This window comes from Bacillus gaemokensis, assembly GCF_001590835.1.
In the GTDB taxonomy this organism is placed as follows: Bacteria; Bacillota; Bacilli; order Bacillales; family Bacillaceae_G; genus Bacillus_A; species Bacillus_A gaemokensis.
On the sequence record NZ_LTAQ01000067.1, the window covers coordinates 173,014 to 221,097 of the forward strand.

General features: G+C 35.5%; 52 protein-coding genes and 1 pseudogene. 10 read left to right on the forward strand and 43 right to left on the reverse strand.

Annotated elements, in window-relative coordinates; translation table 11 throughout:
* The first annotated feature begins 626 nt into the window (after window positions 1-626).
* Window positions 627-953: a hypothetical protein gene (locus AZF08_RS25805; RefSeq protein WP_033674887.1), complete on the forward strand. Its 327-nt coding sequence runs from the start codon at window positions 627-629 to the stop codon at window positions 951-953.
* A gap of 165 nt (window positions 954-1,118) precedes the next feature.
* Here the strand turns inward: AZF08_RS25805 and AZF08_RS25810 are convergent, their stop codons facing one another.
* The 4 genes from AZF08_RS25810 to AZF08_RS30960 all read right to left on the reverse strand — a co-directional run bounded on the left by AZF08_RS25810 (window position 1,119) and on the right by AZF08_RS30960 (window position 2,159).
* Window positions 1,119-1,448 (reverse strand): dUTP diphosphatase, encoded by a 330-nt coding sequence (locus tag AZF08_RS25810; protein ID WP_235190041.1) that lies wholly within the window; start codon window positions 1,446-1,448, stop codon window positions 1,119-1,121.
* 43 nt (window positions 1,449-1,491) lie between these two features.
* The gene (locus AZF08_RS31915; protein WP_265182905.1) at window positions 1,492-1,626 is read right to left on the reverse strand and encodes a hypothetical protein; all 135 of its coding nucleotides are present in this window, start codon (window positions 1,624-1,626) and stop codon (window positions 1,492-1,494) included.
* Entirely contained in the window at window positions 1,617-1,880 is a 264-nt protein-coding gene (locus tag AZF08_RS25815) for a hypothetical protein (RefSeq protein WP_033674888.1), read from the reverse strand. Before AZF08_RS25815 ends, AZF08_RS31915 begins: the two co-directional genes overlap by 10 nt.
* A 117-nt stretch (window positions 1,881-1,997) precedes the next feature.
* Complete coding sequence (locus AZF08_RS30960; protein WP_167332919.1) at window positions 1,998-2,159, reverse strand: hypothetical protein; 162 nt, start codon at window positions 2,157-2,159, stop codon at window positions 1,998-2,000.
* Here AZF08_RS30960 and AZF08_RS25820 point away from each other — a divergent pair.
* The 3 genes from AZF08_RS25820 (at window position 2,121) to AZF08_RS25830 (ending at window position 4,124) form a co-directional block, all read left to right on the forward strand.
* The gene (locus tag AZF08_RS25820; RefSeq protein ID WP_082246074.1) at window positions 2,121-2,591 is read left to right on the forward strand and encodes a site-specific integrase; all 471 of its coding nucleotides are present in this window, start codon (window positions 2,121-2,123) and stop codon (window positions 2,589-2,591) included. The two genes, AZF08_RS30960 and AZF08_RS25820, sit on opposite strands and share 39 nt — an antisense overlap.
* Before the next feature lie 79 nt (window positions 2,592-2,670).
* Window positions 2,671-2,985: a thioredoxin family protein gene (locus AZF08_RS25825; RefSeq protein ID WP_033674890.1), complete on the forward strand. Its 315-nt coding sequence runs from the start codon at window positions 2,671-2,673 to the stop codon at window positions 2,983-2,985.
* A 257-nt stretch (window positions 2,986-3,242) separates the two neighbouring features.
* The gene (locus AZF08_RS25830; protein WP_033674891.1) at window positions 3,243-4,124 is read left to right on the forward strand and encodes a cation diffusion facilitator family transporter; all 882 of its coding nucleotides are present in this window, start codon (window positions 3,243-3,245) and stop codon (window positions 4,122-4,124) included.
* Here the strand turns inward: AZF08_RS25830 and AZF08_RS25835 are convergent.
* The 5 genes from AZF08_RS25835 to AZF08_RS25855 all read right to left on the reverse strand — a co-directional run bounded on the left by AZF08_RS25835 (window position 4,111) and on the right by AZF08_RS25855 (window position 6,875).
* A complete protein-coding gene (locus AZF08_RS25835; RefSeq protein WP_033674892.1) occupies window positions 4,111-4,749 on the reverse strand; it encodes a phosphatase PAP2 family protein in 639 nt (212 codons plus the stop codon). The two genes, AZF08_RS25830 and AZF08_RS25835, sit on opposite strands and share 14 nt — an antisense overlap.
* Window positions 4,750-4,826: 77 nt before the next feature.
* Window positions 4,827-5,582 (reverse strand): sporulation protein, encoded by a 756-nt coding sequence (locus tag AZF08_RS25840; RefSeq protein WP_033674893.1) that lies wholly within the window; start codon window positions 5,580-5,582, stop codon window positions 4,827-4,829.
* The gene (locus tag AZF08_RS25845; protein ID WP_033674894.1) at window positions 5,564-6,385 is read right to left on the reverse strand and encodes a serine/threonine protein kinase; all 822 of its coding nucleotides are present in this window, start codon (window positions 6,383-6,385) and stop codon (window positions 5,564-5,566) included. The genes AZF08_RS25840 and AZF08_RS25845 overlap by 19 nt, the downstream gene beginning before the upstream one ends.
* Window positions 6,385-6,567, reverse strand: a complete 183-nt coding sequence (locus AZF08_RS25850; protein ID WP_033674895.1) for a hypothetical protein — start codon at window positions 6,565-6,567, stop codon at window positions 6,385-6,387. Before AZF08_RS25850 ends, AZF08_RS25845 begins: the two co-directional genes overlap by 1 nt.
* Window positions 6,568-6,695: 128 nt before the next feature.
* Window positions 6,696-6,875 (reverse strand): YozD family protein, encoded by a 180-nt coding sequence (locus AZF08_RS25855; RefSeq protein ID WP_033674896.1) that lies wholly within the window; start codon window positions 6,873-6,875, stop codon window positions 6,696-6,698.
* A 158-nt stretch (window positions 6,876-7,033) separates the two neighbouring features.
* Between AZF08_RS25855 and AZF08_RS28255 the strand changes: the two genes are divergently transcribed.
* Window positions 7,034-7,189 (forward strand): DUF3930 family protein, encoded by a 156-nt coding sequence (locus tag AZF08_RS28255; protein ID WP_064504776.1) that lies wholly within the window; start codon window positions 7,034-7,036, stop codon window positions 7,187-7,189.
* Between the two features lie 4 nt (window positions 7,190-7,193).
* On the opposite strand, the gene AZF08_RS25860 is transcribed toward AZF08_RS28255, so the two are convergent.
* The 11 genes from AZF08_RS25860 to AZF08_RS25910 all read right to left on the reverse strand — a co-directional run bounded on the left by AZF08_RS25860 (window position 7,194) and on the right by AZF08_RS25910 (window position 17,272).
* Entirely contained in the window at window positions 7,194-7,856 is a 663-nt protein-coding gene (locus AZF08_RS25860) for a hypothetical protein (protein ID WP_033674897.1), read from the reverse strand.
* A gap of 185 nt (window positions 7,857-8,041) precedes the next feature.
* Window positions 8,042-8,257 carry a YozE family protein gene (locus AZF08_RS25865; protein WP_033674898.1) on the reverse strand — a complete coding sequence of 72 codons (216 nt, stop codon included), beginning with the start codon at window positions 8,255-8,257 and terminating at the stop codon, window positions 8,042-8,044.
* A gap of 72 nt (window positions 8,258-8,329) precedes the next feature.
* Window positions 8,330-8,602, reverse strand: a complete 273-nt coding sequence (locus AZF08_RS25870) for a YokU family protein (RefSeq protein ID WP_033674899.1) — start codon at window positions 8,600-8,602, stop codon at window positions 8,330-8,332.
* On the reverse strand, window positions 8,599-10,017 hold the full coding sequence (gene kamA / locus AZF08_RS25875; RefSeq protein WP_033674900.1) for a lysine 2,3-aminomutase: 1,419 nt from the start codon (window positions 10,015-10,017) through the stop codon (window positions 8,599-8,601). The genes AZF08_RS25870 and kamA overlap by 4 nt, the downstream gene beginning before the upstream one ends.
* Before the next feature lie 209 nt (window positions 10,018-10,226).
* The gene (locus AZF08_RS25880) at window positions 10,227-11,612 is read right to left on the reverse strand and encodes a sigma-54 interaction domain-containing protein (RefSeq protein WP_153019601.1); all 1,386 of its coding nucleotides are present in this window, start codon (window positions 11,610-11,612) and stop codon (window positions 10,227-10,229) included.
* Between the two features lie 233 nt (window positions 11,613-11,845).
* Window positions 11,846-12,700: a putative beta-lysine N-acetyltransferase gene (gene ablB, locus AZF08_RS25885; RefSeq protein WP_033674902.1), complete on the reverse strand. Its 855-nt coding sequence runs from the start codon at window positions 12,698-12,700 to the stop codon at window positions 11,846-11,848.
* On the reverse strand, window positions 12,697-13,965 hold the full coding sequence (locus tag AZF08_RS25890; RefSeq protein ID WP_033674903.1) for a peptidase: 1,269 nt from the start codon (window positions 13,963-13,965) through the stop codon (window positions 12,697-12,699). Before AZF08_RS25890 ends, ablB begins: the two co-directional genes overlap by 4 nt.
* A 15-nt stretch (window positions 13,966-13,980) precedes the next feature.
* Window positions 13,981-14,643: a CoA transferase subunit B gene (locus tag AZF08_RS25895; protein ID WP_033674904.1), complete on the reverse strand. Its 663-nt coding sequence runs from the start codon at window positions 14,641-14,643 to the stop codon at window positions 13,981-13,983.
* Window positions 14,628-15,326 (reverse strand): acetate CoA-transferase subunit alpha, encoded by a 699-nt coding sequence (atoD, locus tag AZF08_RS25900; RefSeq protein WP_033674905.1) that lies wholly within the window; start codon window positions 15,324-15,326, stop codon window positions 14,628-14,630. The genes AZF08_RS25895 and atoD overlap by 16 nt, the downstream gene beginning before the upstream one ends.
* The gene (locus AZF08_RS25905) at window positions 15,323-16,633 is read right to left on the reverse strand and encodes an aspartate aminotransferase family protein (protein ID WP_033674906.1); all 1,311 of its coding nucleotides are present in this window, start codon (window positions 16,631-16,633) and stop codon (window positions 15,323-15,325) included. The genes atoD and AZF08_RS25905 overlap by 4 nt, the downstream gene beginning before the upstream one ends.
* A gap of 501 nt (window positions 16,634-17,134) precedes the next feature.
* Window positions 17,135-17,272 carry a YjcZ family sporulation protein gene (locus AZF08_RS25910; protein WP_033674907.1) on the reverse strand — a complete coding sequence of 46 codons (138 nt, stop codon included), beginning with the start codon at window positions 17,270-17,272 and terminating at the stop codon, window positions 17,135-17,137.
* A gap of 457 nt (window positions 17,273-17,729) precedes the next feature.
* Between AZF08_RS25910 and AZF08_RS25915 the strand changes: the two genes are divergently transcribed.
* Window positions 17,730-18,479, forward strand: coding sequence for a DUF4397 domain-containing protein (locus tag AZF08_RS25915; RefSeq protein ID WP_033674908.1), 750 nt, complete (start codon window positions 17,730-17,732; stop codon window positions 18,477-18,479).
* Window positions 18,480-18,516: 37 nt separating this feature from the next.
* Here the strand turns inward: AZF08_RS25915 and AZF08_RS25920 are convergent, their stop codons facing one another.
* Window positions 18,517-19,650 (reverse strand): BA2291 family sporulation histidine kinase, encoded by a 1,134-nt coding sequence (locus tag AZF08_RS25920; RefSeq protein WP_338059091.1) that lies wholly within the window; start codon window positions 19,648-19,650, stop codon window positions 18,517-18,519.
* A 226-nt stretch (window positions 19,651-19,876) separates the two neighbouring features.
* On the opposite strand from AZF08_RS25920, the gene AZF08_RS25925 reads away from it, so the two are divergent.
* On the forward strand, window positions 19,877-20,269 hold the full coding sequence (locus AZF08_RS25925) for a YueI family protein (RefSeq protein WP_033674910.1): 393 nt from the start codon (window positions 19,877-19,879) through the stop codon (window positions 20,267-20,269).
* Window positions 20,270-20,435: 166 nt separating this feature from the next.
* On the opposite strand, the gene AZF08_RS25930 is transcribed toward AZF08_RS25925, so the two are convergent.
* Together AZF08_RS25930 and AZF08_RS25935 are read right to left on the reverse strand one after the other, a co-directional pair.
* Window positions 20,436-21,860, reverse strand: a complete 1,425-nt coding sequence (locus AZF08_RS25930; RefSeq protein WP_033674912.1) for an aldehyde dehydrogenase family protein — start codon at window positions 21,858-21,860, stop codon at window positions 20,436-20,438.
* 147 nt (window positions 21,861-22,007) lie between these two features.
* A complete protein-coding gene (locus tag AZF08_RS25935) occupies window positions 22,008-23,363 on the reverse strand; it encodes a hemolysin family protein (protein ID WP_235190042.1) in 1,356 nt (451 codons plus the stop codon).
* A gap of 368 nt (window positions 23,364-23,731) precedes the next feature.
* Here AZF08_RS25935 and AZF08_RS25940 point away from each other — a divergent pair, with 368 nt between their 5' ends.
* On the forward strand, window positions 23,732-24,214 hold the full coding sequence (locus AZF08_RS25940; protein WP_033674913.1) for a chromosome segregation protein: 483 nt from the start codon (window positions 23,732-23,734) through the stop codon (window positions 24,212-24,214).
* Window positions 24,215-24,280: 66 nt separating this feature from the next.
* Here AZF08_RS25940 and AZF08_RS29435 read toward each other — a convergent pair.
* The 9 genes and pseudogenes from AZF08_RS29435 to AZF08_RS25980 all read right to left on the reverse strand — a co-directional run.
* Window positions 24,281-24,507 (reverse strand): annotated as a pseudogene (locus AZF08_RS29435) (hydroxylamine reductase); the annotation flags it as partial.
* Window positions 24,508-24,616: 109 nt separating this feature from the next.
* Window positions 24,617-25,213 carry a hypothetical protein gene (locus AZF08_RS25945; RefSeq protein ID WP_033674914.1) on the reverse strand — a complete coding sequence of 199 codons (597 nt, stop codon included), beginning with the start codon at window positions 25,211-25,213 and terminating at the stop codon, window positions 24,617-24,619.
* A 667-nt stretch (window positions 25,214-25,880) separates the two neighbouring features.
* A complete protein-coding gene (locus AZF08_RS25950; RefSeq protein WP_033674915.1) occupies window positions 25,881-27,731 on the reverse strand; it encodes a hypothetical protein in 1,851 nt (616 codons plus the stop codon).
* Entirely contained in the window at window positions 27,721-29,535 is a 1,815-nt protein-coding gene (locus AZF08_RS25955; RefSeq protein WP_033674916.1) for an AAA family ATPase, read from the reverse strand. Before AZF08_RS25955 ends, AZF08_RS25950 begins: the two co-directional genes overlap by 11 nt.
* Before the next feature lie 108 nt (window positions 29,536-29,643).
* On the reverse strand, window positions 29,644-29,904 hold the full coding sequence (locus AZF08_RS25960; RefSeq protein WP_033674917.1) for a hypothetical protein: 261 nt from the start codon (window positions 29,902-29,904) through the stop codon (window positions 29,644-29,646).
* Between the two features lie 96 nt (window positions 29,905-30,000).
* Complete coding sequence (locus AZF08_RS25965) at window positions 30,001-31,428, reverse strand: basic amino acid/polyamine antiporter (protein ID WP_033674944.1); 1,428 nt, start codon at window positions 31,426-31,428, stop codon at window positions 30,001-30,003.
* 219 nt (window positions 31,429-31,647) lie between these two features.
* A complete protein-coding gene (locus AZF08_RS25970; RefSeq protein WP_033674918.1) occupies window positions 31,648-33,159 on the reverse strand; it encodes an ABC transporter permease/substrate-binding protein in 1,512 nt (503 codons plus the stop codon).
* Between the two features lie 3 nt (window positions 33,160-33,162).
* A complete protein-coding gene (locus AZF08_RS25975) occupies window positions 33,163-34,116 on the reverse strand; it encodes an ABC transporter ATP-binding protein (protein ID WP_033674919.1) in 954 nt (317 codons plus the stop codon).
* A gap of 103 nt (window positions 34,117-34,219) precedes the next feature.
* On the reverse strand, window positions 34,220-34,777 hold the full coding sequence (locus AZF08_RS25980) for a YdcF family protein (protein WP_033674920.1): 558 nt from the start codon (window positions 34,775-34,777) through the stop codon (window positions 34,220-34,222).
* Window positions 34,778-35,178: 401 nt separating this feature from the next.
* On the opposite strand from AZF08_RS25980, the gene AZF08_RS25985 reads away from it, so the two are divergent.
* Window positions 35,179-35,601: a DUF1801 domain-containing protein gene (locus AZF08_RS25985; protein WP_033674921.1), complete on the forward strand. Its 423-nt coding sequence runs from the start codon at window positions 35,179-35,181 to the stop codon at window positions 35,599-35,601.
* Window positions 35,602-35,900: 299 nt separating this feature from the next.
* Here AZF08_RS25985 and AZF08_RS25990 read toward each other — a convergent pair whose 3' ends face one another.
* From AZF08_RS25990 to AZF08_RS26035, 11 genes are all read right to left on the reverse strand, one after another.
* Complete coding sequence (locus AZF08_RS25990; RefSeq protein ID WP_033674922.1) at window positions 35,901-36,695, reverse strand: VOC family protein; 795 nt, start codon at window positions 36,693-36,695, stop codon at window positions 35,901-35,903.
* A 175-nt stretch (window positions 36,696-36,870) separates the two neighbouring features.
* On the reverse strand, window positions 36,871-37,410 hold the full coding sequence (locus AZF08_RS25995) for an NADPH-dependent FMN reductase (protein WP_033674923.1): 540 nt from the start codon (window positions 37,408-37,410) through the stop codon (window positions 36,871-36,873).
* Between the two features lie 190 nt (window positions 37,411-37,600).
* Window positions 37,601-38,734, reverse strand: a complete 1,134-nt coding sequence (locus AZF08_RS26000) for a CgeB family protein (protein ID WP_033674924.1) — start codon at window positions 38,732-38,734, stop codon at window positions 37,601-37,603.
* A gap of 43 nt (window positions 38,735-38,777) precedes the next feature.
* Window positions 38,778-40,031 carry a glycosyltransferase gene (locus AZF08_RS26005; RefSeq protein ID WP_033674925.1) on the reverse strand — a complete coding sequence of 418 codons (1,254 nt, stop codon included), beginning with the start codon at window positions 40,029-40,031 and terminating at the stop codon, window positions 38,778-38,780.
* Window positions 40,032-40,320: 289 nt separating this feature from the next.
* Window positions 40,321-41,220, reverse strand: coding sequence for a phosphogluconate dehydrogenase (NAD(+)-dependent, decarboxylating) (gnd, locus tag AZF08_RS26010; RefSeq protein ID WP_033674926.1), 900 nt, complete (start codon window positions 41,218-41,220; stop codon window positions 40,321-40,323).
* A gap of 18 nt (window positions 41,221-41,238) precedes the next feature.
* The gene (locus tag AZF08_RS26015) at window positions 41,239-42,588 is read right to left on the reverse strand and encodes a GntP family permease (protein ID WP_033674927.1); all 1,350 of its coding nucleotides are present in this window, start codon (window positions 42,586-42,588) and stop codon (window positions 41,239-41,241) included.
* A 17-nt stretch (window positions 42,589-42,605) separates the two neighbouring features.
* Window positions 42,606-44,141, reverse strand: coding sequence for a gluconokinase (gene gntK / locus AZF08_RS26020; RefSeq protein ID WP_033674928.1), 1,536 nt, complete (start codon window positions 44,139-44,141; stop codon window positions 42,606-42,608).
* Between the two features lie 153 nt (window positions 44,142-44,294).
* Window positions 44,295-45,149 carry a MurR/RpiR family transcriptional regulator gene (locus tag AZF08_RS26025; protein WP_033674929.1) on the reverse strand — a complete coding sequence of 285 codons (855 nt, stop codon included), beginning with the start codon at window positions 45,147-45,149 and terminating at the stop codon, window positions 44,295-44,297.
* A gap of 61 nt (window positions 45,150-45,210) precedes the next feature.
* Window positions 45,211-45,354 (reverse strand): beta-lactamase family protein, encoded by a 144-nt coding sequence (locus AZF08_RS31650; RefSeq protein ID WP_235190045.1) that lies wholly within the window; start codon window positions 45,352-45,354, stop codon window positions 45,211-45,213.
* Between the two features lie 90 nt (window positions 45,355-45,444).
* The gene (locus tag AZF08_RS26030) at window positions 45,445-46,101 is read right to left on the reverse strand and encodes a response regulator (RefSeq protein WP_033674930.1); all 657 of its coding nucleotides are present in this window, start codon (window positions 46,099-46,101) and stop codon (window positions 45,445-45,447) included.
* Between the two features lie 14 nt (window positions 46,102-46,115).
* Window positions 46,116-47,234 carry a GAF domain-containing sensor histidine kinase gene (locus tag AZF08_RS26035; RefSeq protein WP_033674931.1) on the reverse strand — a complete coding sequence of 373 codons (1,119 nt, stop codon included), beginning with the start codon at window positions 47,232-47,234 and terminating at the stop codon, window positions 46,116-46,118.
* Window positions 47,235-47,506: 272 nt separating this feature from the next.
* Here AZF08_RS26035 and AZF08_RS26040 point away from each other — a divergent pair, with 272 nt between their 5' ends.
* The gene (locus AZF08_RS26040) at window positions 47,507-47,956 is read left to right on the forward strand and encodes an NUDIX hydrolase (protein WP_033674932.1); all 450 of its coding nucleotides are present in this window, start codon (window positions 47,507-47,509) and stop codon (window positions 47,954-47,956) included.
* The last annotated feature ends 128 nt before the right edge of the window (window positions 47,957-48,084 follow it).

Sequence of the window (48,084 nt, forward strand, 5' to 3'; positions counted from 1 at the left end):
TCCTTTAATGCTTTTACATAATTGTCTATATCATCAACCCTGTCCTGATAAGCTATTTGTATTTGTTCGAATTCATCTTCTATGTTTTATAACGACCTTACTACTTCAAGTGCCTCACTCACATCCGAGTGCCGATATCTGTTTTTAATCTATTTATTAGTTCTGTGATCTGTTTCATTTCTTATTTCCCTGTTGATTGATATACGAAGCTAATTCTATCATTTTATTTTTAAATAACGATTTTATTAAAAATTACTGGTTCTTTCGTCCTCTTGAAAATTAAGTTTTTATGTCCGCTAATGCTTATTGTGTAATTTCGTTTCATTGCTAAATAAATATTTACCCTTAATAATATTAAATTTCACTGTAGTATCCATTTGGTTTGTGGGCGGTGTCAGATACGTTAGAATTCCCCCACATAATAGTTCTTCTCAGTTCATATATTAAATATGATTTTGAGAATACATTTTTTAGCTACTAATTAGGGTAAAAACAACATTTAGGGAAAAATGTACGTTATAAAGCTACAAACCTTGATATAAAAGGAAAGTACCAGTAACGAGCATTTTTAGAACAAAAAATCCGAAATGTTGGCGAGACCCTAACAAACGAAGGAGGAAAAGAGCATGGCTCGCTCAATTCGTGTTCTCTATCGAGGCGTACAAGGCAGAGTACGCAGAAACTTCAATTGGCCTCCGATCAAACAGAACTCTGCAGTTGTAATCACTGCTGCGGAATGGAGATTCGCCGGGGGAATCTTTGGCAGCGCTGGTAGACCCCACCTAGGTGAAGCAAATGTCTATGTAACAAATATTGGCCCACATGACCCCGAAGGTGGACCAGGTAGTTCGGGTGGAGTGGAGTTTCATCTTCACGTCGATTGGTCATCACCTTTGGACGTCATTGTCACAATTTCCGTCCTGGAAGATATTGAGAACTTTGTAACTGCCTAACACTTCATACCTAGTCGCTTCGCAGCTCCTAATAGGGGTAAAAACAGCGTAGTTGTCATAGACTTCAATAACTGATTATCTGAACAAAAAGTCCCTTTAAATCTTCTTCTGAAGGGACTTTTCTAGTTTTCTAGATACATCGAATATCAATAAATTAGATTTATATCATGAATCCAGCATCCCTTTTTTAATAAAATTCAAATTGTATTCATAACCGCTACTTAACCGCTCGTAATTAACTTTATTTTTAGCAAAATAAGAATCCATCATATCTTGTTGACTCATTCCCAGCTTGTAACCAATTGCGATTAAAGCTCCTAATGCTTTTGCATAATGAAAAATACAAGAGTAATCTGCCTTGTACATATATTTAAATAGTTCATGAGATCCAATTCCGGATGCTAAAAATTTACTTGCTAATCTAAAATGTCTATCTGATCCTAAAATCAAATCAACATGTCCATATTTATTACCAAGCGATGTTACAAAGTGCATACAATCCGCCCATTCATCACGTTGCTTTTCTTGGTTATTGCGTTTATTCTTTTTCCAGTGTTAGATTTTTCCCTTCTAATCCATGAACTTCAACAACCTTACAATCTAGCTTTTCCTGTGCCTCAAAAACATTTTGAATATCTAATATTACTTTTTCCCCTTTCGCTTTTACTGACAAATCCCTAATCCCATTGAACGATTTTCAATTTTATACTTATCCGCCTGGTCTATAACAAGAAGCGCAACTTCCGCTTGATGCCTTCTCAATGCTTTCGCCATATCCGGCAAACTCATACCTAAACTCCACATTTCTCGAAAATCTCGAAAACGAAATACATCTCTTTCATCCCAAATGAAGTTTGCATCTTCTAAAGCGATATATATCTTTAAGCGAGATTCCTTCATGAATTCATGTTTTCTTACTACACCCATATGTGCCTCTCCCTTCCTTATAGAGATTGACTATTTTATTTTTTCAGTTAATTCATCGACCACACGATTCACTTTTCCATTTACACCTACACTTCTATTAGATTAGTAATCTATAAGTTAAACTGCATAAACGCCTTTTCTTGTATCCTTAACAATCCGTCCATCATAATCAAAATATGCTATTTCAAAACGAGGATCATAATTGTACATGACTGTATCTCCATCAAAAACGACTAGTAAATTATTTTTGTAACTCCCAACAATCGTTCCCTTTCTCATATCACAAAAGAATTCTATGAACCTAAAACATCTACAGGGAAACGTTTAATCGTATTTCCTGAAATCACATTACACACTCTAGAAGAACATCATGAGCAAATAAATATAGAAACAGAACGATATGGAAACGAATATAACGACTATGATTTGGTCTGTCCTACCTTTAACGGTAACCCTTGCAATTTCAGAAGTTTGACACAGCGCTGGAAAAAGCTTATAAAGAAAAGTGAGGTTCCTGATATTTGGTTCCATGATCTACGGCATACTCATGCAACTTTAATGTTGAAACAAAGTATTCATCCGAAGATTGTTAGTGAACGACTAGGACATAAAAGAGTAGGCATCACATTAGATACCTACTCACATATTATACCAGGACTTCAAGAAAAAGCAGTTGAAGATTTTGCAAATAATCTATTTCAAAAACACTAACATTTGGAAAATTTTTACAAATACGGATTTTGCATAAAAATACTAGCAAATTCGTATGACCTTGAAAGGAGTCATAACTATGAAAGAAATTAAAACAGAACAAGAATTCAAAGACATTATCGCAAGTGAGGAACCAGTAGTAGTTAAGTTCTTCACAACATGGTGCCCAGATTGCGTACGGATGGATAATTTTATTGAAGATGTAATGGAAGAGTTCAAAAAGTTTGAATGGTATTCTATTAATAAAGATGAATTCCCAAGTATCGCTGAAGAGTATCAAGTAATGGGGATTCCAAGCTTACTTGTGTATCAAAATGGTGAAAAACTTGGTCATTTACATAGTGCAAATGCAAAAACAGAAGAGCAAGTTACTGAGTTTTTAGAAGCATACTAAGATGAAAAATGCCACTGGAATATATAATTCCAGTGGCATTTTTTAATCTTTTCTAATCATTATCTTTTGTAAAAAATATCAGGTTTTCTTTATCCCTTGTTCTTTGTACTTTGCAACATATTTTTCCTTTGTGAAACTTTGTTATCCCCTACTTAAAAAGCTATAAAGCGTCAACAATGTTTGTATAGACCCACACGAGTTTCGTTTGGTACTCTAATAATAGAAAGAAATTCCTAACAGAAAGGTGAGTGATCGTTATGAATTCACTTTCTAACAAAGAAGCTGATAAAGGGGCCATCGTTAGCATTATTGCCTACATATTTTTATCATCATTAAAAATTATCATTAGCTACATTGCCCTTTCTAGCGCGCTGCGTGCGGATGGTTTAAATAACTTAACGGATATCGGTGCTTCTTTAGCTGTATTAATTGGTTTAAAAATTTCTCGAAAGCCTCGTGATCCAGATCATCCATATGGACATTCACGTGCAGAACAAATTGCTTCACTTGTTGCCTCCTTTATTATGGCAACGGTTGGTTTAGAAGTTATCGTAAGTGCAATTCAATTATTCTTCAATCCACAGAAAACGGCACCTAATGTACTTGCAGCTTGGGTTGCCTTATTTTGCGCTGTCGTCATGTACGGCGTGTACAGGTATAATAATAAAATTGCGAAACGAACAAAAAGTAAAGCGCTAGAAGCAGCTGCAAAAGATAATTTATCAGATGCACTCGTAAGTATCGGTACGGTTGTTGGTATTTTAGCATCACAATTCCATATGCCCATCCTCGATCCAATTGCAGCCTTACTTGTCGGTTTTATTATTTGTAAAACCGCATGGGATATCTTCATAGAAGCATCACATATGTTAACTGATGGTATTGATCCAGATAAAATGGAAGAATATTCGCAAGCTGTTAGGCTTGTTTCTGGTGTTGAACATATTGTGGACATTCGTGCTCGTATGTATGGAAATCAGACTTATGTAGATATTACAATCGAAGTAGACGCTCATATGGATGTAAGTAGAAGCCATCACATTACCGATAAAATTGAAGATATGTTAAAGCAAAAGTTTGGCATTTTACACACTCATATTCATGTTGAACCCATGCAAAAAGAACCTATGATGACATAGGTTCTTTTTTGATGAATGCTCGGTGAAATATAATACATAAAACGAGCCAACTTCCACCCGCTGCCCATCCGGCTAATATATCAGATGGATAATGAACACCGAGATAGACACGGCTAACGGAAATAGAAAATACTACAAAGCACGTGATAAGAATAATCAACAACTTTTTGTGCAATTCAATGCGATGCTCAGTAATTGTTACATACGCAATAAATCCTAAAAATGCCGTAGCATTCATCGTATGACCGCTCGGAAAGCTATATCCCGTTACCGTAACAAGCTGTGACACATCAGGTCTTGGACGTTCATACCATAACTTAAGCATGCTGTTAAGATGACGAGATCCATAATAATCAATCATTACAAACAATGCACTTAACAACTTTTTTCGGACCAGAAAGTACATTACAACTATAATAAGTAATGGAAAATATATTTTTTTTGAACCGATATAAGACATCCAAATAAAATAAGATGTCAAATAGTCATTTCGGAAGCTTTGAATAAATTGTGTAATTACATCATCAAATTTCTCAACACAAGCGGTATGATACGAAAGTGATAGTACGACAAAACAAATGAGTAGCGTACAACTTAACAAATATAAATGTCGATATCGTTTCACATACATAACCTCACTATACAAAAAAATGGAGCGGTTGTTTTAGTTTTCCTCTCCATTTCTTTTTTATGCATGATTTATCAAGAAATATAACTGTTAATTTTTTGCTGCATTGTTGAAATGTCTTCACGTGTTACAGTGAAACGAATTATTTTTTCATCCAAATCCAATGCTTCAGAGAATAAACCCGCCAATCCACGCGCTTTCCTATCTACTTCCATAATGATGTCTAATCGATCATAAGCTCGTGGCAAAATCAACAACTCTAATTCATCTAACTTCCCATAATATTGTCCAGAAATCGGAATGAATTCAAATTCTTGTGCAAACGGGATATGGGTACGTAAATAGCGTGGTAATTCTTCACACTCCGCTTGACGAAGGCGAAACCCTAACTGTTTTACACTATCTAATACGCTCGTTAATAACGTATTTGGTAATACTTGAATATAGTCACGATCACTTGGATCAATACTCCGCTTAATATCAAGACCTGTATGAACCCAAACTGTTTTCATTCCAAAAGTAAGTGGCGCTTCAATTGGCATAGGGAATGAGAACGGAATTTCCACTTTAGCATTCGGTTCTATCTCAATAGGCTCTGTTAAGCGCACTCTTTTTAAATCAAATGTCGCACTCACCTTTTTATCATCTACTTCTCGCACATACGATGCCGATAACGTTAAGTAAATGCTTTCAATTTGTTGGCTTACTGATCCTCCAGTAATATGGACCACGCCTATAATTTCTTCTCCTACTACATATTCATCTCTTTCAAGAACTGTATCCACTTTTGCATTTCCAATTCCAACGCTTGCTAAAAACTTTTGAAACATGGATCCCCCATCCTTTCTAATGCTTGGCGTATATCCCTTCTAATATCTTGTATATTTTCATAGTATGGATGCTTCATCTGTAGCATCCTCATAATAATTTCACGGTTTTCTTTCTCTAGTTTGAGCTCTTCATGCCATGGCTTCTCTTCTTTTTCAGTAGATTCATAACCCGCGTATAGTAAAAACAATGTAAAGTGACCAAGTGCATAAAAATCACTACGATCGTGCACTTCTCGCATAAAGGCTTGTTCGCCTTCGTAGGAAGGTGCTCGTTCATCGACTTCTCCTTTAAATCTCGCTAATCCAAAATCGATAATACTAATTTGGTTATCTTTCGTTAAGATGTTTGGAATACGTAAATCTCTGTGAATAATCCCCTTACTATGAACATACGAGACAAGCTCCAGAACCTTATATAAAATATGAAACACTTCATATTCTTCGTATACATAGCTATCAACGAAAATACAATCTTCAAAGTTCTTTCCTAGCATGTACTCCATTACAAAAAACGGCTGATTCTTCCAAGTGAATGTATCATATAATTTCGGTATTGCCGGATGATCTAATTGTTCTAAAATCACTTGTTCTTGTGCGAATGATTTTCTACCTGACTCATATCTTTGCTTACTTTGTCTTAATTGTTTTAATACCTTCTTCTCTCTTGTCTGTAAATCATTAACGATATATGTAAAGCCATAGCTGCCCATTCCAATTACTGATTCAATTTCATAGCGCTGCGCAACAATTGTATTCTTTTGTAGCGGTCTATCAAACCAAGCAAGTATATTACGCCACTTCATCAACTACTTGAAAAGAAACTACGACTTTTACGTTTTCTTTTATAATGTTGATGTCCATAGCCTTGCCTCTTGTTATAGTCACTACTCGAATAAGAGTGCTTTCTATGACGATAATCACTACTTGAATAGGAACGATGTTTATTCTTCTTTCCTAATAAAGAATCAATAATTTTTTTGAACATTCCTTCACCTCTTGTATAAATTTTTCTTTTTATTATACCAATAATTCTCTTCAATATTTGTGACAAGTTTGTAAAGAACCTAACATTTCGAAGAGTAAAAAAACGACGAGTCTATCCCGTCGTTACTTTCACTCTTCACCTTCTTCAAACACTTCATCAATCATACATTTTTCCAATAAATACTCAAATGTAATATCCGCGAGATCTTCAATTTCTTCTCGCTTAGGTACATACCCTCTTTCAATTAGTTGCTCATAAAAAAACTCCGCAATTTCTTCCGTATCAATCACGACTTCAATTTCCTTCATGAGCATCACCCCTTTAGTTCTGTTTTATGAAGGAAATTCAAAATTATGTATACAAGATTAGCAAAATAGATTTTCTTTTTCATATTATACTTGCCTGACATATTGTCTACCATTACAGCATACGATGTAGTACAAGCTATCTGAAAGGGGAAATAAACATGGAATATCAATATGAAATAGAGCAAGGAAAAGAAGAGTTCATGCATGAAGATAAGTGGGCAGACTCTATCATTAAATGGTTTATGATTTTTTTAACAATTGTAGGTATACCTTACACAGCATATATTTTCATTCAATTCCTTCTCTCTTTCTAGTTCACTATTTTTTCTCTGTTAATTTGACTAAATAATTATGGACAACATCCATTACAATTTTATATTCTTCATCCCGAAATGTTTCATGTAATAATTGATAGTCATTATAAATATCTAATAATCCATCAATAATTTCTTGCTTATTTGTTTTGACACTCACCTTTTTCGTATTATTTATCGACTTCAATTTTCCTAAATCTAATTTATTCATCCCAGCTTTATCTTGCTTCATTTTCTTTAAAATAGCATTTGCTGTTTGTGCATTTGCAAGCAATTTTAGATCGGATTCATCAGCCTCTAACCACTCACCATCTGTAATTCTCGATAATTCATATATCGTATCTTCCCATGCATCATTTTTATATCGCCATACTTCTGTACGGAAACCAACAATACGAAAAACATCTTTATCATAACCAGTAACTTGCACAAGGTCCCCGAATGTAAAATGATAATGCAATTCAATCCATTCGGTTTCACCTTTTTTCATTTCTTGTTCCGTGACGTGTTGAAGCGTTTGTTCCACATAGTATCCATCATGATTATTTACTTCATATACATAAACGCCATCTAGTATTTTCATATTCGTGATTTTACCAACTGTACCATACAACGTAATCACGACTATGTCTCCTACATTATATTTAGGTTGTTTTTTTCTAGCCATATATATCTCTCCCCTTTTAAAGTCGTGATTTTGATAACAGTATATGCATACGATAGAAAAACGCTTATCACATAAGCGTATAATCAAAATTTTTTTAAATAAAAAAACATAATTAGCACCTCACTTCATACAAAGTAATGTACCAATTATGTTTTTTAAATTTATAATTCCCTATAATCACTAAGTTATATTTCTTGTATGTATAACTCCCAAGCTTCATCAAAAATAGACATGCTTTCTAGCAATCCACTTAATTCTAAATACGAACTAATCTCATCGTAGTCTTCTGATTGCTTCGGAAAACTTAAATCATCGTACATTGCTTCAGCTAAGTCTGAAACTTCATTTTTAATTAAAGATGCACGATGTTTCATCATATAATGGTAAAATGACTTTTTCAAAAATATTCCCTACCTTTCTAACTTGGGTACATTATACTAGGGGAAAAAGAAAAAAACCAGCACAATCGCTGGTTAAAAGTCGAAATAATTTCTCTTTAATAGACGTGGACGCTCCATTAGCTCTTCATACGTCAATTGTTTTGGTAAATCTTTTGTATAAATGAGAAACAATTGGTCTTCAATTTCTTTGACAATATGGTCAGGCTGATAGTCCATTCCACATGATGAACAAGTAATACATGGCGTCTTTTGAATTTCAATTGCTTTTGTGCCATCTGGCAATTCCCAGTAAACCGTATTCACGTCTTCTTTCGCTTCTACACTATCACACCACATACAATTCATACTGCGTCATCCTCAGCAGGTTTGTCTTCTTCTAACTTTTTCATTTGCGCCTGATATTTTTTATCTTTTAACTGATCACGCTTATCCCGTTTATCTTTTAAAGAAGCATGCGTTTCATTTGTTTCATAGTCTTTTCGGCGATTCATACGTTGTAAATCATCAGGAACAAGATTAAATTTCTTATCGCTCATTAAGCCTGCTACACCAATGTCTGAACGCTTCTCTTCATACGTTGGATAAATCTCTTTGAAATACCCTTCAGCTCTTCCTGGTACATAATTTTCTGGTTCTGGATACGTTGTAATAACCCCTTCAAAGTTTCGAAGAACCACTTTATCTGCACTTTGCGAAATTAAATAGTTTGGCTGAAGGGCAATCTTCCCGCCCCCACCTGGTGCATCGACAACGAATGTTGGTACTGCATAACCAGACGTATGTCCACGTAATCCTTCAATAATTTCTAACCCTTTTGAAACTGGAGCACGGAAATGGCCGATACCTTCTGATAAATCACACTGATAAATGTAATACGGACGAACACGAATTTTTACTAAGTCGTGCATCAACTTTTTCATAATCGGTACACTATCGTTAATACCAGCTAAAATAACAGCTTGGTTTCCTACTGGCACCCCTACATTTGCAAGCATTTCACATGCTAGTTTGGATTCTTCTGTAATTTCAATTGAAGTGTTAAAGTGTGTATTTAACCACACTGGATGATATTTTTTAATAATGTTACAGAGATTTTCTGTAATACGTTGTGGAAATACTACTGGGGCTCTCGTTCCGATACGGATAATTTCCACATGTGGAATTGCTCGTAAATTCTTTAATACATACTCTAAAATTTTATCATTAATAAGAAGACCATCACCACCAGAAATTAAAACATCGCGTACTTGTGGCGTTTCGCTAATATAAGAAATCGCATCATCTAATTGTTTTTTCGGGACACCCATTCCAATTTGTCCACTAAAACGACGACGTGTACAGTAACGACAATACATAGAACATTGATTTGTTACTAGAAATAAAACGCGGTCTGGATAGCGGTGCGTTAAACCAGGAACTGGTGAATCTTCATCTTCATGAAGTGGATCTTCTAAATCATATTTTGTTTTATATAACTCTTCCGAGATCGGTACAGATTGCATCCGAATCGGACAGCGTGGGTCATCTGGATTCATAAGAGAAGCATAGTACGGTGTAATATTTAACGGAATCGTTTTCGTTGAAATTTTAACACCTTCTTCTTCTTCTGGTGTTAAATTAATTACTTTCTTTAAATCATCTAATGTTTTTATCGTATTCGTTAATTGCCAAACCCAATCATTCCATTGCTCTTCTGTAACATCTTTCCATAATTCGATTTCTTTCCAATGACGATCTGGTTTATATACATCGTGTAACATTGCTATTCCCCCTTTTTTACGCTCACCATTTATATAAGCAATAATTATGCCAACTCTACATTTTCAATAAATGATAATGAAAGATATCCTATTATATATGCGAAAAAATATTTTTCTTATTTTAAATGGTTCCTTATTCAATACAATATTCATTACTTTCTATATATGTAAGCGCTCTTTTATTCGTGCAAACATACAAAAACCGCCGATTATTCGGCGGTTTGATCATACTTATTCAGTTTATACTGCAATGTTTGTCTTGGAATGCCAAGTAATTTAGCAGCTTGCAGAATATTTCCCTCTGTCTCTATCAGTGCTCGATCAATTAACTCTTTTTCTGTTTGATGGAGTGCTTCACGTAACGGGAGAATGCTTTTCTTCTTTTGAACTGCTTCTTTCCGAAATGTACGTGGTAAACAACTAACTGTTAACGAATTTCCTTCCGCAATAATTACAGCATGTTCTATCGTATGTTTTAATTCTCTTACATTTCCAGGCCAATGATATGCTAGCAATCTTTCTTTCGCCTCATGATCAACATGCAGTACTTGTTTTTTATATTCTTTGTTGTAGTCTCTTAAAAAATATGATGCCAGTAATAATACATCTTCTTTCCGTTCACGCAGCGGCGGAATATATAAAGAAAATACATTTAATCGATAATATAAATCAGTACGGATTTTGTTTTCACGTAAACATACCTCTGGTGGTTGATTCATCGCAGTAATGACGCGAACATCTACTTTTCTCGTTTTATTATCACCTATGCGGCGAATGACCCCATCTTCTAAAGCGCGAAGCATTTTCGCCTGCAGATCAAGAGGCATTGAATTTAATTCATCTAGAAACAATGTCCCTCCATCTGCAAGTTCAAATAACCCCGCACGTTCAATAGCTCCGGTATAACTCCCTTTCGTTGTTCCAAATAATAAACTTTCTAACAAAGATTCTGGGAGCGCTGCACAATTCTGTGCGATAAACGGTTTATTCTTTCGTTTTGAAGTTTCATGAATTGCTTGTACAAATAATTCTTTTCCAGTTCCTGTTTCCCCGTATATTAAAACATTCGCATCTGTTGGTGCAACTTTTTGCGCTAATTCCTTCGTTTGACTAAAACGCGAATCATTCGTCACAATTGTATTAAATGCAACATGTTTTTTGGCTGATTTCCTACCGGAAGAGCGTTTCATTTTCGATTGCAAATCAACAATTGTATCTGTTAATTTTTGAATCGTCGAATAATCTTTTGCAATTTCAACAGCTCCTGCAATTTTTCCTTCTATAAAAATCGGTAATGTAGTATTTACAGTACAGACATCTTCACCGTTTAAATTTTGATAACGCTGTACTTGATGTAAAATAGGCTTCTTTGTATCTAATACATTCATTAATGTGCTCGTTTCCCTTGATAAAGATGGAAAGACCTCTAGTAAGTGCTTTCCTAGTACATTCTCAATTTTTGATCCGTCATGTTTTGCAGCAACAGTGTTATAAAAGATTGTAATACCATTCTCGTCCACTGCATGAATAGCTTCATCAATACTGCCCAAAATCGCTTCAATGACTTCTTGTGTCGAAACTGCCAGCAATGTCATCCCCCCTCTTGCCAGAAATCCAGCAATTTACGTGCCGGATTTTTGGCATCCCTGTGTGCGATTATAAGCATTACGATTCCGTTCTATTTTTTCTCTTTATTTATAAAATAAAAACTTTAATCCACGTGGGCTTCCTCCCCCACTGATTGTTAGCCCTCACCAATCAAAAATTTTACGTGCAGCTTATCTCCAACCTAACTTCTTTGCTTCCTACCGAAATTTGAGGTGGAGTATTAGTTTCCGTTAATGCGAGATAAATCTTTCACCCAAACATTCATATCTTCTAATTTATCGAAAATATAACAATTATTTGCAAGTCTTCCGGTGTATGTGTATCCAAGCTGATGAAAAGCTGCATTCATACCAAACGAAAGTGAACGTGCAATTGTATAAGAACAAAAAATCGCTCTCTCTTGAAGCTCTTCTTCTAATTTAATCAGTAGACTTTTCATAAATCCATGTTTTCGATATTTAGGTAACGTTGCACAATTTGTTAATTCCGCATTACCTTCTTTCACATTCATTTCTGCTGAAGCGGTACTAATAATACGCCCCTCTGTTTCATACACGTAATAAATAGTATCTTCCTTCATCGTCTTAATAATGTAGTCTGCTTCATTTAGCGGTGTTGGATAAATTTCAAACACTTTCCCAAATACACTCGCTAGTTCTTCAGCGTCTCGCTCTGTCGCTTTTCGTAGGACAAATTTCGTAGGGATTTGTTTTTCCTTCACTTCTTTTTCTCTCACACCACTTATAATACGGTCCTCTTCAACCCACTGAATGCTATTTCTTCTTTCATCATTACAATATTTCACCAAAAAGTATGCATCATGTCCTTGAAAATAATGCGGAATCGTTGCTTCTAATAAGAAACCAAAAGAGAGCCATGTCGAAACATGCTCTCCCTTTCCTTTTATAATACATTTGGTGAAAGAATGCTTCTCGGCTAATTCTTCTATTTTTTGTACGAGACTTTCTACATTTCCTGTATAATGATCTACTCTAATACGTTTATTAAAATAATCGAGTTCTCCTTCTACGGTATAGTTGTTCGTTTGTTCTTTGAATGATTCGTAATATTTCATTTCTTCACCTCACACCAATCTAATAATGTACATGCAATGATTTTTGCTGCGGCAATCATTTTATCCACTTCAATATATTCATTTGGATAGTGAGCCACTTTCGTCTCTCCTGGTCCGAATACAATAGTTGGTATATCTGCAATTTGTGTAAATAAACCACCATCTGTTCCCCACGGAGATGCTTCTACAATTGGATTTCTCCCTTCAATTTCGACAAAATTATCTTGGAGTGTTGCAATGAGTGCATGATTTTCATCTAATTCCCCTGGAACCCACCTTGCACCAAACCACTCTACTTCTACTGGATATTCGGCAAACCATGAATCAACATCTTTTAATTGCCCCACCCAATTCTCAAATTCTTCTTTTGCCGCCTCTATAGTCTCATTCGGCGCAATTCCACATCTTCCTTCTAAAATTAACGAATCTGGAACAGAACTTGGCCAGCTACCTCCTTCGATTTTCCCAATATTGATTGGAATTGGAATTGGAATACCTTTATATAATGGGTCTATAATCCGCTCATTCCTCTTCTGCTCTAACTTTCTCAAATATTCAACGACAAGCATGCTTTTTTCAATTGCACTTACACCTTCGTACCTTGTGCCACCGTGAGCTGCCTTACCTTTCACATGTAAGCGAAACCACATTGAGCCTTGCTGCTTTGGGAAGAACTTCATGTTTGTCGGTTCTGGAATAATAACACCATCCGCCTTATACCCTCGTAAAATCGCTGCCAAAGAACCTGCTCCACCACTTTCCTCTTCTATTACACTTTGAAAATATATATCTCCTTTTAATTCAATATCCATTTCTACGATCGCTTCCATCGCTAGCATAAGTGCTACATTGCCGCCCTTCATATCAGTTGTGCCACGGCCATATATCCGATTTCCTATTTTCTCACCACTATACGGGTGATGTTCCCATTGATTCACATCCCCTTCCGGTACAACATCAATGTGACCATTTAAAATCATCGATTTTCCATCGCCGTTTCCTTTTAACGTCGCAACAACATTCGGACTATCCGAAAAATTTGTACGCGGGGATACAAAATAAGGATGATCTTTCATTTTAGTAAAAGAAGGTTCCCAAATATCGAGATCTAAACCCAATTCACGTAGTTTTTCTATGACAATTGCTTGTGCACCACTCTCATCACCCGATACACTCTTTTCTTGAATTAATCGTTTTAGGAGTTTTATACTTTCTCCTTGATGACTTTCAATATAATCACACACTTGTTTTTTTAATTGCTCCATATTTGTTAGCTCCTCTCATTCAATTACAAGTAAACTAGGACTTACATGAAAAGATGCCTCCGTATGTTGTTTTATATCTTCTACTTTATAAGGACTCATTAACTCTTGCAGAACCAATCCTTCAGAAGTAACCTCCATTACAGCCATATCCGTAATGATTAAATCTACACATTTCTTTGATGTCAATGGAAGAGTGCATTCTGAAACAATCTTTGCATTTCCGTATTTATCAACGTGGTTCATTACAACAACGACCCGCTTTGCTTTCTGCGCTAAATCCATTGCTCCGCCAATACCTGGAACACGTTTTCCTGGCACAATCCAATTTGCTAAATCGCCTTTTTCACTCACTTGCAAGGAACCAAGTATTGTTATATCAAGTAAACCTTTTCGAATCATTCCAAATGCAGTGCAACTGTCAAAATAACTCGCTCCTGTAATGAGTGATGTCGGCAATCCAGCCGCGTTACATAAATTTTCATCTTCGCTTCCTTTACTTGGCGTTGGTCCCATTCCAACGATACCGTTTTCAGCCTGGAACATAACATGTATATCTTCCGATAAATGATTAGGTACAAGAGAAGGAATACCTATACCTAAATTAACAATCATTCCATTTTGAATTTCTTTCGCAGCACGCCTTGCAATCTTGTCTCTCACTTCTACTCCCATACCCATTTCCAGTTCACTCCTTCCGATGGTACAATATAATCTACAAAAACACCTGGAACAACAATTTCCTCCGGATCTAAACTTCCAAGCTGTACGATTTCTTCAGCTTCCACAATTGTAATATCTCCAGCCATCGCCACATGTGGATTCATATTACGAGCACTTTTATCAAACACAAGATTCCCAAACGGATCCGCTTTTTTTGCATATACAATTGATATCTCTGCGGTTAAAGCGGTTTCCACTAAATATGTTTTCCCATTCATTTCAACTGTTCGTTTTCCTTTTTCCACAATCGTATCCACGCCGACATCAACAAGAATCCCACCAAGTCCAACGCCCCCTGCACGAATCCGTTCAGCTAGCGTTCCCTGAGGGGAAAATTCGATTTGTAATCTTCCTTCATTTAACTGTCTTCCCGCATTTGGATTTGAACCAATATGAGAAGTAATTAATGATTTCACTCGCTCATTTGTCACAAGACGACCAATTCCTACATTTGGAAAACCTGTGTCATTTCCGATTAAGTTTAAATTTGTAATGCCTTTCTCTACAATTGCCTGTATTAACGATGGAGGGGACCCGATCCCACCAAATCCACCAAACATTAATGTCATATCATCATGAAAAAACGAGATAACTTCATCAATTTCTTTTAATTTACCGAATGTATTTGTAATAGTCGTCATGCGATACTATGCCCTCCTTTTTGCATCATCTCTTCCACGCTTTTCGCGAAAATTGCGAGTAATTCATCTAATTCGGAATATGTAGTTGTCATTGGTGGTGCAACAAGCAGTGCACTGTCCTCTTTTCCTGCTTGCCCTGAAACAGCTTGGTATAAGAGCAATCCATTTTTCGCCGCAACTGAAATGAGTTCAGACGCTTTTGTAAACGGTTGCAATTCTATTCCTACTAGGAATCCTTTTCCGCGCACATCAGCGATAATCGTCGATTGCTGTTGAACTTTCTGTAATCCTTTTATTAAATATTCTCCTTTTTCCGCTGTTTTTTCAGGTAAATTATGTCTTTCCATATATTCAATAACAGCTAATGCTGTTGCTGCCGATAATGGATTTGCACTTAACGTATGCCCACTCATGACAGAACGTGACCCTCGTAAAATAGGTTCCATCACCCGGTCACTTACAACTGTTGCTGCCATCGGTGTATAACCTGCACCTAGGCCTTTTCCAAGCGTCATTATATCCGGCTCCACGCCCCAGTGCTCCATCGCAAACCATGCACCCGTACGCCCAAGGCCTGTCATAACTTCATCGGCAATAAATAAAATATCGTAATGACTACAAATATCTTTGATCACTTTATAATATTCTTTCGGTGGTACAACCGCACCGCCTGCTGCACCAATAATTGGTTCCGCTATAAAAGCCGCAATATGTTCTGCACCAATTCGCTCAATTGCTCGTTCTAACTCCGTCGCACAAGAAAGCTGACACGTTGGATACACCTTCTGCACAGGGCACCTAAAACAATACGGCGCTGGTACCGTTGGATAATCTTCTAAAATCGACACAAATCGTTGCCGGCGTAATGGATGACCCGACATTGATAAAGCTCCCATCGTAATACCGTGATAACTCATCCAGCGCGACAAAATTTTGTGTTTCCCTTGAATACCTCGCTCTTGAAAATGTTGAATTGCAATTTTCATAGCTGTTTCATTCGCTTCTGTACCGCTGTTCACAAAAAAACTCCAGTTCAAATCTCCTACACTTAAATCACTTAACTTCTTTGCTAAATTCTCTGCTGGTTCACTCGTAAACTGCGAGCGATACACAAAAGCAATCTCCTCTGCCTGCTTTTTAATCACTTCCGCAATCTCCGTTACGCCATGTCCGATACCCGCCGTAATTGCTCCGGACGAACCATCAAAATATTTATTACCATTTTGATCATATAAATACACACCTTTTCCATGCGAAATCATTGGATACGGCTGACCAACAAGTGGCTTAATTAAGTAATCGCGCATAGCGCTCCCCCATTTCTCCAATTTGTATATATATATGAAGAAAATTGACGTTTCTTTCATAAAAAAGAATCCTCTGCAAGCGCAGTGAATTTATCAAAAAACTATTATAAAATATACAAATGAGTGCTAAAAATCAAAATAAAAAAAGAAAATTCAGAAATATAAACAGAGACTCCCCTCTCTTACTACTTAAACAATCCTCCCTCCATAAAAAAATAAACCTAAAAATATACGAACTAATTATTTTCTTACCATAATATCAGCCTCTCTCAATTGCTGACATTGTGTAAACTTCGACGGAACTCCTGTTAATCTCCTTCCTATTCGTCTACTTTACACTTCATACTTTTAAACAAAATTAGACAAATTTCTCACTATTCTTCTATGTAGTAAACATCAAACTATCTATAAAGTGAAACTTTAATCAGCGGGGGTTTTCTTCTAAAAAAAAGAACCGATTAACCATATTAACCAGTTCGGTATGACGCTCTTTATCAATGATTAACGCACCCAACATGCTCCAATGATGATTAATAATATAAATAGGACGACTAATAATGCAAATCCAGCACCTGTTCCACAACTTCCACCACCATAACCATATCCGCAATAACTACCGGGATATCCGTATCCCCACATCGTTTGGCCCACTCCCTCCATAATATTAGAAATCGGTTTCCTTTATAAATTATGTAGGACAACCCTCATTTTGTATGTGTGTTTGCCTAAAAATCACAAAATCCTTAGTTTAACTAGAGATTTTTTAGCTTACATTGGATAACGCAACTTGTATGTGTGTAAAATTTGTGATATCAAATAAACCATCTGTTGACAGTTTAATATTGAGGACGACATGTAAAGATTGGAAAGATAACGTTAAAAACGGGTTAAACATCGTTGTCACTCCGAGCATTCTTCAAACATTAACCCCGCAATATTCAAACACCTCTCCATTATGGCTATTATCCATAATGGAGAGGTGTTTTCTAATTAATTTTTATTAGTTCACCCGTTGTTTTTTAGAAAAGCAAGTTTTTTTGCATAATACCTTTTCCAAGATGCATATAGTTGTAGTGATGATAAAGGAGGAATGTTCATGGCTCAATCCGAAATTGAAAAATATGGACAAGAAGCAGCCCTATATGAACAACTTGCCCGCTACTATCAATATACAAATCCTAAAAAACATATGGAATTATATATGAAATATCATACCGCAATGACAAAGCTTGTACATGCATATGAGAAACGTGAGTCTCAAGAAGCAACGTTACCATCTTATATGAGAATTTTTCATGTATCCCCAAATACACCAGCTATTGATATTTTAGTAAATGGACAAAAGGTAATTAAAAATATTTCATTTAAACAATTTAGTCCTTATTTATCTTTAACACAAGGACAATACCGAATTGATATTGTTCCTGTTGGTAATGAAAAACCTATCTTTTCTGCACTTGTTCCCATGATGGGAAATCATTCTTATACTCTTGCAACAATCGGTAACGAGATGCATATACAGTTGCAACCAATACTTGATAATACCCATTTACCAGCTGGTCAAGCGAAAATAAGATTTGCACACTTTTCACCAGACACCCCTGTCGTTAACGTTTCTTTAAAAGACGGTGATCATTTATTCGAAAATGTGCTCTTTAAACAAATAACAGATTATTTACAAGTGAGCCCAGGTACGGCCGACATTGAAATCTCACTTGCTGATACAAAGAAAAACCTTGTCACAATTCCAAAAGTAAAAGTTGAAGCAAATACAATTTATACAATTGCTATTTTAGGGTATTCCACTCAATCTCCCAAAATAGAAGCAGTAGTACTTACAAATTAAAAAGTCTACACCATCCCCTTGGTGTAGACTTTTTAATTTATTTTTGAAATACAATATGAAATTCCGTCCATTCTAAAGTGGATTGACACGTAATTGATCCATTGTGTTTTTCAACAATTTGTTTACATACAAACAAACCAATACCTGTTCCTAATTTTTTTGTAGTAACAAACGGCTCGAAAATAGTTTCAACACTTTCGGCTGGAATCATTGGTCCATTATTTTTAATTACAATATGGATTTTGTCTTTATCTTCACATACATCGATAATAATTTTACGATTTTCTTTAATTGCTTCAAGAGCATCTATTGAGTTCATTAAAATATTTAGAAAAACTTGTCTTACCTCACTACGATACCCATCCAATGGAATAGGATAAGGTAAATTTTTTTCAATCGAAACATTTGAATTAACTAGGCTTGGGTATAAGAAATGAATAATATCATGAAACAAATCATTTAACCAAAATCGTTCAGATTCATTCCACATTTCTTTTTTTGAAACAAGTAAAAATTGTGAAATACGAAAATTTAATTGATCCAATTCATGTGAAATGATATCCAAATATGCTAAATTAGGATGATCCGATTTCAATAATTTCACAAACCCCATAATAGAGGTTAATGGATTTCGAAACTCATGCACAAAACTCGCTGACATTTGACCTAAAATTGTCAATCTTTCTTTATGTGTTTCATTTATATATTGCTGTTTTTCCTCTAGATTTCTCGATATAATTTCCGAATATTTTAAAACTGTATAATAAATTAATCTGTCAAAACAAGTATGTATTTTCGTCATAATTGGTTTTAGCTCACGAGCTTTAACATCTAATTCGCACATTGCTTCAAATAGTTCGTTTCTTCCTACATTGGCGTTATAGACAAAATCACCAATATTTGCATCTGCCCCTGCCCGTTCAATTGCAATTTTCTCACATAACGGCTGTAAATATACTATATCCTTATCGTCCATAACAAGTTCAATGATTAACTCTAATAAGTTCTCTCCATTTTGAGCTACTTCTTGCTTAAAAGGATCTTTTTCAGAAATTATCATTTTGTTTTTCCAGTTCTCTACGAATTGGTGCCTGTTGTTATTCAGGTGCGAACAAAATACTTCTTTAATATCCTTATCGATTGGAAAAACCCCCATTCCCTCCATTTCCACGCGTAAAATACCCTATATATTTTGAATATTAACACAAAAAAATCGTTTCGTTAAGAGATTATTGTCACATTTTGTTAATTTCTGTTGATAAAATTGATTTTATTTTTTGTAGCGTGATTTTGGACAATTTACCTCTCACTAATAAGCGGTTTCTTTTCTTTCAAATGACTTTTTTTGCATACTTTTCAATTCTTGCGTACAATAAGAATTGAAAGGTGTGAAAAAAATGGTAAATAAAAATGTGGAAGATTATCTCCAAGAAGGCATTCATGGCCAAAAGCAAAACAAACCAGAAGAGCGTAATATGTATTTAAGCACATTACGTGAGCGCGTAGAAATCGCTTTATCAATCGGTCAGGTGATGCAAAGTAATGTTTATACAGAAGTAGCAAATAACATGCGCCCTTCTCAATCATTACAGCTATATGTAAACGGCAGCATCGCTTACCCACATTTATCAAAATACATTAAACTAGCAAATGAAAAAAATGTACCATTTACAATTGTCCAAAATAAAGGTACACATACACCAATTGGTTTAGTTCTAGCGCATAGTACAGCTATCGATAAAGAACAAATCTATGTTGAAGATGCTATATTTAAACAAGAAATGAAGTAACACACTATACAGTGAAACTTGAATCGGTGGGGTTAAATTCTTTACTAATCAGGCTTTTATGAGCAGTAATCCCAACCTAATTTCCGGGTAGAGTATGATTGCTTATAAATAGCGAGATAAACAAAACGTATACTTCTCCAAAGGAGAAGTGTACGTTTTGTTTTATTTATTTTTTTATACAGATGAGTTTCATTTCTGTCATTTCTTCAATTGCATATTTAATTCCTTCACGACCTGTACCACTTTCTTTAACACCACCATACGGCATATGATCCACTCTAAATGTTGGAATGTCATTAATCATGACACCCCCTACTTCTAATTCATCAATGGCACGCATTGCTTTCGTTAAATCGTTTGTAAATACACCAGCCTGCAAACCATAACGTGAGTTATTTACCTTCTCTACCGCTTCATCAAAAGTACGGAATGCATTTACAGTCATTACTGGTCCAAATACTTCTTGGCACTGCAGAGAAACATGCTCTGGAACATCTTTTAATACAGTCGGTTCAAAAATACGTGCATCACGTTTTTTACCACCATATAAAACAGTTGCTCCTTCTTTTACCGCTTCTTGTACCCATGAATCAATTCGATCAACATCCTTCTTGGAAATAAGGGCAGAAACATCTGTCTCTTCCTGAAGCGGGTCACCCACTATAACTTTTTCCATCGCCTTCGTTAGCTTTTTAGCGAATTCTTCTATTTTATTTTCATGAACAAAAACACGTTGTACAGAAATACATACTTGTCCGTTATTTACAAAAGCTCCCCATTTCACGCGCTCAATGACTTCCTCTGTTAATTCTACATTTTCATCAATCACTACTGCCGCATTTGAACCTAGCTCTAATGTAACACGTTTTAATCCCGCTTTTGCTTTAATACCAATTCCTACCTGTGGGCTTCCTGTAAACGTAATTGAAGCAACGCGATCATCTGTTACTAATGCTTCACCAACAATCGAACCATGACCAGATACTATATTAAACGCTCCTTTTGGTAATCCTGCTTCTTCAAACAGTTCAACAAGCGCATAGGAAGAAAGCGGCGTTTGATCAGCTGGCTTTAATACGACTGTATTACCTGCAGCGATTGCAGGTCCAACTTTATGCGCAACTAAATTAAGTGGGAAATTAAATGGTGTTATCGCCCCAATCACACCGATTGGTTTTCGAACTGTGTAAGCGATTCGGCCATCAGCCCCTGGCGCTGCATCTAGTGGCAAAGTCTCACCATATATACGCTTTGCCTCTTCTGCTGCAAACTTATATGTTTGCACTGTACGATCCACTTCACCTCTTGCCGCACGAATTGGCTTTGCGGCTTCTTTTGCAATAATCTCTGCAAATTCTTCTCTTCTCTCATCCATTTTTTGAGCAACTTTTTCTAGAATGGACGCGCGATCATACGCAGATAGCTTTTCCATCTCTTTCGTCGCTTTTTTTGCTGCAGTTATCGCTCTTTGAACATCTTCCTCTGTCCCTTGCGCAATTTCTGCTAATACATCCTCTGAATATGGTGCATACAACGTTTTATACACCTCTACTTCTTGCCATGCACCGTTTATATATAAATGTTTTTTCATATCATATCTCCTCTCAAATTTATGTAAAGTACAATTTTCAAACAAATAATTCACCTAGTGAAAGGTCTGACTTGTCTCATTGTAACACGGTCTCTTACTATGCAAAAAATATTTTGCTCACTAAAAAAACTCTGCTAAATGCAGAGCCTATGAGCTTATTTGTTCTTGTAACGCTACTGATTCTTCAATCTCTGAGACAAGAATAGGTGTAGATTGCTTCGTTACTTCTATCCTTTTTATATAATGTCCATCTAGTTCCTTCACACAAAATTTATACGTTTCAATATCAACAATTTCACCTTCTTCAATCCCAAGGTGCTTTGTTAAAATCCAACCACCAATTGTATCAACTTCACCCTCATCAATCGATAAACCTAGTAATGCATTGACTTCACTAACAAGCACTTTTCCTTCTAAAAATGTTTTTGTTTCACTAATTCGTTGAATTTCCGGTTGTTCATCCGTATCAAATTCGTCCTGGATATCACCAACAATTTCTTCTAATATATCTTCGACCGTTACAAGTCCTGATGTCCCGCCATATTCATCAATTAATATAGCAATATGCGTTCGCTCTCTTTGCATTTTTAAAAATAAATCCTGAATTGGAGTCGATTCAATAACAAGAATAATAGGCCTTCGATAATGCTGAACCGTTTCTTTACTAACCGTACCATGTTTCACAAAATCTGTGAAAATATCTTTAAAGTTTACAAAACCAATAACATGATCCTTATCCCCAGCAACAATTGGATATCTTGTATATTTCTCATTTGACATTTTTTGCAACGCTTCTTTAACTGGTGTCTCTTTATCTAAAATATGCATTTCTGTACGCGGTACCATGATTTCTTTTGCAATTCGATCATCAAATTCAAAAATTTTATTTACATATTTAAATTCTGATTGATTTATCTCTCCGTTTTTGTAACTTTCTGATAACAAAACGCGTAACTCTTCTTCCGAATGTACTTCCTCGTGGTCTTTTGCACTTTGTAAACCAAATATTCTCGTTACATTTCGAGCGGATCTATTTAAAAGCCAAATAAATGGAAACGTAATACGATAAAAGAAAATAAGTGGTTTTGCAACAAGTAGACTTACTTGTTCTGCTTTTTGAATCGCTAATGTTTTTGGTGCTAATTCTCCAACAACAACGTGAAAAAAGGTAATGAACATAAACACGAGAACCACAGCCATAACCTCTGCCATCTGGGGAGGCACTTCCCATCTTGCAAAAAGCGAATCAAACATATGCTTAATTGCTGGTTTTCCCAACCACCCGAGTCCAAGGGCTGTGACTGTAATTCCTAATTGACACGCTGATAAATACTCGTCTAAGTTTGTAATGATTGTTTTTACTGGATTTGCACGTCTATTCCCTTCTACAATCAAATAATCGATGCGTGAACTTCTCACTCTCACTATTGCAAATTCAGAGGCAACGAAAAATGCAGTTAGGGCAATTAAAACAATCAACATACTTATACTATATATGTCCAAATACATTTCCTTACTTACTTACAATGTAAGCAAGGAAGCCACCTCCTATATTAATTTGTTCAAGCGAAACAACCTAACTTATAATCTTACAAGTTTCTACATTCGCAATCACCTTTTTATACATTATATGCATACATAAAAAAAGATATTTATATTTATGATAATCGAGATATCTTCTGCCCGTCAAACAAAGATACCTTTAAAATTCAGACACTTTTCTAGCTTTTTAGAAGAAATTATATGCTGAAATACTAAATTTCGTGAAAAAACACTTTCTTTGCCGATTTCACACTTCTTTTGTCACCCTTAAAGGGAACAAGATTGATACCTCGAAATTATTCAATAGGATATATATAGGAGGGATTATCTTGGAATATAAAACACCCATTATTGCAAAGAAATTAGGTGTTAGCCCAAAGGCAGTGGTCCGGATTGCACAGCAATTGAATCTCACAATAGAAAAAAACAAATACGGTCATTACATTTTCACACAAGATGATTTAAAGCAAATGTTAGAATATCACCGCTCTCATATAGATCAAGCTACAGTTTCAACTCCTCAAACAAAATCATCACCTGATTTTGAACAATTCGTTGCACAACTGAATACTCTTACACATCGTTTAGATCGTATGGAGGAGCAAATGCTAGACAAAGCAAATGATGTTGTCACTTACCAATTGCTTCAGCATCGCCGAGAGATGGAAGAAATGCTAGATAGAATTCAAAAACTAGAAGCTGCTCTTGAGAAAAAAGAACCTGTTTACATTACACCTGACAGCAAGCCAACATATAAACGAGAAAAAAAACCGAAACGTCGCAAAATGATTTTAAGTATATTCGGTTTTTGATTCTTTACTGATACGCTTTTTATCTATATGAAAAGGATGTCTTCTTATTACAAGACATCCTTTTTGCTATGATAACGTCATATCCATATCTTCATCCGCAGTCGTATTACGTTTTAAACCAAATGTTTTTTGCAATACATCATGTACACCAAGTGAAACAAATCCAGACGCTTTTGGACCAATACGTATATCTTAAATTCCAAGGCTAAACAATCCAAGTAAACTCGCAACTGCCTTTTATTCAAACCAAGATAAAACATACTAACTGGTAGTTCATTCGCTTCACATTGATAGCAAAATATAGTATCCCTTCTCAATTCATGCTTACAACTTAAGCCTAATGTATGTAGAAAGCAGATGATGTGATGTCAATTAAAATAATGTCTAAAAATTTGTGATACGTTATTTTGTTAACATAATATTTTTACTGTATTCTTTAATAAGTGCCTGTGCATGAGCGTTACCTTGTATAATATCTCGAAATTCCTTTAGTGAATACAGATGTGTTAATCCTTTCCGAGCATGAATCCGCACAGGCACACCTTGCAATGTATCATGAAAATAGAATGGATCATCAATTGGTTCAATTGGAAAACCAAGTGTAAGTAAATACATGTACATTCTCTTTGTAACTACAGCGATATACCATTCAGCTTTCATTTCTAAAGCATGTATAAACAAAATAGCTGTCAGTCTTTTAAAATGTCCTCTTCCGCGAGACGTTTTTACAATACTCAACTTTCCTATTTCATATATATTCTTCAAGTTTTTCACTAACTCATTTTTAGAAAACTGATAGAAAAACTCAGAATTAGATTGTTGAGGTTCCATATATCTGATACACTCCACAGTACCAATATAATGTTGATCTTCTATTAATAAAAATCGTGATGGATTTAAATTCCGTTCTACAAACGTTAAATCTCTTTCTTCACAAAAATCTCCCCATAGTTGCTCGAACCAAAAATGTTCTTCCTTTGTTTGAACACGCTGGAACATATTTACCCGCCTTTCCCATCGCCGTTCTATTTTTGATAACGCTTTCACCATCTATCATATAAGAACAAATCTTCGGATGCAACCAAAATTATTTACTATTTATATATTCTATAAAATAAAAAGAATTCCTATTCAACTTTTATTTTTCTAAACTATTTTCGGAAAGCTAGTAATCCCCAAAATACATTCTCTATACTTTACTATCTATTCATCAACTTAACAATTCATTTTCCTATTTCTTCACTTCAATAGTGTATGTCTAATTTTATATCGGAATGACAAATAATCATCATTCACTGTAAATTATACGTAAACAGAAATAAGGCAACATGACTATCATTCATATTACCTATTTCATAACATCTCTATCTTTACAATAAACTTTCTTCTTACTAATCATATTATATCTTCTTCCCTCTTGTAACAAATATAGCAAAAATTAACATGGAGATCCAACCAATCACACCAAATCCAAAGGCTACATATCCCTCGATTCCACCATCTGCACCAGTAGTCAAACCAACTGTTCCTATAAAGTGAAACTTTAATCAGTGGGGGCTTTCTTCATTACTATATTCCTTCCTCTATATTTATACCTTTCACACAATAGTACCATACTGTGCTCAACTCATAAAAAAGAAACCCTTTCCGTCAAAAGGATTTCTTTTTATATCATACTATTTTTTAACCATTTCTCGAAAATTTGTACAAACCCCTGCTTACCAGCCAATTTTTCTTCACCTTGCTTCGTTTTATAGGGATACAATTGCAAAAAAACACCACAACCCGCTTCAATTTTTTTACCATGCATATGACTTCCTGGATATACACAAATCACCTCATGAATTGCCCTTCGGTGAAAGATACGTTTTCCATCTTGTTCCTCTACATATTTAATTGACCAGTATTTATACATTTGTTCAGTTGCTTTCGTATTACCAACGGGCTGAAAAATATTGTACATAGGGCTATATTTCACTTCAATAATAATAGATGATTTATATTCATAGTTTTCTCCTTGTTTCATAAAACAATCTAAGCGAATGTCTGGTTTTTTCGTATCCTCTCCATTATAAAAATGACTTCCTTTACTAAGTGCAATAAGTGGATGTGTTTCAATAAGATCATTAAATGCTACATGTATCTGAAAGTCTTCACGCTGTAAAACAACTGTCGTTCCATCTTGTAGACCATCTAAATAAAAATATTTCTGGATTTGCTCACGAAGCGGAATGCTATCTACAAATCCTAGTCGCTGTAATATAGAAATGACCGTGAAAAAGGCATAATACTCATAGACTAAAAATGTTGGTTTATATACAAATAAAAAAGCCGGAGATTGCTGATTATAATGGGGTAACAATTCTAAATGATATAACAGTTGCCTGTGGGTAACAGGAAGAGCATGTAAAGTAATATTGGTTTTTTCGGAAACTTCTCTCCAAAATGGTGAGTGCAACAACTCCCGAAAATATTGTGCACTTTGTTGTACGATACGATATAGTATTTTATATTCTTGTATTTTCACAGAATTTTTTCGTAAATCCGCTTCTTTGAGCAAATGTATATTTCGGTATTTTTGCTTTTCCTTATCCGTAACAGACCCATTACGTTCAATAGTTTGCATAATTGTTTTCACAGCTTGGTATTCTTCTTTTTTCGTGTACTTTGTTCCTTCTAATATTTCAATTGTCCCTTGCAAAAAACTCTGTGCCTCAAGTAAATATTGATAAAATTGTTTCGTTTTAAATTTAAGAAAAGCATTTTCTAAGCTATTTTTTTGTTCAATAAATCTGCGGTTATAATACTTTGCATAAGGTTTTCTTTCACTTATAATCATACTTTTCCTCGTTGGTTTTCGTTCTTTCTTCTCCCAACTATATCTATTTATATATTTCGTATTTGCTTCCACCTTCTTATAAATCTGCTTTATTTTTTTCATTTTTTGTGGAAGCATACGAAGCAACATTAAATGAGAAGAATCTTCAATATCACTAAGCGCTGAAAATGTCTTTTTATAATAACCTCGATCTATAATCAGTTCATTCAAAATCGATTTTACATAATCTTGGATCATTTCAAACTGCTCATCAACAAAATTTTTAGGAACAATTTGAAACGCCCCGTAGTATATATCTTCTTCCACTCGTACCTCGAAGTGATATAAACCACAGCGCCATGGATAAAAAAAATCAGTCTTTCCATGTTCATATACTAATACTCTTTGGTGTTTTTCATGCAATTCGTATTGCGATTCTTTTACATTTTTTTGTCCCTCATATACTTTATTCCAGGTAAATGTAATATGAATTGGTTTTTGATAATGTAAATACAGGCGTAATGGTTTTAATTCCTGTACTTTATAAACACACTGCGTCATCGCTACAGCAGAAGTACAGAGGCGATTCAAAAAAATAAAATCTCCCTTTCCCTCTGTCCCGACACTTAATTTTAATACAAATGGGAGCTTCTCACTTGTGTCTACGATTTCCGTTTCATTCCACTCCTCATTTTGCATATCCATACAACTCCAATTCACGCCGCTTTTGTCTTATATAGGCTAACGAATGCTCAAATGTCGAAACGCAATTTGCAAGCGGCGACTGCAATAATGGGATAAGCATTGCTCCTTTCTTTTCTTCTTCATAGAAAAGTGAACCAATTGTCATTTCTGTCCCACGTAATTTTGTTAATACACGTTGCCTTATTTGTAGGTCGAATCCTTCTTCCCGGCTAATCATATAAGATTGATTATTTTGAAGAGGTATATTTTGCAAATAAGTAGCAATTGCAGCAGCACACCGAAAAGAAATACCTTTCGATATATCGTGTGATGACAGTACGTCATGTAATTTATCTAATAATTCTAATTCTTCTTCTGAAAATATATCAATCATTGCTTTATTGCGTAACCAATTCATACGAAATTCTCCCGTTGTTATTTGTAGGGGCGGCATTTGTATACCTTTATCTTGTTTCATATTCATTTCACAAAATGGGATCTTTTGCAGTGTGATGAGATTTGTTCGATCTAATAAGCGATCAGATAATTCTTTCGTCGTTTCATCAAAATTGATGGTCCCGATAAAAATAATATTTTCACCAATTTCAATTTGAGGCGGGATTGAATTTTTCTTTTCAGAAACTTCCTCATATAAAGTAAGGATTCGATCTTTCTTTTCTAATTGAAGAATAGATAAAAATGGTGTGAACCAATGCTCAATATGTGACATATTCATCTCATCAAATACAATCATATATAGCTGATTCGGATTTTCCTTTGCTTTTAATAATGCTCGAACTAACTTTGTTTCACTTTCAATAAATGTTCCATTTGGATGAAGATAGCCTAGTATATCATGTGGCTCTTGATACGATGGTGATATAGGAATCCATATGAGTTCTTCTCCATAATTCAACCCAAGTGCTTCCGCATATGCTTGCACAAAACGTGATTTTCCACTTCCGGGTATACCAGAGAGGATGGTTAAAAGATTTGTCTTAACACTAATATGAAAATTAAAGATATCTGTTGCATCTAAATATAAACCTTTATTAGAAACTATATCCTGTACATACTGTAAAAAAGAAGATTCAGAATCATCCCCTTCTTGATCTTCTTTCTGACTTTTTATATCAATTACTTCAACCTGTTTTCCCTCTTCTGCGATTCGTCTTACAAGCTGCTCATACACACTTTCTCTTACAAAATATAAATGATCCTCTACACCTAATTCTATATACTGGGCCCAATCATCAATCTCAATATATTTACAATCCTTTTTTTGCTCACAATACGCAATTGAACTAACAGACGATTTTAATGATAAATTCCCATATAACCTCCCCTCATGCCAAATTAACTCTGGAACATCAAAATCTTGTGGAAATTTAGGCATTAAAATAGACAAGTAGCCATTACCGAGCTTCTTTTCTAAAACTTCTCTTTTTTTATATCCCGATAACTTTGGTGACGGGATGATCTTATATTCATCTAAAGTTTCCCTCTGTTCCGTACATATTAATTCAACGTACAAATTTCCTCTTTCATAATAAAGCCGAAACAATACCAATTGTCTTTCTAACTTTTTTTTCTTCAAATCAACAAAGATTTTCGCATTTTTTTTGTTGTTATATAATCCTTCAAACAAATAGGATCCACCTGCAAATTGTGATTGCAAAATTGAAGGCATCGGAGAAAGGCACTGTACAAAAAAAGTCCCTTTCTCTTTCTCCTCCGTACCTTCTACAAACTTCCCAAGAAATCTCATGTGGTACATCCGCTTTATAAAACTCGAATGAAGAGCTTTTTGTAGCTTCAACACACTCACCTTCTTTTTTCATACTGTTCTTATTGTATGAACTGCCAAAGAAAACTAGAAACAAAAAAACCTGACTTTCTCTGTCAGGTTACAAAAGTGAAACTTATATTAATGAGAAGGAAAAGCTTTTTTCTCTTGCATAATAGCATTGTGAGCAATTTTCATTTTAGCGAGTACATATCGCAATTTATCCTCGGCATTTTCATCTTTATTATGTTGTAAATTCGCTAAAGTCTCCACAGAACCAGCTAAATTTTCAACTGCTCCCCTTAGTTCGGGATGATGATTAAAAAATGATTCTTGTACCAATACTTTTCGTAAATCACTTGCTAATTCCATAATTCTTAATAACTGTTCTTTTTCTTCCATTCTCATCCCTCCTAAACATCCTATATATTAGATATTCTGTAAATAAAGTCAAAATCCTTGTAATCAAAACAAAAAAAGTCCTTCAAGAGGACTTTTTTACATTTCTATATTACCTGTAACAAGCATATAAAGTGATACTGCCGCTGCAATCAAAATGACGCCCATGACATATCTCTCCATGCCTGAAAAACAACGATTTCCTTTTTCTTTTCGAGCAAATATATAAACAACAAGTCCAATGCCATATACAATTGAAACAAGTAATAAGTTCTTTAAGCCTGCTGCATAAATTAACCATACAGAATATACAGATGCTATTAAAGCTAGTAACCCATTTTTCAGTCTTGCCTGTTTCAGTTCCTTTGTAACAACTAATTTCAGTTGATAAAGTGCCGATAATAAGTACGGTAGTAAAATAGACGTAGATGCAATAAAGTACATAATTTGATACGTTGATTGCGAAAATAGAACAATAATAAATATCGTCTGTGCAACAATATTTGAAATCCATAACGCGGCATGCGGCGTCTGTTTTTTATTTGTTTTCGTAAAGATTTTCGGAAATACTCCATCTTTTCCTGCTACATGAGAAATTTCGGAAACGAGTAGGAACCAACCTATTAATGTCCCTACTAGTGAAGCAACTAATCCAATATTAATTGCAATCGCACCCCAACGTCCAACAACGTGTTCTAAGACATGTCCCATTGAAGGCGTCTCTAAAACAGAAAGCTCCTGTCTCGTCATAGCTCCCATGGAAAGAACAGAAATTAAAATATAAATGGACATGACTAAAATTAATCCAAGAACCGTTGCTTTCCCAACATCACGGCTATTTTTTGCCCTTCCTGATAATACAACCGCTCCTTCCACCCCGATAAACACCCAAAGTGTAACAAGCATTGTATTTTTCACTTGACCAAGGACAGAAGAAATAGAAATTGTTCCCTCTCCCCAAAAATCTTGCGTGAATATATCCCAGCGAAATGCTGTAACCATAACTACAATAAATAATAAAATCGGAACTAGTTTTCCAATTGTTGCAATAAAGTTCATAATAGATGCCTCACGAATTCCAATTAAAATAAGGAAGTGAAGTGTCCATAATAAGAGGGATGCACCAACAATGGACGCAACGTTATTTCCCCCTTTAAATATAGGGAAGAAATATCCAAGCGTACTAAACAATAGCATAATCGTTGCTACGTTTCCTAAAATACCAGCAAGCCAGTATCCCCATGCACTATTAAAGCCAACATATTCACCAAATCCAGCCCTTGCATAACTATAAATTCCACCTTCAAGCTCTGGCTTTTGTCTTGCTAATGTTTGATATACAAGCGCAAGTGGAATCATCCCCATTGCTGTAATACACCATCCGATTATTGTTGCGCCACTATTTGCGCCAACTGCTAAATCATGTGGTAAGCTGAAAACTCCACCACCAACCATTGTTCCTACTACTAGTGCGATTAATGGAAAAAATCCTAATTTCTTTTCTATCGGTACCACCCCATCTGTCATTCTAGGTGTTATGTTCATTTGTTCAACTATTAAAGTCACCTTTTTCTCTAATAGGTGTTTCTATTATATTTTTGCAGGAAAACATTACTTATTCTAAAAGAAAATGAGTAAAAAGGGAATACTTTTTTGAAAAAATGTATAAGTATACACAAAAAAAACCGGTCATTTTATAATGAACGGTCATTTTTCAGAAATTTAATTGTATATTTTCTGTAAATTTTAATGAATAAGCTGTTCTTTTTGTAAAAATTGTTTTGCTACTTTTTCTGCACTTTCCCCATTTACATTAACTTCATAATTCATTTTCCGCATATCTTCATCTGAAATCTTTCCAGCAAGTTTATTCAACACCTTTTCAAGATCAGGATACTTCTCAATCGTTTCTTTTCTTACTAGTGGAGCTCCTTGATAAGGAGGAAATAGTCCCTTATCATCTTCTAACACCTTTAGTCCATATTGTTCAAGTTCACTATCCGTAGAATAGGCATCAATGATAGTAACATCATCTGATTTTATTGCACTATAACGTAATTTCGGTTCCATCGTTTTTACATTTGCAAACTGAAAATCATACAATTTTTGCAATCCCTTATAACCATCTTCTCGATCTGCAAATTCTAAAGTAAATCCTGCCTTAACGTTCGCAGAAATATTTCTTAAGTCGGAAATTGTTTTTACATGATACTGCTCTGCCACTTTTTTAGGCATTGCCAGTGTATATGTATTGTTATATTGCATTGGTTTTAACATTGTCATATGATATTTCTTTTCCATCCCTATACGTGCTTGTTCATATACCTCTTTACGATCCGTGCTCTTTGGCTTTTCTTTCACAAAGGTAGATAAAGCTGTTCCTGAAAATTCAGGATACACATCAATTTCCCCCGATTGTAAAGCCTCAAATACAAATGCTGTCTTCCCAAGACCTGGTTTCAATTCTACATGTAAATCTGTATCTTGTTCAATAAGCTGTTTATACATTTGAATGAGAATTTCCGGTTCAGATCCAAGTTTTCCAGCGATTACAATATCTTTTTTTTGCGTATTCCAAAGAAATGGTGCCGCTATAACAACAGCTGTAATACACACAGCCCCTATTACACGCTTAGGAGAGGGCTTTGTACTTTCAAACATCCGAAGTACCCCATCAAAGAATAAGGCTAACAATGCCGCTGGTATCGCCCCTAAAACGATAAGAGCATGATCATTTCGATCTATCCCAAGTAGAATCAGTTTCCCAAGCCCACCAGCTCCTATTAAAGCAGCTAACGTCGCTGTTCCCACGATTAATACCATTGCCGTACGAATCCCAGCCATAATAATTGGTAATGCCAATGGAAGTTCTACTTTCCATAGTCTCCTCCAGCTATTCATTCCCATTGCTCTAGCGGCTTCAATAAGAGATTCATCTAGCTTACGAATTCCCGTATAAGTATTTCGTAAAATAGGTAATAACGCATACACAACTAAGGCAATAATCGCTGGCACCTTACCGATACCAACGAGTGGAATTAAAAGACCCAGTAAGGCCAAAGAAGGGATCGTTTGCATAACAGCAGATGTTCCTATAACAAATTCAGCAATTCGCTCTCTTCTCGTTAACAAGATGCCGAGCGGGACCGCAATCATTACCGCAAAGAATAACGAAATAAGTGAAATTTGCAGGTGCTCCGTCAGCGCACTAAGTAATTCTAATTTTCGTTCCTGAAACGTTTGTAATAAGGCGGACACGATTTATTCCCTCTCCTTCATTTGTCTAGCTATGTAATTCACAATGTGACGGCTCGTTAATGTCCCAGCGTATTTTCCATCTCTTTCAATTGGCACAAAGTCTTCTGCTTCCAAACGAATCAACGCATCTTGTAGTGAAGCATGTATAGAGAGCGGTAACACATTATTTTCAACTTGTCTATCCATCTCAAGTGGCAGCACATCTTCAATGCTCTTACCTTCATACCAAGGGCGAACACGATTTCCAATAAACTCCTCTACAAAATCATTTGCAGGGTTATGTATGATTCCTTCTGGTGTATCTAATTGAACAATTTTTCCTTTTTTCATCACACAAATACGATCGCCAAGTGTTAACGCTTCTTGCATATCATGAGTGACAAACACAATTGTTTTTTGAATTTTTTTCTGTAGTTTCACAATATCCTTTTGCAGCTGTTCACGACTTAATGGATCTAGCGCACTAAATGGTTCATCCATAAGAACAATCTTCGGATTAGCAGCTAGCGCTCGTACAACTCCAACACGCTGCTTCTGTCCACCAGATAACTCATCAGGCATCCGGTTCCTATATACATCTGGATCTAATCCAACCATATCAAGTAACTCATCCACACGTTCTCTAACTCTCTCTTTGCCCCATTTCCTCATTTCAGGCACAATTGCAATATTTTCAGCAATTGTCATATGGGGAAACAAAGCAATTTGCTGTAATACATATCCAATATCCCAGCGTAATTCATGAATGTTATAGTCTTGAATATCTTTCCCATCGATAGAAATTGATCCCTCTGTCGTTTCAATTAAACGATTAATCATTTTCATCGTTGTCGTTTTCCCGCACCCACTCGGACCAATGAGAACAAAAAATTCTCCTTTTTTAATTTCTAAATGTAACGAATCTACTGCCTTGGTACCATCTTCATATGCTTTTGACACATGATCAAATCGAATCACAAATACAACTCCCTTATTGTTGTTTCTTTTATTTTGATGGAATCTAGCCTTCTTTTCAAATGATACGCTTATCTCCATGAAAAAAAGAGCCCTTACTTGAGCTCTAATGATCGAATACTATTGTTTTCACAATCGCAGCGTATTCACGTATGTATGCCTTTTTCTTAGAACGCACTGGCGTTGGTGCAGCCAACGCTTCCATCCGCATCCCTAAACGCTTCGCGATAATCTTTGTACGATATAAATGATAGGTGTTGCTAACGACTACAGCATGTTTTACATCGTATAAGTCTATACTAAACTTTAGATTTTCATACGTACTTGTAGAATGATCTTCCACCAGAATACGATTCTCTTTTATACCTCGTTTCATCAAATAGTCTCGCATGCTATGCGCTTCGGGAATATCCTCATCTTCTCCTTGCCCACCTGATACAATTACTTTTGCTTCAGGATGAGAGTATAAATACTCTAAAGCTACGTCCAATCGATTTTGAAGAGATAGAGATGGTTTATCTCCAAATAACTTTGCACCGAGAATCAGTACATACGGAGAGTGATTACTTAATTTCTCACGAGCGACTTTGTTCATTCGAAACGTCGTATACACTATGTATAATGGTGGTAATAACAAAATTAAAAATACGATCCATTTGTTCATAAATAAGCTTACACTCCCTTTCTTTATATTATATAGAAAAAGAAAGGGAGACAGAAGTATTTTTAGTGACTACGTTGTCCTGCATTTTGAGGATTTCGTGCTTTTTTTGAAGATGTATGACACTGCGTTTGATTACCTTTATGTTTCGCTGATCCTAATGCTTTCGTTTTTCCCATTTTGATTCACACCCTCTTTTATATGGTTCCCTTATAGATTTTGTATTTTTGCTCCCGTCATACGATGGATTTACTGGAAGTTTCTCCTCTTCTTTCTATTTGATTTTTACAGAAAGCTCTGTTAAATTTTAATGTTGATTTTTAATAAAAACTTAAAGGAAACCAAATCTATATTATAATTACGTATGTGGTAAAATTTATATACCAAAAGGAGGGACTCTTATTATGTACAAACTCAAAACGACAGAAACCAACAATAGTGTAATTGAATTTATTGAAAATGTTGACAGTCTTAAAAAACGGGAAAATGCATATGAATTATTAGATATATTTACTGAAACAACAGGTCATACAGCGAAGATGTGGGGACCGAGCATTATTGGATTTGGTTCATACCATTATAAATATGCATCCGGTCATGAAGGCGATGCACCATTAGTAGGATTTTCACCTCGAAAAGCCAAGATTAGTTTATATTTTGCAACCGGTAATCCTAAGCGAGAAGAATTATTAAAAAACTTTGGAAAGCACACGTCTGGAAAAGCGTGTATTTATATTAATAAAGTAGCAGACATTGATATTCATGTTTTAAAAGCGATAATCAAACAATCCATAAGTTTTTTAGAAGAAATGTATCCGAACCATTAATATGTGGATAGTAATTGAATGAAGGAAGCGGGCAGATATTTTGAGCACACATCAAAGTACCTGTTTTTAGAATTCAAGTACAAATTTATAATTAATAGAGCCAAAAAGACTCCTTTGAGACAACATCGTATTCACCTAGCCCGATTCCCACATTATGAATACTATTCTTTATCCAATGGCAATTCATCTCTGGTCTATCTATTCGGCTGTAACCTTTATGTTCCTTGAGGATGGAACTTCCTCACCTATTTTTTAATAAGAACTACACCCATTAATAACAAAATCCTAAAAAATAACGCTTAAACAGAAAGTGGCAAATTCAATTTTTTGGGAATATCGGCTTTAAAACGCGGAGTATATTGTATAGAAAAAGAATACCCTTCTTGAACAAATGATACTTCATTGTTACTAAAATGGCATGGTACATCGCTTTGTCTTAGCTGCTGCTCAACCTTTTGTATGAAATGTAAGCTCGGTGTTCCAAATGAAACATGCATCTTCGGAGGCAAAGCTTTCATTGCAATTGGAATCCAAGTTCTCCCCACCCAGCTTGCAACAACATGGGCAGTTCCACCAATCACAAAGTTAAAAATCTCACCATCTTCAAATGTTTTCATGGATAAGTTGGATTTTAACCACTCTCTATACACAGGTACACTTATTACCGGACACCCCACTTCTCGTACATACAAAATGTTTAAAGGTGTGTATGGAATTAAAACATTTTCTGCAATATACTTATGTGCAATAATTTCAAGAAGGTTTCCATCTCCATCACGAAAATATAAATTTAATCTCCCGTCTTCTTCTTCAACATCATGACCATCTTCCCATTTCATAATAAGAAGACCTGATTTCCGAATCCAGTCTACTGTTTCATAAAACTTCGAAAAAGAAACTTGGAAAGCAAAATGTGCAGGAGCAATTGGTTCATATACTTCTTCAAACGTCAGTGAAACATGTGGAGTTAACTGAAATGTTATCTTTCTATCCGCTTTAGATAAAACTGGAATACCTAGACGTTCTGCATAAACTTGTTCTACCCCTTGAATGGATACTGTCTGTAACTTTAATTCTGAGAAATGTGTAATCATTAAACCCCGCCTCTTAATCTTTCAATTCAAATATAACGTTATAAATCTAGCAGCTACATGTAAAGTAAGAAATCGTTCTCACACTTTCTGAAAGCCAATAGACAACTTCCCTATTAGCTTTCAGAAACATTCAATAGCCTATTATCATTCGGGGGCTCTTCATCCCCACTGATTATTAGCCCTCAACCCCTAATTGCTTCTTCACCTCTTTATACACACCCATATATCCTTTTAGTTCCTTTATTAAATCATGAATTAATGGTTTGGCATCTTCTCCAAGTTCACCATTTTGTACATGTAGACCATCTAATACGACTTGCTTAGGAATCGCATTGGCATACACACCTCTTGCTACAATACGCATACTATTTAATGCGTTAATGCCTCCTTTACCTCCACCTGCAACCGCTAATAAAGCTACTGGCTTATGAACAAATTCGCTACTACTTAAGTAATCTAATGCATTTTTCAGCGCACCGCTCATTGCATTATGATATTCAGGTGTACAGAGTACTACACCATCCGCCTCTTTCACTAGCTTCTTTAATTTTGTTACTGCTTCTAATTCACGCTGTGATTCTTCTCCGTTATATAATGGCAATTCTTCCGTTGCTAAATCATATAACTCCCCTTCGAATTGTTCTGCAATATATTTTGCAATAACACGTGTTCTACCAAATTTACGTGGTGTTCCATTAATTACGACCAATTTCATGATTATTTCTCCCCTTTGTTTTAAGTTCTACCTTTATATTAACAGAAAATTCTATACAAAACACAATAAAAAGAGGGAAAATCTTTTAGAAAATAGTATGAAGAATAGAAAAAAGAACTCATACTTTTGTATGAGTTTCTGGAAACTATATTTAGACTTTCTATTCGTATGAGTAAGTTATTACTTCTATTTACTGCAAACCTAAGGAATCTTGTGCTTCAAAATAATTATAAGCTTTTTCCGCTAAACTTTTACGTTCCCCTGGCATTTTAATATATTTTATAATTGTCTCTACAATCTCTTCATAAGAAACAAAGACTACACCTGGCCATTCCACTTCATCTTTTGGATTACTAGATTCAGAAATGATAAATTTATGATTTGCAACAGCATGAGAAATTCTTGGTGTTTCAAGAATTCCTGTTAAATAAAAATGAATATTTAAGATAATTTTTGCTCTTGCCATTAGTTCATTTCTAGGAATTCCCCACACATTACTCCTAAAAACAATATTTAAATCCGGTGCAAGCGTTTTTAACTGATCAAGAATGACTTGACGCCGTTCGTTAATCGCACCGATGAAGAGAACATCAATATCTTCTGAAATGGGATTAGTAAATGCATCTGTTTTAAACTTTAATGTTGGGGCATAGTTCACCTTCATATGTTTAATTTCTGTTCCTAATTCTTTCTCTTTTAACCATGCAATATTCTGTGAACTATAGTCCCATATTTCTCTACTTTTTAATATTGTTAGATAAATTGGATTCACGTAAGGGCTGCCATCATATAGTTGTTCCAAATTATAAATAATTGCATCTTTTGGGATATTCATAGGTGTATAAACATATGAATGAGCACCGAAAATTACCGTATGCTTTGCATTTTCTAATAAAGTTTCTGATATAATTGCTTTTTTTCCTTGCTGATCTAATTTCCACTTTAAAGCGCGAGCAACATCTATGAAACTACCATACGTATGCGGCCATATATAAAGGCAATAATCATACTCTCTGTTAAAAAACGAGTCAATCGCTTTTGCATTATTTTGATACAACTCTACGTCAGGATACTGCGTTAACAAATTATCAGCATATTTTTTTGCCACCTTATATAGACCAGCATAGTATGCAGATATACATCTTTTTAACTCAATTCTTTCTCTGTGCCCTTGTGGTAGATCCATCTCTAGAAGAAGCCCTGCAATAAAAAAGGCCTTCAAATGATCACGATCATAGTAATAATCTAGCAGTGGTATTAACTCCTCAGCTGTATTACCATAAACCGATTCCCCTAGGTCTAGAGCCCATCTTATTAATTCCATGATCCCTCCACTTCCCCTTTAACAAACAGATTTGGTGCCATTTCTAATAAAATTTCGCATTACTCTCAACTACATTTGCTATATTCACTGGTAGCTCTTTCATTTTAGATTCAAGATATTTTTGGGACTTTGCACCTAAATGTTTTTTACTTGCAATATAGTAAGCACAAATGGAAATCTCATAATCAAAAAGATAATCATACACATGATAATCAACAAAAAGAAGGTCTTCTTTTGGAAAAGAGATTTCTTTTCCTTGCAATGCATACATCAAGCCTATATGATTTTGGGATCGCGTTCGATATATCCTTGCAAGCTGATATAAAGACTCTGCTCTAGTAGGTCTATATTCCCAAGCATCTTGAAAATAAGTAATAGCTAATGCAAGAAACTGTTCTTCCTGCTGGATTAAGTAATCAATTTCAGATTGATCTACCTTTGATTGATCGTCTTCATTCTGGCTCGTCAACTGCTTATGTTTAAACGATGATCTATTTGCCAAGTGTTCATAACAAAATCCTATTCGTAATAACGAATAAAACACCTCTTCCGCCCATCCTCCAGCGTCAACCCTTTTCTTATACCATTTGATTGATTCTTCAAATTCATTTAAGTGAAAATAGCTTTGGGCCAAGTAAAACAAATACCTTACTTTTAAATCCGGCGTAGTTGCTGGATCTTGTATTCCTTCTAATAATAACCGCTTATCCCTTTCAAATTTATCAGCCTTACTGCCACCATCTCCTTGATCATTCACAACGAGATCATCCAATCTATCTACAGCAGTAAAATAATTCGCTCCTACTTTAGAGCGATCTATATCCCAATATTCATGTGTTACCCCCACAGATTTCCATGGTAAAGATGTTTTAAGCAAACGAGTAAGCCAATATTTAATATGAATATCATATTGCATTGTAAGATAATGATCCTTAGTTAAACTACCTTTATCAAAATCAGGCGTAACTTCTAAAATCATATCCGCATCTAGGATCAGCAAATAATCTGACTCTGGATACGTTTCTTGCGCCAATGATACAGCTAAACTTCTGTTATAACCAAAATTCCGAAAAGGTTCATGGTGAACCGTTCCAGGTATCTCATTTTCTTCACACCATTTTTCAATAATTTCAGGTGTATGATCAGTAGAACCTGTATCACATATAGAAACATAGTCAATTATTGACTTAGCTGAATTCAAGCACCTTTCAATTATTTTCGACTCATTCTTTACAATCATGCAAAGACATAACTTTTTTTCTTTTTCTATATTACTTTTTGCTTGTTCATTTACCATTTTACCACCTCGATTTTTGTTAAATAGCTTTTTACTTTTATGTACCATTACACATCGAAATCCAGTTGCTATAACTCGTTTCGTTTCGTTTCCTTTACACTACATTGTTCATTCTTTTGATGGCCTAACTACTCTTTTACTATTTATGAAAACTTCATTTTATTTATTCTGACTTTTAAACATTGAAACAACAAGATTCCTTTCACAACGGCAACAATTACGATCAATTTTTCCTTACAAAATAAAAAAGAAACTTATACTCTCGTATAAGTTTCTTTTTCTAAAACAATTAATCATTCTTCACAACAGCGTGTCCACCAAACTGGTTACGGAGTGCTGAAACTACTTTACCATGGAATGTATCCTCTTCTTGAGAACGGTAGCGCATAAACAATGACATCGCAATAACTGGAGCGGATGCTTGTAATTCAAGTGCTGTTTCTACTGTCCATTTTCCTTCTCCTGAAGAATTCATTACACCTTTAATTCCATCTAATTTCGGATCCTCGGCAAATGCTTTCTCAGTTAAGTCCATTAACCACCCACGAATAACTGATCCGTTTGCCCATACTTTTGCCACATCTTCATAATTAAAGTCAAAATCACTTTTATCTAGCACTTCAAAGCCTTCAGCAATTGCTTGCATCATTCCATATTCAATACCGTTATGAACCATTTTTAAGAAATGTCCACTTCCAACGCGCCCTGCATAGGAATAGCCATTCTCTACTGATAAATCTTTAAATAATGGTTCTAATTTATCAAAAATTTCTTTTTCTCCGCCTATCATGAGACAAGCTCCATACCTCGCACCTTCTACACCACCTGATGTACCAATATCTACATAATGAAGGCCAAAACGATTCGCTTCTTCAGCACGGCGTAATGTATCCTTATAGAAGGAGTTCCCACCTTCAATTACAATATCCCCTTCCTCTAATAATGGATATAAGTCATGTAACACTGATTCAACAATCTCTCCGGCTGGTACCATAACCCAAACAACGCGTGGCGATTCTAATTCCGCTACCATATCCTTTAATGTATAACGAGCTGTAATACCAGCTTGCTCCGCTTTTTCAACTAGTTCCTTATTTACATCATATACAACTACATCATGCTGATCTTCATGTAAATGCTCTCCTAGTGGAAAGCCCATTTTTCCTAATCCAATTAAACCTAGTTTCATCTTAATCAAACTCCTATTCTATACAATGAGATTTAATAACGAAATGAGTCCAAGCGCTACGACAGAAAGAATGGTTTCCATTGCTGTCCATGTCAATAACGTTTCTTTCACAGTCATTCCGAAGTATTCTTTAATCATCCAAAATCCAGAATCATTCACGTGAGATAAAATAAGTGATCCTGCTCCTGTTGCAAGTGCTAATAATTCTACATTTACGCCTGGAATACTTGCTGCAATCGGTGCTACAATACCCGCAGCTGTCATCATTGAAACTGTTGCCGAACCAGTCGCAACTCGAATAAGCGCCGCAATACCCCAGCCTAATAATATCGGTGAAATGTGTGATTCTTTTGCCATCTCTGCAATTGTGGTACCGATCCCTGAATCTAATAACACTTTATTAAATGCACCACCCGCACCTATGACCAACAGTATATTCGCAATCGGTCCTAAACAATCATTTGTAAATTGTAACACTTTATCTTTCGAAAGCCCTTTTGCATAACCTAGACTAAAGAAGGAATAGATCGTTGCAATTAGTAAGGCAACTACAGGATCCCCAATAAAGTGTAACGCTTTGGCAAGTTGACTTGATTTTTCTAATGCAATTTCTGCTACTGATGCACCAAGCATCAGCAATACAGGAAGTAAAATTGTAAATAATGTATTGCCGAATCCAGGAAGTTCTTTTTTCGTATCTCGTTCACCAAGCTGTGCTGCCACGTCCAACGGTACCTCTTTATGTATACGAGCACCTATCCATTTCCCATAAAGCGGTCCTGAAATAACCGCTGTTGGCAGCCCTACAATTAATGCATATAAAATTGTCTTTCCTACATCAGCTTTAAAAATACCAACTGCTGCCATTGCTGCTGGGTGTGGAGGAACCAGTCCGTGTACAACAGAAAGACCTGCCACAAGCGGAATACCAATCGTTATTAGTGAAACTCCTGTTTCTAAGGCAATGGTAAACACCAATGGAATTAATAAAACAAAGCCCACTTGGAAAAATACCGGAATACCTACTAAAAATGCAACAACCATCATTGCCCAGTGAACGCGTTTCGTTCCAAAACGATCTATTAATGTATTTGCAATTCTTTCAGCTCCGCCGGACTCTGCCATCATCTTCCCAAGCATTGTTCCTAACGCTAAAACAATCGCTAAAAAACCTAACGTATTACCAAGACCTAGTTTAATAGAATCAATGATTCCTGGATCTTTTGGTGAAGTTGCAATCAAGGGCATCCCCATTGCTAGCCCAACTCCGATTGCTGTTAAAATTAATGCGACAAATGGATGCCATTTCGCTACTGTAATAAGTAAAAGTAGTATGACAACAGCCGCTAATACAATTCCAACTACCATTTCTCCCAATCCCCCTACTATTTACGTTGGAAAGCAGCTATACAATCAAATTCTTCTTTCAAACGATTGTAAAGTCGTTCATACATATAAAACATTTCTAAATACAAAGCCGTATTTTCTTTATTCGGTACATGGTGATGTACAATTTCAATCCACTCTTTCACTTCTTCAAGTGAATCGATTTTTCCTATTGCATATAAAGCAAGCGCCGCAGCCCCAAGTGACGATGCTTCATGACTTTCAGGAACAAGCAATTCTTTCCCCATCATATCGGATAACATTTGTCTCCAAAAAGCTGATTTCGCAAAGCCGCCTGAAACACGAATTTCAGAAAGAGGACCCGTCTGATCCCGAATCGCAAGTGCTACAGAATACACACTCATGCAAACCCCTTCCATTACAGCACGGATAAAATGTTCTCGTTTATGCTGAAGATTGATCCCAAAGAACGTCCCTCGAGCGTTTGCATTCCAATGCGGGGCACGTTCACCAGATAAGAATGGTAAAAATAATAATCCATCCGCTCCAGCTGGTACACTTTCCGCATATTGAATTAATAAGTCATATGGATCAATTCCCAACTTTCTTGCTACTTCTTGCTCTGGACTCCCAAATTCATCCCGTAGCCACCTCAGTAGAATTCCACCATTATTCGTTGGTCCACCAACTACCCAGTGCTGATCTGTCAGTGCATAACAAAACGTTCTACCTTTTTCATCCGTATTAATGTCTGAAGAAATCGTTCGAACCGCGCCACTTGTTCCAATTGTTATAGCTGCTTCACCGGGTGATATCGCACCTACTCCAACATTGGCAAGAACCCCATCACTAGCCCCTATCACAACAGGTGTATCAGCTCGAATCCCCATTTTTGAAGCTAATTCTGGATTCATTCCTTCTAAAATGTAAGTTGCTGGCACAGGAATTGATAACTGTTCCGCCGATAGATGTAACATCTCTAATACATCTACATCCCAATTTAATGTTTCTAAATTAAATAGACCTGTAGCCGATGCGATCGAATAATCAACGACATAGCGTGAGAATAATTGATAAATGAGATATTCTTTAATGGAAATAAACTTATAAGTACTTGCGTACAACTTTGGTTCCTCTTCCTTCATCCATAATAATTTGGATAGTGGTGACATCGGATGAATCGGTGTACCCGTTCGTCTATAAATTTCGTGTCCATTCATATCTTTCAATAATTTCTCGGCTTGCTGGGTACTCCGGTTATCCGCCCAAATAATAGATCGTGTTAACGGAAACCCGTTTTTATCTACTGCAATTAATGCATGCATTGCAGTACTAATTCCAATTGAAGAAATATCTTCTGATAGCACGTTACCCTTCTTGATGGCAACGCTTACAGATTTATATACAGCAGAACATATTACATCAGGATCTTGCTCAGCCCATCCTATATTCGGTTGAATAATTGGATAATCAATTGCATGCATCGCAACGACTTCCCCTCTTTCAGTGAACACAACCGCTTTTGTACTTGTGGTACCGATATCAATCCCGATTACTCTCCCCCTTGTTTCCATACTGAATCTTCCCTTCGTTTCTAGCAAAATATAATCTAGTAAACCGTTTACATGAATTAGTATATAAAATATTTTTTCTTAAATCAAGTTATATAAAGAAAATTTTTTTCATAAATGAAAATAATAAAAACAGTGCACTCTTTCGCACCGCTTTTATATTCGCTTCATTGAAATGGTTTCACGTATACTTTGTAAGTTTTGTAGTGTTTCCTCTTGTCGTTGTAATGACAGCCCTACATATAACGTATCTAATAAGCTAAGCTGCGCTAAACGTGATGAGCTTGCTTCTGTACGGAATTCTGTTTCACGTGTCGAAGTGTATAATGTAATGTCAGCCAATTGGCTCAGAGCTGACTTTTGATAGCTTGTAATCGCAATTATGCGTGCTCCTCTAGATTTCGCTACTTCTAATGCTTCCAGTAATCCTTTATTACTTCCGGAGTGAGAGATTGCAATCACTACCGCTTCTTTTGTCAGTAATCCTGCCCCCATAATTTGAAAATGCGAATCTACATGAGCAATACAAGAAATGCCCGTTCTCATAAATTTATGATACGCATCCATTGCAATAATACCCGATCCACCATTTCCATAAAACTCAATACGTTTAGCTCTTTGCAATACATGTATTGATTCTTCTAATGCCGCATCATTTAATAAATGTAATGTATCTTGCAACCCTGTAATATGCGAATGAAAAACTTTTTTAGCAACGGTTACCATATCATCTTCTGCGGATACTTCTTCATGGATATTTTGCATTGGTGTGTGTACTATTTCACGAGCTAATGTAATTTTTAAATCTTGAAACCCTTGAAATCCAAGGTGTTTACACAGGCGGAAAATAGTTGCCTCTGAACTACTCGTAACTTCGGCTAGTTCCGTAATCGATTTATGTACAACATCTTGCGGATGCTTCATAATATGTTCAGCAATGCCTCGAAGTTTCGGCGATAAACCGTTTAATGACGCTTGAATCTTTCCTATTCCATTTTTTGTACCAGGCATGATGTATCGTCCCCTTCCATAGTAGCTCTATTGTACAAAATTATTGAACGAAGAAAAACTTTTATTTGGTATTTTTATGTACTTTTACACATTTAGCTGTGCATGTAAATGCCTTTGTTAATGAGCCCATTCGAAATTTTGTATGAATGGTATTCGGAATATCAAATGTGAAATTCGCCCTGCCAAATGCTTCACTTAGTAATATTTTCCCATTCTTTGCAACAAGTACAGCACCATTAAAAAATTCAGCTTCTGATAATTTTTAACATATACTTCTGTAATTTAGCTTTCTCGCTCATAGGCCCTCCCTATACAACAATACAACACCATGTTTCACCGCATACAACGCCGCTTGTGTTCGATCATCTACTTCTAATTTAGCCAGTACGTTTGAAACATGTGTTTTAACCGTTTGCTCTGTAATATGAAGTTCTACTGCAATTTCTTTATTACTTCTTCCTTTCGCAATTTCACGCAGCACTTCTTTTTCTCTCTTTGTCAGCACGGAAAAATGATCATGCTTTTCCTTTTTATCTGCCGTTCGCCCTAACAACGCAGGAGTTACTTTTGGGTGGAAATTTGTGTTTCCTTGATATACCGCAATAATAGATGCAACTAGTTGATCTGGCTGTACTTCTTTTAATTGATAGCCATCTGCACCCGCTTCCAGTGCTGGTAAGACATAATCTTGTTCTGAAAAACTAGTTAACATAAGGATTTTCATTGAAGCGTCATATTGTTTCAGCCTCCTTGTTGCTTCAATCCCATCCATTTTTGGCATTGATACATCCATCAAGATAACATCGGGCCTTTCCTTTTGAACAAATGCTACTGCTTCCTCCCCATTCTCTGCTTCCCCTATAATTTCAAATTCTTCTTTCGTTTTCAAGAAAAATACGAGCCCTCTTCGAACAATATGATGATCTTCTACAAGCAATAGTTTAATTTTCAATGTGTCTCTTCCTTTCAAACCGGTAATCGAATTTCAATAGTCGTTCCCTTCCCTGGTTCTGTTTTTAGTCGAAACGTTCCATTCATAAGCTCTATTCGTTCCTTCATACTTTTTAAACCTAGAGCTGATTCTCTTACCTTTTCTTTCATAAATCCAATTCCATCATCTACAATTTGAAAATATAACTTCTGGTTTTCGATTTTCAAATGAACAGATACGATTTTACATGAAGCATGCTTTTTACAATTATGTAATGCTTCTTGGCTCACACGCCACAGTACTTCTTCTATTTCATCGCCAATTGAAATAACTCCATCAATTCGAATTGCTACCTGAATGCCTAATAGCTTCCCGTAATTCTGCACTGCTTCTGCAAGCCCTTTTTCTAATCCTTCCGGCCTTAATTGCCAAATTAACAGCGTCATTTCTTGCAACGCTTCTTGTGATAATTCCCCTATGTAACTAAGCATCTCTTGCAGTTCTTTGTTCCTCGTCATATCAAGAGTCCCTCTAGCAGTTAACATAATTGAAAATAACAATTGTTTAACAGAATCATGTAAATCACGTGCTAAGCGATTCCGCTCTGCTACGACTACATATTTACGCTCTTTTTCAACTAGCCTAATTCGTTGTATTGTCGTTCCAATTTGAAATGCAATTGCTTCTAATAACGCTAGCTCTTCCTCTATAAAATGCATTTTATGAGGGGAAGCAACATTTAATAGACCGAACTTCTCTACTCCAGCCCGAAGAGGAATTGTCGCATGATGCGTAATCTCTTCAGTCTCTCCCCAGTTATATTCAATGGCATCTTCAATTCGCTTACACTCAATGATATTTGTTGCCTTTTCTAAACGCCCATTCACAAATCTGTTAACGCACCAGCAATCTCCTTCACACATCGGTTTCTTTTCCTGCCATGTGAGTGCTGGCGGCAGATTTCTATCAACAAGCATACGATGCGTTCCTTTTTCATCAATAAAAAAGATCCAGCCTGTTTGTAAATTCATAACTTGCAATAGTGTATGTAATACTTTCTCTAACATTTCCTGTAAGTCTGTTGCTTCGTTTAATAGTTCTGCAATTTCTTTCAATGCTCCTAGACGCCGCATTTCCTTTTCATCATAATTCATCTTCATCACCAACTACCATTATAACATTAAGAAATTTCTAAATACTATAATTTAAAAAAGAAGATATATATATCAATACAGTAATTATTTATTTTTGAATACGCACCATTTTCGACTATACATACAATATGGTACATGAAATTTTAAGGTTTTCTAGAAATATTTCCTTCATAAAGCGTAAGAAAATCACCTTTCATGAAGGAATGCTGTTACACTCTTTCAAATACATCATTTGGAATTTTAAATTCATAATTACTTTTGGAGGAAAAGCCATGGGATATATTGAAGATTTACGCAAAATTGTAGGTTCACGTCCACTTAATTTAGCAGGAGTTGCAGTAGCTGTTCTAAATGAACAGGGGCAAATTCTACTCCAGAAAAGACGAAGCGGTGTTTGGGGTGTTCCTGGTGGATTTATTGAATTAGGTGAATCTACAGAAGATGCAGGAAGACGAGAAGTTCTCGAAGAAACAGGCATTGAAATTGGAGAACTTGACTTAGTAGGAGTTTTTTCTGGAGAACAGTTTTTTGTAAAGTTACCAAACGGAGATGAATTTTATCCTATTACAATTGCTTATATGTGCAAAGAAATAAAAGGAGGAATCTTACAAGCTGATGGCACGGAATCTTTAGAAGTGAAGTTTTTCAGCTTGAATCAATTACCAGAAAACATTAGCCCTTTCATCAAGAAACTGATTCAACAACAAGTTGTATCCATATAGATATTTATTTAAAGAAGAGACTTTCATTTTGATATGATCCCCTTATAGTAGACAGTAAAAAGAAAGCACATTAATCTGTTTACTATGGAGGGGATTTTTCTATGGGGAAAATTAGAATAACTTACGAT

What these genes read in the sequence shown, in the direction of transcription:
- AZF08_RS25805 (WP_033674887.1), top strand. Translation starts at nt 627, where the DNA reads ATGGCTCGCTCAATTCGTGTTCTCTATCGAGGCGTACAAGGCAGAGTA.
- AZF08_RS25810 (WP_235190041.1), bottom strand. Translation starts at nt 1,448, where the DNA reads ATGCACTTTGTAACATCGCTTGGTAATAAATATGGACATGTTGATTTG.
- AZF08_RS25815 (WP_033674888.1), bottom strand. Translation starts at nt 1,880, where the DNA reads ATGGGTGTAGTAAGAAAACATGAATTCATGAAGGAATCTCGCTTAAAG.
- AZF08_RS30960 (WP_167332919.1), bottom strand. Translation starts at nt 2,159, where the DNA reads ATGAGAAAGGGAACGATTGTTGGGAGTTACAAAAATAATTTACTAGTC.
- AZF08_RS25825 (WP_033674890.1), top strand. Translation starts at nt 2,671, where the DNA reads ATGAAAGAAATTAAAACAGAACAAGAATTCAAAGACATTATCGCAAGT.
- AZF08_RS25830 (WP_033674891.1), top strand. Translation starts at nt 3,243, where the DNA reads ATGAATTCACTTTCTAACAAAGAAGCTGATAAAGGGGCCATCGTTAGC.
- AZF08_RS25840 (WP_033674893.1), bottom strand. Translation starts at nt 5,582, where the DNA reads ATGTTTCAAAAGTTTTTAGCAAGCGTTGGAATTGGAAATGCAAAAGTG.
- AZF08_RS25845 (WP_033674894.1), bottom strand. Translation starts at nt 6,385, where the DNA reads ATGAAGTGGCGTAATATACTTGCTTGGTTTGATAGACCGCTACAAAAG.
- AZF08_RS25850 (WP_033674895.1), bottom strand. Translation starts at nt 6,567, where the DNA reads ATGTTCAAAAAAATTATTGATTCTTTATTAGGAAAGAAGAATAAACAT.
- AZF08_RS25855 (WP_033674896.1), bottom strand. Translation starts at nt 6,875, where the DNA reads ATGAAGGAAATTGAAGTCGTGATTGATACGGAAGAAATTGCGGAGTTT.
- AZF08_RS28255 (WP_064504776.1), top strand. Translation starts at nt 7,034, where the DNA reads ATGGAATATCAATATGAAATAGAGCAAGGAAAAGAAGAGTTCATGCAT.
- AZF08_RS25860 (WP_033674897.1), bottom strand. Translation starts at nt 7,856, where the DNA reads ATGGCTAGAAAAAAACAACCTAAATATAATGTAGGAGACATAGTCGTG.
- AZF08_RS25870 (WP_033674899.1), bottom strand. Translation starts at nt 8,602, where the DNA reads ATGAATTGTATGTGGTGTGATAGTGTAGAAGCGAAAGAAGACGTGAAT.
- kamA (WP_033674900.1), bottom strand. Translation starts at nt 10,017, where the DNA reads ATGTTACACGATGTATATAAACCAGATCGTCATTGGAAAGAAATCGAA.
- AZF08_RS25880 (WP_153019601.1), bottom strand. Translation starts at nt 11,612, where the DNA reads ATGACATTGCTGGCAGTTTCGACACAAGAAGTCATTGAAGCGATTTTG.
- ablB (WP_033674902.1), bottom strand. Translation starts at nt 12,700, where the DNA reads ATGAAATATTACGAATCATTCAAAGAACAAACGAACAACTATACCGTA.
- AZF08_RS25890 (WP_033674903.1), bottom strand. Translation starts at nt 13,965, where the DNA reads ATGGAGCAATTAAAAAAACAAGTGTGTGATTATATTGAAAGTCATCAA.
- AZF08_RS25895 (WP_033674904.1), bottom strand. Translation starts at nt 14,643, where the DNA reads ATGGGTATGGGAGTAGAAGTGAGAGACAAGATTGCAAGGCGTGCTGCG.
- atoD (WP_033674905.1), bottom strand. Translation starts at nt 15,326, where the DNA reads ATGACGACTATTACAAATACATTCGGTAAATTAAAAGAAATTGATGAA.
- AZF08_RS25905 (WP_033674906.1), bottom strand. Translation starts at nt 16,633, where the DNA reads ATGCGCGATTACTTAATTAAGCCACTTGTTGGTCAGCCGTATCCAATG.
- AZF08_RS25910 (WP_033674907.1), bottom strand. Translation starts at nt 17,272, where the DNA reads ATGTGGGGATACGGATATCCCGGTAGTTATTGCGGATATGGTTATGGT.
- AZF08_RS25915 (WP_033674908.1), top strand. Translation starts at nt 17,730, where the DNA reads ATGGCTCAATCCGAAATTGAAAAATATGGACAAGAAGCAGCCCTATAT.
- AZF08_RS25925 (WP_033674910.1), top strand. Translation starts at nt 19,877, where the DNA reads ATGGTAAATAAAAATGTGGAAGATTATCTCCAAGAAGGCATTCATGGC.
- AZF08_RS25930 (WP_033674912.1), bottom strand. Translation starts at nt 21,860, where the DNA reads ATGAAAAAACATTTATATATAAACGGTGCATGGCAAGAAGTAGAGGTG.
- AZF08_RS25945 (WP_033674914.1), bottom strand. Translation starts at nt 25,213, where the DNA reads ATGTTCCAGCGTGTTCAAACAAAGGAAGAACATTTTTGGTTCGAGCAA.
- AZF08_RS25950 (WP_033674915.1), bottom strand. Translation starts at nt 27,731, where the DNA reads ATGCAAAATGAGGAGTGGAATGAAACGGAAATCGTAGACACAAGTGAG.
- AZF08_RS25960 (WP_033674917.1), bottom strand. Translation starts at nt 29,904, where the DNA reads ATGGAAGAAAAAGAACAGTTATTAAGAATTATGGAATTAGCAAGTGAT.
- AZF08_RS25965 (WP_033674944.1), bottom strand. Translation starts at nt 31,428, where the DNA reads ATGACAGATGGGGTGGTACCGATAGAAAAGAAATTAGGATTTTTTCCA.
- AZF08_RS25980 (WP_033674920.1), bottom strand. Translation starts at nt 34,777, where the DNA reads ATGAACAAATGGATCGTATTTTTAATTTTGTTATTACCACCATTATAC.
- AZF08_RS25985 (WP_033674921.1), top strand. Translation starts at nt 35,179, where the DNA reads ATGTACAAACTCAAAACGACAGAAACCAACAATAGTGTAATTGAATTT.
- AZF08_RS25990 (WP_033674922.1), bottom strand. Translation starts at nt 36,695, where the DNA reads ATGATTACACATTTCTCAGAATTAAAGTTACAGACAGTATCCATTCAA.
- AZF08_RS25995 (WP_033674923.1), bottom strand. Translation starts at nt 37,410, where the DNA reads ATGAAATTGGTCGTAATTAATGGAACACCACGTAAATTTGGTAGAACA.
- AZF08_RS26000 (WP_033674924.1), bottom strand. Translation starts at nt 38,734, where the DNA reads ATGGAATTAATAAGATGGGCTCTAGACCTAGGGGAATCGGTTTATGGT.
- AZF08_RS26005 (WP_033674925.1), bottom strand. Translation starts at nt 40,031, where the DNA reads ATGGTAAATGAACAAGCAAAAAGTAATATAGAAAAAGAAAAAAAGTTA.
- gnd (WP_033674926.1), bottom strand. Translation starts at nt 41,220, where the DNA reads ATGAAACTAGGTTTAATTGGATTAGGAAAAATGGGCTTTCCACTAGGA.
- AZF08_RS26015 (WP_033674927.1), bottom strand. Translation starts at nt 42,588, where the DNA reads ATGGTAGTTGGAATTGTATTAGCGGCTGTTGTCATACTACTTTTACTT.
- gntK (WP_033674928.1), bottom strand. Translation starts at nt 44,141, where the DNA reads ATGGAAACAAGGGGGAGAGTAATCGGGATTGATATCGGTACCACAAGT.
- AZF08_RS26025 (WP_033674929.1), bottom strand. Translation starts at nt 45,149, where the DNA reads ATGCCTGGTACAAAAAATGGAATAGGAAAGATTCAAGCGTCATTAAAC.
- AZF08_RS26035 (WP_033674931.1), bottom strand. Translation starts at nt 47,234, where the DNA reads ATGAATTATGATGAAAAGGAAATGCGGCGTCTAGGAGCATTGAAAGAA.
- AZF08_RS26040 (WP_033674932.1), top strand. Translation starts at nt 47,507, where the DNA reads ATGGGATATATTGAAGATTTACGCAAAATTGTAGGTTCACGTCCACTT.